Here is a 43,387-nt window from a genome sequence, read left to right on the forward strand (position 1 = left end):
TCCTTTAAAGATCGCATTCGCTCCTTCTCTGCCTGTGAACCTTTTTACACCCTTCGGTGTTGTTCGCTCCAGTTCCAAAGCGGGTACAAAAGTAGAAAACTATTCATTACAATGCAAATTATTAATGATGTTTTTTTTGAGGTTTTTAAAGGGAAGTCGGTAATCAACTAAGGGAAAAGACGTTATAAAACATAAAAAATTATTTATTTCTCTCAGAAAAATACTTGCAATAAGGAGTTAGCCCACATTCCTCGCATTTAGGCTTACGGGCAAGACACACATATCTACCATGCAAAATAAGCCAATGATGGGCTCGCGAAAGATATTTTTGTGGTATATTTTTCATCAATTCACGTTCTGTTTGCTCCGGATTTTTAGAATTAACTGTTAATCCCAATCGATTTGAGACACGAAATACATGTGTATCGACAGGCATTGCCGGCTTATTAAAGGCTACTATAAGCATCACATTTGCCGTTTTTCGCCCTACTCCGGGTATTGTTATCAGCTCGTCCATAGTATTGGGAATATGACCATCAAAATCGGCCACTACCTTTTTTGCCATCCCCACAAGGTTTTTAGCCTTATTGTTGGGATATGATATGCTTTTGATGTATTCATATACCGCATCGGGGGAAGCTGCAGCCATAACCTCAGGCGTAGGAAATGCCTCGAAAAGCGCAGGTGTAACCATATTGACCCGCTTGTCGGTGCATTGAGCAGAAAGTATTACTGCAATAAGGAGATGGAAGGGAGAGTCGTAGTGAAGCTCTGTTTCCGCTATAGGCATACGCTCTTCAAACCACTCTATGATTTTGGAATATCGTTCTTTTTTTGTCATGTATCTCAGATTTCAGATAAAATAAAAAAGTCCCTTACTTACGCAAGGGACTTCAAATATAATCAAAAAATTATCGCCAAATATTCACCCTGTTGTCTTTCACATCCATCTTGTCTCTCAAGACATTGATAGCCTGAGACATTAGTTGATACATATTACTTTGTTTCAACATCTGACGGCTTTGTTCAATTTCGGTCTTGGCTGCCTCTTCTGTTTTGGAGGTAAGCAACAACGCATAAACGCCTTGTTTACCCTTCAGTGGGGCATCCAGTTTATTTATTTGTCCCGAACGGGCATATACATTTACAATCGGCTCATAACCTATTCCTGTTATTGTATTTGTTTGGAAGGTAACGAACTTGACTGTATCTACTTTTCCCGAAACAGCATTAGCATAATCAGCAAGCGAAGTTAGATTTTTAGATTTAAAATCCGCAATCATTTTCTCAGCTTTCTTGTCATTTATAAGCTCTGCACGCAATGCACTTGAAACTTCCGATATAGGCATATAATCTCCTTTTATCTCAGATTTGACTACTGCAACTATACGCTTATCCGATACATCGAACTTATTTACTGTTCCTACCGGATTGTTGAACGACCACGCAATAACCTGACGTGTACCTGTAGCTTGTCCCAAAGATATCTCATCGGGAGAAACTAGAGCATCGGAAACAATATTGTAACCAGCAACCTGCGCTGCCTGCTCGAACCCTTCTGCCTTATTATTTTCGGCTACAAACTGGTTCAGTTCATTATCTATCGCATTTTGTGTCTTGTCGCTAACGATAACAGGCATCAGTATTTGTGCCAATTTCACTTTCGATACCGGAGCTTTCTTGTCTTCAACATAGAATAGTTGCGAAATACCTCCTACATTCAGTTTCAAGACATCACCTTTTGCCGCAGCAAAGATTTCTTTTCCGATACCCGAACCAGCCAACATTACTTCTGTCACCCAGTTGAGGTCGCCGCCGTTGGAATTAGGAGCTATCTCATTTGCCACATCTGCAAATGCTTTGCCTCCTTTAACTACAGCCATCAAACTATCGGCAATATGATTTGACGTTGCAAGGTCAATGCCTTGAGGCATCGGTATCATACGCAATTTAATAGAGTCGGATGCTACCGTCCTGTCTACAAGCTTATACATCAAATAACCCTGTCCCTCGCGTACCGGACCATGAATATCGCCTACCGATGCTGACTCTACAAATGCTTTTGCATCTGCCGGCAAGGCCGAAACAGCCATGAAGGCATCGACATAAGGTGTTGTAGAATATTCACCAACCAATGTTCCCGGATTTTCTGTTTCTTTCAACCTCAGATATACATCTTCGGCTTCTTTTTCTACTACAGCATAATCTTCATCGCTAGGAGTTACATTCTTGATGAAATATGATATTTTGCGTAGCTCCGTATTCAACTTGTAGTTGTTTTTACGAGCTTCGTATAAAGCTTTTATTTCAGAATTGTCTACATTAACCGTTGAATCGGAAATAGATGTGTATTTCTGAACAACATAGGCAATATCCGCTACATCTTTCGAATCGTTTTGCGCCGATTGCACTTCTGTATTGCTCACTAACAAGGAATTAGCAACAAGTGTAGAATATTTTTCTTCCAAACGATTGTATTTTATCATATTCTGGATGAAAGACCAGATACTTCTTGCTTTTCGGAGTTGTTCAGCTACTGCATATTGCTCTTGCGGCAACGAAGCCGGATCGGTATTTATTTCGGTCAGAAACTGAGTCACCATTGCCGGGTCGAACTGCCCTGTTTGTGGATTTCTGAAAAAAGGAAGCTGATAAAGGATCGGACTTATGTTTTGTCCGTAAATCATATCTTCCATTTCCTGTTTTGTTACAGCCAAGCCCAGTTTTTCAGCTTGTTCGTCAAGCATCATTTCTTTTACCATTTGCTGGTAAACGGCTTCGCGAATCTGCAACATTGTAAATTCATCGGGGTTGTTTCCTCCCGACATTTCCTGTTGGAAATCTTGCCATTCTATAACTCTTTTTTCATATTCTCCAGTCTTTACAACTGTTCCGTTAACAGTAAAAGCCTTGTCTTTCATGTTGTTGAAAAACATAAATACTTCGTTCCATGGAATAACGAAGGCTAACAGACCTGCGGCAATTATCCCTACCAACAGTCCCGACTTACTCCTAATTTTCTGTAGTGCAGCCATTTATTAATTTATTATTGTTTTATATTATTTGCTTTATCTTGTTTATAAAGTTTTTTCAGCGCACGAAGATAATAAATAGAGTTTGATTTTCGTGCATTTTTCGAAAGACTATTGCATTTTTTCTTCTGTAGCTTTATCTGTCTTTTCTTCCGCTTTCACAGTATCGGAATTTCCGCCCTCCTGCTGTTCGCGGACATACACAGGCGAGTTGCCTACCCCCTTGAATTCATAATCGGTCATATTCTGGTTCGATTCGAAACCGTTTTTCCCACGAAGTATCCCTTTATTCGGGCTATTTACTTCCACCGGTTTGTCGGAATATATCTTTGCTTTTTGCTGGTCCCAGAACAGTTCTTCGGTAGTAAATGTCTCACCAACTACATTGCGGATAAATACATTTCCCTTGAGCCTCCACAATTTGCGGCGCGAATAGTTCCATGCCGTATCGGCTTTTACTACAACTACGATATTGAATAGTGTGTCGTACTGCTCCAGATAGACTTTATCGGGAAAATATGAATGGGGGTCTTTTGCTTCGTTAAACATCTCCCAGGTCTGGGTTATCACCTTGTAGCGGATAATCCCCGAGTCTGAAATCAGCATGGTTACGCTATCTGTATTTACGGTCGGAGTTTGTTCCGAATCGTAATGGAAATCGACAGCGTTTTTCACTTCTTTCTTGCACGATGCAAAAAGAAAAGGGATAGCAAATATTGCTATCGCAACACCTAACAGGCAGGTTTGTCTACTCCCTAATTTCATTTCCTTTTTTAATGAGTCTATATAAATGCACAAGCCCCAATCGTTAAAAACTGAGGCTGTGTATATTTTATTTGTTTTTTATTCTACTTTTCGACGGAAGAACCATAGTTCGTTGATGTTTACGTTGAGCGATACTCCGAAATATTGCTCGTCGATCATACTACTGATTTTAGGCTTGAGTTTTTTGTATTCGAAGTTGAGATTGACATACGAAACGCGTTGCCCGATATTATCTTTGATTGGGAATCCAAATCCGAGAGTAGCCCCATACTCGTTATACCCTTTTGCTCCCTGGTCGGTATTTACATTGAGGTAGGAATTGCTATAATTGACCCCGCCCCTGAATTTTATCTTCTTAAAGAAGCTACGGTCGTACGGGTCTATCATATATTCTGCCCCCAAACTATATTTCCAACGGTCGTTGAAACGGTTATCGACAGTCATGCCGTCGTGCATATACTCGGTATATTTGGTCCCTTTCCATTTCTGGTAGGTAACATCTGCACCCCATACCAACTTGTTGTTATGATTGAGTGTAAATCCTAGTCCATATGTTTCGGGTATCCCGGCGTCTACCTTATTATATTCGGTAGTGTCTACCACTGTCTTATTCGACTCTATTCTGTAATCGTAATTCGTGTATTTTGTCCTTGGGCTTATTTTTGGTGAATAAACTGCACCAATAGTCAGCACCTTATTTTTTGCTATAGCCTTTTCGTATTGCAACCCGAAATCGAATTGAACGGCTTTTACCGACAACTCAGTTACATCTGCCGAAGAGTTGGCATTACTTGCCAATGTAAGGTTGCGTGTATGTTCCAATGTACCAAAAAGGTATGCGGCATTGAACCCGACATTCAGACCCTTGACCGGTGTGGAATATCCTAATCCGGCATATATCTGACTAAGTCCTCCCGAGCCCGAAAAGGCCTGTGTATTAGGCGTCAGGTCGCTAGACCCGTCGTGCCCAAATTTATAACCCAATGATGTAAACGGCACTACGCCAAAGCTAAAGCCCAAGCCTTTTTTCAAAGGGACTAATACCGTTATATAATCAAGCCCACCGCTTTTTTTAGAGTCGGAAGCTGTGCCATCGCTCATTTTGCCAAATGTGGCATTAACACCTATATCGAAAAGGAAAGTTAGTGAATCGACCCTCGAATATGATGCAGGGTTCAATGGGTTGGCACTCTGGCTGTTTCTCAACCCATAACCTATTCCTCCCATTGCTTTGGATGGTCCTACGGCTTTATCCTTTAGTACACCATAACCATATCTGCTGTAGGGTGAATCGGTCTGTGCATATAGCGAACCTGCGATACAAGCCAGAATGGCTATTAAAAGAAGATTTTTGCTCTTTAACATTATAACTTTATATAATTATACAGTTTAGTTTTTCTGCAACGCTTTTATATCAGTGTTTCATCTTTAAACACAAAAAACAGGAAATTATTATCCGAACACTCCGCAAAATTGCCTATTTATTGCCAGTTCTGCTATCCGGGCTATTCGATACACTCCGAGAGTAGCCAAAACCGATGCAAAGTAAATTAAAAAAACTCAGTTAATCTACATTTTAGCTAAAATGTCATATTTTTTTCCGCAGGCAGGCTGCTTTCGCTTTATTTTGAGTATTTTTGCAGCTAGAGTATAGCTTAAGGATGAATACTATAGGACAAAACAAACGGAACAAGCTGTTACTCCCTGATAGAATAAAGCCATTTAAAGGCATAATATGGTTCTTGTGCCTGTTCGTAATATTCGAATTTATATGGAAATTAATTGTCCACCAGGGAGGAGATGAGCGTATATTTCTTGTTTGCGGAAAAGATTTGACTGCATACACCGCTGGCCTGTGCCAATGGACGGCTTCTTCTGTCTACTGGGTTATACACGACCTGATGGGATATCATAATTTCCACATTACGAATGGCAGCACCCTTCATTTCGAAGGGTCGGTGTATATCAATATCATTTGGACTTGTACGGGTATAAAGCAAGTACTGATGTTTTCATTTATCATAGCCTGCTACTTTGGGCCAACAAAGAAAAAATATTGGTATATTCCCCTATCGGCACTTATACTGATAATAATAAATATACTCAGACTTGTTCTTATATTTATTATAATAAAAGAACCGTTTCCCGAATGGTTTATCCCGTTCAACGAATGGTACAACGGCTGTTTATGGGACAATACACCTAGTACATACTGGCAGTTTTACAGCGATTGGTTCAACCTATTCCACCGCGATATATTCAAATGGATTTATTACGATGGCATCATCTTCATCCTTTGGCTGATATGGGAGGAAAAAATCAGGAAACCCGAAAGAAAGCTATCCCCGGCAAATAACGAAAACCAGCCCCAACAACAGCATTAAATCAAGCCAAAATGCAGTAAGGCTTTCTGTATACCATCGTTGTCGACAGTATCGGTTATGTAATCGGCCTCTTTTTTTACAATATCTCTCGCATTGCCCATCGCTACCCCAATGCCTGCATGGCGAAGCATTTCGATATCGTTGCCGCCATCGCCGAAGGCAATTACTTCGGATGCTGTAAAACCAAAATATTCTCCCATCTTGTCAATGCCTACACCTTTGTCTACACCCGAAGCAATAACATCGGCAAAAGTAGGATACCAACGCATAGGAATGCAATTAGGCAAAACTTTCATTACATCCTGTTCTTGTTCTTCATTGAAAAAGGCAGTAAGCTGGAAAATTTCCTTGTCTCTATAATAATAGAGCGGATTGACAGGCGTGTCTACAAAATTAAGCAATGTATAAAGATAACGCACATCTTCCGTTATACGGTTCACTGTCAAGCTTTTCTCTTCCACAAATAAGGTGGCATAATTATCCACTTCTTTCAGGTACTTAACATATGCCTCTATATCACTCTGTGGAATACTCTTCTTGAACACCACCTGATCTTTCCCCGCCAGGCAGTAACAGCCATTCATAGTCACATAACCATCGAAAACCATGTTTTCCAGATTGTTTATAGCGGAAATATGGCGTCCTGTGGCTATAAAGACTTTTATCCCGCTTTCCCTTACCTTGTTGATTGCATCTATAGCAGATTGAGGCATACGGTGGGTGTCGAAACTCACCAGTGTACCATCTATATCGAAAAACAGAGCTTTTACCATGAAGTGTATTATTTAGTTTCAGAAAGCACAAAAATACAAAAATTAAGAGTCTGTTTAAATTTTATAGCAAATCTTTTTTATAGCTGTTTTTAGATGGATTTTACGTGTTTTGCTCGCTGGTTTAGCGGGCTAAACCGAGAGTAAAATGTGGAAAATACGCTAAAAAGAGCATAAAAAAATTGCTAAGAACTATACTAAAGAACCTATAAGAAATATTTTCGCTAAAATTTAATCAGGCTCTAAAGAGTCTAAAAAAATATGCCGGAGCAAAATAGCAGTACGACAATCAAACGCCAACAATTTCGATTATTATAATAAAGCAAGCGATATATTTATAAAAAAACATCCGTTTTACAGGCTAAAAAACTATCTTTGTGACGAAAAATTTTAACCTAAAATATTAAAATCTTATGAAACCTACCTTGTATATTCTTGCTGCCGGTATGGGCAGCCGTTATGGAGGACTAAAACAAATGGACGGACTAGGCCCTAATGGTGAAACTATCATGGACTACTCTATCTACGATGCACTGAGAGCCGGATTTGGCAAAGTCGTATTTGTTATCAGAAAATCATTTGAAAAAGATTTCCGTGAAAAAATCATTTCGAAATACGAGAAGCATATCCCTGTAGAAGTTGTATATCAGGAATTGGATATGTTGCCGGAAGGTTTCAACCTCGATCCGGAAAGGATGAAACCGTGGGGTACAAACCATGCCGTTATGATGGCTAAAGATGTAATCAAAGAACCGTTTGCCGTTATCAATGCCGATGACTTCTACGGACGCGAAAGCTATGATATATTAGCCAAACAACTAATGGAAATGGAAGGCAAGGAAAACCATTATTGCATGGTAGGCTATCGCCTGAGCAATACCCTGTCGGAAAGTGGAGCTGTAGCACGCGGCGTATGCGAAACTGATGAAAAAGGCTACCTAAAGAGCGTGGTAGAACGCACACACATCGAACGCAAAGATGGAACAATACAATATAAAGATGCTGAAAACTACTGGTTCGCCTTAGCCGAAAACACACCTGTTTCGATGAATATGTGGGGATTTACACCCGACTATTTTGAGCATTCGGACAAGTATTTCATCAAGTTTCTCGAAGCCAATGTGGGCAACAACAAAGCCGAGTACTTTATCCCGCTGATGGTAGACCATCTGATAATAAATAAGACGGCAGACGTGAAAGTTTTAGACACACCTTCGAAGTGGTTCGGCGTGACTTATGCAGAAGACCGCGACGGAGTAGTGCAGAAATTGCAAACTCTGGTTGACAAAGGCGAGTATCCTACCCCATTATGGAAATAATATAACGGTTTTTATCTTTAAATTAGGGGCTTATATCACATTTTTTTGGTAATTTTGAACCGGAATCCGAAAGGATTTTTTTCTAGAAAATAGTTGCACAATTATTTTAATTCATAAAAACAAAAACAATGGTAAATTACAAAGATTTAGGATTAGTAAACACACGCGAAATGTTTGCTAAGGCCGTAAAAGGCGGATATGCAATACCGGCTTTCAACTTCAACAACATGGAACAGTTGCAAGCTATCGTTTCTGCTGCATCCGAAACCAAATCTCCGGTTATCCTTCAGGTATCGAAAGGAGCCCGCGAATATGCTAACCCTATCCTTCTCCGTTACATGGCTCAAGGTGCTGTAGAATATGCAAAAAGCCTCGGATGGGAAAACCCTCAGATAGTGCTTCACCTCGACCACGGTGACTCTTTCGAAACTTGCAAATCATGTATCGACTCAGGTTTCTCTTCTGTAATGATCGACGGTTCTCACCTTTCTTACGAAGAAAACATAGCCCTTACAAGAAAAGTAGTTGACTACGCACATCAGTTCGATGTAACCGTAGAAGGCGAACTTGGTGTATTGGCTGGCGTAGAAGACGATGTGGTTGCCGAACACCATACATATACACAACCTGAAGAAGTAGTAGACTTTGCTACACGCACAGGCTGCGACTCTCTGGCTATCTCTATAGGTACTTCTCACGGCGCAAACAAATTTACACCTGAGCAATGTACAAGAGACGCTAACGGTATGCTTGTTCCTCCTCCATTGCGTTTCGACATCCTCGAAGCCATCGAAAAAGAACTTCCTGGATTCCCTATCGTGCTTCACGGAGCATCGTCTGTACCACAAGAAGAAGTGGCTACAATCAACAAATATGGCGGTGCATTGAAAGATGCTATCGGTATTCCGGAAGAACAACTTCGCAGAGCTGCTAAATCTGCAGTTTGCAAAATCAATATCGACTCCGACAGCCGCCTTGCTATGACCGCTGCCGTGCGCGAAGTGTTTGCAAACAAACCTGCTGAATTCGACCCTCGTAAATATCTGGGACCAGCCCGCGAAAATGCGAAAAAGCTTTACAAGCACAAAATAGAAGAAGTGCTTGGCAGCGCAGGAAAAGCTTAATACTATTTCCTAAAAACAGTGTACAAAAAGATGGGGAGTCCGGATTAGGAACTCCCCATTGTTTTTGTGGAATTTTGAAATCAAGCTTTCGATTTTGCCTTAGCTTCGAAATCGGAAAGTTCGGATGCAAGCTTGCCGGCTACATCTCCAGCCACTTCGTTGAATGCTTTCGTACCTTTTCTTATTTCCTGACGGGCACGTACACCTGCACGAAGAGCCTTGCCCCTACCTACAGACATGCCGTGATCGAACTCCGATCGGGCTTTTCCGGTCAGGTCATCCAGTTTATGACGCAATTCTGCTCTTGTCTCATCATCAGACAATTTTATAGCTGCATATGCGCCTATGGCACCGACAGCCAATCCTAATAAAAAATTCTTCATAATTATATTGTTTTCGTTCCTAAATAATTTCCCTTGAACAAATATAAGGTATATTTACATTAATAACAATCAATCGTATTTTATTGTTTAAGCTATATTTATTAATTGTTAAAATGAATACTAGATGTTTTTTTGTATTTTTATCCCCTTGCAGAATAATATGTTATGGACGAAATAAGAGTTAAGATACAAGAATATAGCGATAATTATCCGGTCTTACTACCTGTAATCTGTATTGCGGCAGGGGTGTTTTTATTGTTATCCTGTATTTTCGACTGGAACTTTATTTTTGGAGATATTTCGACAGCCAATTACAGTTTCTTTAAGATAGACGGACTGGTAAATATCTTTGGGCGCAAGAAAGCACGCGTCATAGTGGGCTGTGTGTCAGTTTTTGTTATTGGCATAGGCGTGGCTACATTTTACGTCCTTGCCTGATTTCTTGATAAACTCCATCTGTTTTGTGGTCGCAAAATGGAAATAAAAAGAGCCGTACTGTTATTTTTAGCCTTATTTTCATTGTGATGATTCAATATTTTACTACATTTGTCTCCTGAGCTAATTAAAGGGGATTTAAGAAATTATGGAGGTAAGATTATGGAATTTAAAGACAGACTAAAGTATCTACTGGAGAAAGATGGTGTAACCGCTTACCGTATATGGAAAGATACGGCTATCACAAAAGGTACAATAGCCAACTATATAGAGGGGAAGACCAAACCAAATAAGTCGAACATTTCACTTCTTGCATCCTATTTTTCGGTCAACGAGGAATGGCTGGCGACTGGCGAAGGTAAGATGAGCCGGACAAACAAGGTGAAGGGAGAAGAACCTTTCCTTATCACAAAGTCGGGGGTGAAATATTATGAAATGCAGAACGGCAAATACCGTATGCGTGTTCCTTTTATACCTGTCAAAGTCTATGCTAAGTATATAGATGAATACAGGGACGCCGACATGCTTGACTGCGACTTCGATGAATTCGATTTCATTGTCGATAAAATAGGGCACGGGCGTTATTTTGCCTTCGAAATAAAGGGCGATAGTATGGACAATGATACCAAACGCAGCCTTAGCAGTGGAGATATTGTGTTGGCTCGCGAACTGAACAAAGACCATTGGCGTAATAAGCTGCACACCGACGATTTCCCCAACTGGATTATTGTACTGGATAATACCATTTTGTGCAAACAAATAATAGAACAGGATATAGAAAAAGGAACGATTGTATGCCATTCTTTAAACTCTTCGCCCGAATATGCGGATTTTGAACTGAACCTGGACGAAGTTTGCCAACTGATGAATATTATTCAGAAGGTATCCAGTGTTTTCTGATTTCAGGGATTCCCATTAGCTATCATATCTTTCACATGCTTATATAGTTCCGGAAAGAAAAGGTCGAAACTCTTAGACAATTCTTCATAATTTTCTTCAAAAGCTTCGAAAACAGGAGCGTCGTCCGTCAGGTATTTAGCCCGTTGTTTCAAGCGGTAGAAGCTTTTTTCTATCAGCCATTTGTGCCGATAGTTATATAGCCAGTCTTCACTTTCCATATACACAAACATGGAGCAGAATTTGGAAGGAAGTATCTCGCTATGCTGTCCTATCTGCCTGTAACACAATTGGGTGAAATCCTCCCATCCGTTTTCCGGTTCAAATTTTTCGCTCAATGCCAGAAAATGATCGTAGCTCACATCGAGAAAAGCCCCTGCATATTTTCCCGCCGAAGGACGAAAGATGTTCATCGCCATTTGGTTTATAGGATAATTGTCGGTAAAAGAATCTATCTGGCGGTGTATGTATATGCCTTGTTGTATATCGGGAGGATATGCCTCCATTTGTTTACCTTTCACCATGTCGGCAACCATATTTCCGGCTAGAATGGCAGAATTGGAAAAAGATAAATACGCATGTGCAAGAAAATTCATAAGCTTGTATATAAATAGTGTATATGCCTGCAAAGATAGTATTAATAATGCGAATCAGTAATTGGTGAATAAACAGGCTATCTCACTGTTACTTTTTGCTTTTTTATTAACATCGAAACTCGCAAAACCCGCATTTATTTAACCTTATTTTACAATATATAGTTAAAAAGTAACACAAGTAACAGTTTTTAGTTATTTTTCTATTGTTACTTTACCTCTCTCTTATCGTGGCTTTGCGGCTCTCTCTCCCTTTGGAGAGAGCGGGGAGAGAGGTGGTATATAGATAAACTTTTCTACTATCAATTGACATAAACGACTAATTTGAATCTCTTTTTTATAAAAACCTTCAATTAAGGACTTTAAGCGCTTAAATTACTGTGGTTGCTTCGAAATAAATGTGAAAGATTAGTATTATTGTACTATTCTTTATTCAAAATTTCCGTTTTTTAGTATCTTTGTGCAACGGTGACGATAGACTTACAACAGAATTTTAGAACTAAGCCCAATAGAATGCAAACTTTCAGAATATATATATATATACTCATTATATCCTCTTTCTCTTTTGTTTCATGTGGTCTTTTCGACAAAGAAATAAATCAGGATCAGCGCATTGGGGCATTCAGAATGCAATTGAATGCAGCAAAAGACAGCGTCATTACTCCTGAAGAGAAGATAGAAGTGTTTGGTGCTATACTATCCAAAATAAGCGAGGATGATGTGATATTCAATATCAATAAGAAGAATAACCTGAAGATAGATGGCCTTGTGCTGTTATGCGAAGAGTACGTAAAACTCGATAACTATGAAAAAGCTTTAGCAATTTCCGATTCCATAATTTCTACAGATTCGCTGGCCGCCCAGGGATATTGCATCAGGGGATGCGTATATCAGACATGGGGAGATGATGAAAAGGCTCTGCCTTTCTACAATAAAGCCCTGTCGCTAAATCCTGCTTATCCCGACGCTTACTACAAGCGGGGGCTGATATATCAGGCCAAAGACGAATTAGAAAAAGCTTTGGCAGACTATAGTATGGCTATTAAGTACAAACTTTCATATCCGGTGGAACTGTACAATAACCGGGGCGATATTTATATTTCCAGAGGAGCCTACGATGAGGCTGTACAAAGCTATATGGAAGCAATAAAACTGGATTCGCTAAACAGCCCGGCATACAGGGGGCGTGCCGAAGCCTATTATATGCAGAAAAAAAAGAAAGAGGCTCTCGCCGACTGCAACCAGGCAATTAGGCTAGACTCTGCAAATATACTTGCGTATATTACAAGGGCTTGCATTTATACTTCGATGAAGATGTATGACAATGCTGTAGCCGATTATAGAACCGTGATATCATTAGATAAGCAAAATGAGAGGAATATAAAAGCAATAGCCGAATCTGCGATAAAAGATTTGCAGCCATATTCCCGCATAAGCATTCTCCAAAAGTAAGACCGGTTTATTTTTTATACGAATAATGCCCTGTTATTTTAAAGCTGAAAAGACAATCGGCCAAGACTTGCCCGGCTCCGATATTATGCACGATCAAAGGTCTTTTCCCATCACCCGACTTACGGTCGGTCACAATTCCTACATGAGTTAACCCACCGGGTAGATCCCAAGTGACAATATCGCCCGGCAAATAATCGCTACCTTTATCCGATATCGTTTTGGTTGTACCAAACCTGCTGAAAAACATAGCTTGGTTAAGCACCCTTCTGTGGTCTATATTGCGGTCGGTACGTTTCATTCCCCATTTTTTGGGATATTTGCTGAAATTAGCTTTCATATCCACATGAATCTCTTTTTGCAGGTCGATGCCCAACTTGCGGTATGCCCTGATAACGACATCGGTGCAGACCCCCTTTCCGGCCGGTACATCACCATTGGGATAAGGGATAGAGTAATAATTGGGATCGTACACAACCTTATCTTTCGTCAGCTCTATCGCCGCATTGGAAAGGCGCATGTAAAAATCATCGCCTTGGGCAAGAATACCGGATGAAACTAGAAGTAGAATAAAGATATTAAGTATAACTTTTTTCATGTTCGTATAGTTTACATTAGTTTATGGTTTCAAGAAATTGTTCTATGGTCTTTTTCCATTCTTCTGGATACTTCACAAGAAAGGATTCGTGCACCGATTCCGGAAATATTTTTATTTGTTTCGTTCTACTGGTCAATTGGCTGTAAATAAACTCGCTTTCTTCTATTGGTATATTAGGGTCTTTTCCTCCACAAAGAACCAGTGCCGGCATTCTGATCTCTTTGGCATACTCCTGCGGGTTCATATCGAAAGCATTATAGTCGTTAATGACACCTGTCCAGAATACAAATATATCAGATATTGGGCAGTGAGGTAAATTTAGTTTGTCCAGCCGTTTGTTTACAGTCCCTCTGAATGTGCCATAGGTTGCTTCTAATACGATGGCATCCGGCTTTATTTCATATTCATAGATAGCACGGGTGATGGCGGCAGCCCCCATCGAAAAGCCTACGAGGATTGTCCTTGAAGGGGATAATTCTTTTTGAGCGTATTGATATGCTGATTTTATATTTTGGGCTTCTTTATAGCCTATTGTAGACTGTAGTCCATATGATCCCCCGGCTCCCATGCAGTCTACTAAAAGGATATCATAGCCCATATCGAGTAAAGCGTATGTTCTGTCGAGCATAGAAGACTTCTCATCCATATATCCGTGAAAACCTATAACCAGTCCTTTACTGAGGCTGTCGGTTTGCAGTAGCCACGCTTCCAGGTGCTTGTCTTTGCTTTCGGGTATAAGAATGGTTGAATATTTCCGGTTAGGATATTTGTTAGGGCGGGGTTTGGGTACTTCTAATCCGAAGATTGCTATTTTTATAGTTTCTGTTATTGTTGGCTTGTAATCGACTTTTAGAGGTTCTCCCTCTTCTACAAAGTGAGTTAGTCTGTATGCCTGAATAATAATAGCTATATTTATGATGATAAATATAGTTACTATGCTTATTGATATTCTCGAGAGTAATTTACGTTTACTTTTTACAGCCATCACTTATTTCGTGTAGAATACCGGGGCTATAACAGTTCTGTTTTCCCACTTCCCGTTGATTGGGTTCAATTCGCGGACTACTCCCCCTTCTATTCCAAACCAATTGGTTATCTTTACTTCTATAGTTCCTCCATAATATGTTTGAGGATACATATTCATCATTGGTCCATAGAGCCCGTTTTTCTTTCCATCTACAGAATATTGTCCATACACATTAAACCGAATCCTGTCGTGTGCTATAAATTTCACTGCGCCACTAACCCCATAATCGTTGAAATGCTGCCCTGCAAAATTGTATTTCGCACCATATGGTCCTGCCGATACAGCCAGCCAGCTTGCCGGCCTGTAATTGAACTGTGCACCTATGCTGCGTACTGCTCCCATGGTAGGATATGTATTCTGCCTGGAATGAGTGCTTAGCCACGCATTGTCGGAGAATACCATGCCCGAATAGAAAGAATAATCGTTGGCAAATGGGTTGCGGGTAAAGGTGTTGCTTTCGAGCGGCGGGCCCAGATATACATCTATTGGCGGCAGGTTGAGGTTGATAGGGTTTATGTTAGCATCCTGCACATGCCTGTAAGAGTTTATCCTGGCACTGTAGGCCGCTTGGCTATTGTTTTCCGGTTGCAGGTAATTATCCAGCTTTTCGTTGTAGCGGAATGATTCTTTTTTCAAGGTCGGAAAACTATCGTTCAGATTCTCTGTTTGTGCATATATTACAGATGGTAATATAATTAATAACGCTAAAATTGACTTCTTCATAATTTTCCATTTTATGTTACATCCGTAAAGTTACAATTTAATTACAAGAGCCTGTTTAAAATTTCAGCTAAAATTTAAACAAACCCTATATTACATTGAGCGTGTATATCTCCTGTCTGGTTTTGTCTGATAATTGAATAGCGGAGAGAACAATCTCAATATTTAAAGTGTTTATGTAGAGTAAAAGAAAGGAAATCTTATGAAAACAATTTTATACCGCGCTTCCACAAGGGGGCATGCCAATCATGGTTGGTTAGATACACGCCATACATTTAGTTTTGCCAATTATTTCAACCCCGATCGTATGAACTTCGGGTTGCTTCGGGTAGTGAACGACGATATCGTTGCTCCCGGCGAGGGGTTTGGTACACATCCCCACGAAAATATGGAAATAGTTTCAATACCTCTTCATGGGGCTTTGGCACACAAAGACAGCATGGGGCACACAGAAGTGATAGAAGTGGGAGAGGTGCAGGTTATGAGTGCCGGAACAGGCATTACCCACAGCGAGTACAACGCTAGTGAAGAAAAACCTGTCGGTTTCTTCCAGATATGGGTTTTCCCCGAAGAAAATGGTTTGAAGCCGCGTTACGATCAAAAGGCATTCGATTTTATGCACAACAAGAACAAGTTGGTTCAAATCGTTGGCCCGAAGAAAGACGAGTCGAACCACGGGCTATGGGTACATCAGGATGTTTGGTTCAATATCGGCACTTTCGACAAAGGTGAATCGACCGTATACAAAGTAAAAAAAGAAGGCAACGGAGTCTTTGCTATGGTGGTAGAGGGCGAGTTCGCGGTCGAAGGGCAAAAACTGCATCGTCGCGATGCCTTAGGGCTTTGGGATACCGGCAAAATAGAAATAAAAGCAGAGTCGGAAGATGCCCGTATATTACTGATAGATGTTCCGATGGAACATAGAAAATAAAATATAAAGAAAGTGGAGACTATTAATAGCATAATTCTTTAGCGAAAGAGATTATGTATTTGTAAAGTTTTTGACTGTGCTGGCAAGGAATTATTATCCTTCCGGCACAGTTTTTTTTATTTACTCAACGTACTGTTCTTCAATGCTATCTGCTTTTAGAATAAATAAACAGGTATCGCTTTTATGGAATTTCAATCCCTTTCTTATCTATATGGTGTATTAAAAATGCAGCTTCTGTAAAATAGGCTATTCCCCTTAGCCTTTCCTGCCCGGCTGGCGCAATGAATCTCTCATTTTTCTATTCGTTGTTCCTCACCGGGCAGGATTTTTTATGTTTTTGATAGCAAATTACCTGTTTACTAATTATCTTTAGAGTTTGAATTTTATAAAAAACGATATGAAACGTCACTATTTTCTCTTTTTATTTTCCATTTTCGCTTTTGGCATATTTGCTCAAAAAACGCAAACATTGCCGCAAATATATTCTACCCCACCGGTACAAATCACCTCCCCATATCTTGTTGATTCTGTGAACCTGAAAGGACAGAAGTTTACAGAAAAGAACCTGTTGAAGCAAGCCATTTCCATGCCGGAACAAGGAGCTTTTGTCAGACCACTGAAATCGGATACGGCAGGCTACTTTTATCCGGAGAAGGCAAAAGAAGGGCATACACTCCAACTGTTTTCTTTCTATGTTGCCTCCGACAGGTATGCAAAGGCTACAATGAAAATAGCATCTCCCAATATGTTTGAAATCTATATAGACGATAAACTGGAGGCCACAAAGGATACGAAAGAAGATAATGCCCGTTCGGAAAAAGAAGTTACCGCTAAGCTCGAATCGTTTTATCCCTTATCGAAGCGCGTAATAATTAAGTTGATGAGTTCGGTTGACGACAAACAAGCTCCCCAGTTCCGTATAAAGATAGAAAACGATGCAACTGATAGTATAACCAATTTTGCCGTAAGCCATACGGATAAAAGATTTGTAAACTTTACAGATATGCTGCTCGGCAAACGGGTGTCGGGTATCAGTGCATCGCCCTCGGGAAATTATATACTGCTTTCGTACAGGGAAACATTTGGAGAAAAATCGCAATCATCGTCTGAATTATATGACGTGCTTTCGGGCAAACGGGTGTTGATAGACGTAGATGGCAGCAAGAAACAGTTGCAATGGATGCCGGCAAGCGAAAAACTGTTTTATGTAACAACAAAACCCGATGGCAAAATTTCGCTCGTTACTATAAATCCTGCAACAATGGAAGAAACCGTTTTGGCAAAGAATATACCCGAAGGCAATATTGCGTTTGCTCCTGACGAAAGGTCGTTTTTTTATACCAAGAGAGAGAAAGGCGATGATAAAAAGAATGACCTGAAACTTCTGCAATCGCCCGAAGACCGTCAGCCGGGCTATACCGACAGGGTTTTCCTTTATCAATACGACTTGCGAACCGGGCTCAACCGCCAACTGACATATGGTGCACATTCTACATGGCTGAACGATATAAGTACAGATTCGAAACAATTGCTGTTTTCGGTATCCGACGAAGCCTTGACAGAACGCCCATTCCGCAAATATTCGATGTATAAGCTGGATTTGACTTCTATGGCAGTAGAACAAATGTGGCAAAACGAGGGGTTTGCCTATGGTGCTTCGTTCTCGCCCGATGGCAGAAAGATTTTGATAGAAGGGGCAGGCGAAGCTTTTGGCGGCATCGGCATGAATATAGATGAGGGGCAGATAGCCAATAGCTACAACCGCCTGGCCTTCATAATGGACGTAGATACCAAGAAGATAGAACCTTTTACAAAAGACTTTGCTCCAAGTATTGACGATATATTCTGGAACACAAAAGACAACCTGATATATTTGCGGACAACCGACAGAGACTATGTAACTGTTTACACATACAATCCTGCAAACCGTTCATTCACCAAACTGCCGCTCGAAGAAGAAGTAGTCCGTTCGTTCTCTACAGCCGGCAATGCCAATGTTGCAGTATATTATGGCGTAGGCGTATCCAATTCTACGCGCGCATATCTCTACGACCTGAAAAGTGGGAAGTCTACACGGATTGCCGACCCGTATAGCGAAAGGCTGTCGGAAATGGAATTAGGCAAGGTTGGTGACTGGAATTTCACAAATTCGGATGGAATCGACATCGAAGGCCGTTTTTATCTTCCACCCAATTTCGATCCGAACAAGAAGTATCCCCTCATTGTTTACTATTATGGAGGAACCACCCCTTCTGCCCGTACTTTCGAAGGGCCTTATCCCCCTCATGTATTTGCCTCTCAGGGATATGTTACGTATGTTGTACAACCCAGCGGGGCTATAGGATACGGACAAAAGTTTGCCGCACTGCATGTTAACGCATGGGGCAAACGCACAGCAGAAGATGTAATAGAAGGAACCCGGAAGTTTGTACAAGATCATTCGTTTGTCGATGGCAGTAAGATAGGATGTATTGGCGCATCGTATGGCGGTTTTATGACCATGTATTTGCAGACCCAAACGGATATGTTTGCTGCTGCCGTGTCGCATGCAGGCATCAGCTCTATCAGCAGCTATTGGGGCGAAGGCTACTGGGGATATACCTATAGCAGCGGAGCAAGTGCCCACAGCTATCCGTGGAACAATCCCGACTTGTATGTGAAACAAAGCCCGCTGTTCAGTGCCGATAAGATAAATACACCTATATTGTTCACGCATGGTACGGTCGATACCAATGTGCCTATCGGAGAAAGCATCCAGATGTACACAGCGTTGAAGATATTGGGCAAGCCGGCAGAATTTATTCAGGTAAAGGACGAAAATCACGGTGTAATGAATTATAAGAGGCGTGTAGCCTGGAACAATTCCATTATGGCATGGTTCGACAAATGGCTCAAGGATGATAATTCGTGGTGGAAGGGGTTGTATCCCGACAGTAAATAAAGATATGGAAGAAAAAACGGGATGAGGATTTCAGACATTACCGACATTGCTGATAGTCCTTTTTTTACTCTATATTAGCCAATATTCTTATTCTATATTTAACTTTTTAAGATAAAAAATTATTATTTTTGCATCTTGTGTTATCACGAGGACTAATTAGGAATTAAATGTTGTAAACAAAAACATGGAGAATAACGAATTATTGATGCAGGTAACCGCAAAAGCCAAGACATGGCTTACGGAAAAATACGATGCCGAAACAAGAGCACAAGTTCAAGCCTTGCTCGACAAGGAAGATAAAACCGAGCTTATCGAGGCGTTCTACAAAGACCTCGAATTTGGGACAGGTGGCCTGCGCGGTATCATGGGAGTGGGTACAAACAGAGTAAACATATACACAATAGGCGGAGCCACACAAGGATTGGCTAACTACCTGTTGAAAGAATTTTCGGCCTTAGAGCAGATTAAAGTAGTAATAGGGCACGATTGCCGCAACAATAGCCGCAAATATGCAGAAATATCGGCAGATATTTTTTCGGCCAACGGCATCAAGGCATACCTGTTCGAAGACCTTCGCCCTACACCCGAAGTTTCGTATGCAATACGCAAACTGGGCTGCCAGAGCGGAATTATGATTACTGCTTCGCACAACCCGAAAGCGTACAACGGATATAAAGTGTATTGGGAAGATGGCGCACAAGTTATCCCGCCATACGATAAGAACATCATAGCAGAAGTAAACAGGGTAAATGCCGCCGATATAAAATTTGACGGAAACAAGGAACTGATAGAAATCCTGTCGAAAGACATGGACAAAGCATATATCGACGACTTGAAAACCGTAATGCTTACACCCGATGCCGTAAAAAGGCATGGCAAGATAGGTATTGTATATACCCCACTGCACGGAACCGGATTTACCATTATCCCTGATGCTCTGAAAGCATGTGGCTTTACCAATATCATAAATGTACCGGAACAAGACGTGTTGAGCGGCGATTTCCCTACAGTGGTATCACCCAACCCCGAAGACCCGGCAGCTATGGCTATGGCAGTGAAAAAAGGCGAGGAAACAAATGCCGAACTTGTATTTGCCACCGACCCCGATGCTGACCGTTTCGGAGCGGCCATCCGCAACGATAAAGGCGAGTTTATCCTGCTGAACGGTAACCAAACCATGCTTATCCTTATTTACTATATCATTACCCGTAAAAGGGAGCTTGGGCAACTTACCGGAAAAGAATATACCGTTCGCACCATCGTTACCAGTGCGTTGACGCAGATAGTATCTGAGAAAAACGGAGTGGAAATGTTCGAATGCTATACAGGATTCAAATGGATAGCATCGGTAATGCGCGAACTAGAAGGCAAACGCCAGTATATAGGCGGAGGCGAAGAAAGCTACGGATTCCTGGCTGAAGATTTTGTGCGCGACAAAGACTCTGTGTCTGCCGCAATCCTCTTTGGCGAAATAGCAGCATGGGCTAAAGACAATGGTAAGACATTGTACGAAATGCTGCAAGACATATATGTAGAATATGGATTCTCGAAAGAAAAAGGTGTCTCGGTAGTAAAAGAAGGCCGTAGCGGAGCCGAAGAGATAGAGGCCATGATGAAAAATTTCAGGGAGAATCCGATTAAGGAATTGGCGGGTTCGAAAGTGACATTGATAAAAGACTATGTAACACTGAAAGCCACCGACCTGAACCTCAACGAAGAATATACATTAGAGATGCCTACAACATCCAATGTACTTCAGTACTTTACACAGGACGGCACAAAGGTGTCTATCAGGCCTTCGGGTACTGAGCCTAAGATCAAATTTTATGTAGAAGTCCACAGCAAACTCAAGTCGAGAGAAGACTACAATGCTGTAGATGCTGCCGCCGAGAAGAAGATAGAACAGGTTTGTAAAGATTTAGGTATCTAATAAACCAATAGAATAAAAATAGGCCGGACAGCAGAAGTTGTCCGGTTTGTTTGTCTAATGAAAGGAAGCTTTCTGGGCTGTAATGTGTGCTTTTTGTATAAACCGATACAGAATGAACAAATGTTCATTTTGTGCAAAAAATGTTAAAGCAATGATTTTATTTTAAATATTTGAACACTTATTATAAGTGCACTTATTATCTTTGCATCCAATTTAAGAAACATAAATAAAAAATTAAATGGATGGATATTGCAAGGGAATCAAAAGAGACGGAGATGAAGATATAGGATATCTGATTTGGAGAATCTTCCGTTTCTGGCAGCGGGGAAAGCATAAACTACTCGATGAATTTGGATTGACCACCTCCCAGTTTGAGATTTTAGGAGCCATTTATCATATGTCGGAACAGAAAATAGAAGTTTCGCAGATCATTTTATCTCAGGAAACGGAGATAGATCCGATGACTACCTCTACTATATTGAGGAATCTTGAAAAAAAAGAACTTATCCTGCGCCGCGAAAGCAAAGTGGATACCAGAGTCCGCATAGTAGAACTGACAGATGCCGGCAGAAAGATTTTTGTTAAAGCAATAGAAAAGGTAAAGAGAAATCAAGAAAAAGTATTTGAAAACATAGACAAAAAGATACTGAGGGATCAGTTGAGAATACTATTAGACGAATTGAATAGGTTGAGTAAAAATCAGTAATTAAACTAGTAATAAAAATGGACTTAAAGAAGATTGTTTTAGGAGCATCAGCTCTATTGGTTATGGCATCTTGTGGGAACTCGAAGAACCCGTTTGGAGAAACAGATACCACTCCGAAAGAATATGACACTAAGGTTCTTAGCGAAGAACCGGTAGAACTACAGACAGTATATCCTGCAACTGTGAAAGGACAGGAAGACATAGAAATAAGACCGCGTATCGACGGATTTATCGACGCTATTTATGTTGACGAAGGTTCGGTGGTAAGAAAAGGTCAAACACTATTTAAGATCAATTCACCATCGGCAGTTCAGTCTGTAAATACGGCTGAGGCCGCCGTAAACAGCGCTCAGGCACAAGTGGAAACAGCAAAATTGAATGTTGACCGCATCAAGCCTTTGGCCGATAAAGGTATCGTCAGCACGGTACAACTGGCTACATATCAGAATGCTTACACATCATCGATGGCTACATTAAACCAAGCGAAAGCAACATTGCAAAATGCAAAGGCAACACTAAGTTGGACAAATGTTACCAGCCCAGTAGATGGCGTAGTAGGCAGCATACCTTTCCGTTTGGGTAGCCTTGTAAATTCGTCAAACACCCTGACTACAGTATCGAGCACCAAAAACGTGTTTGTCTATTTTTCGGTGAATGAGAAAGAACTGGTAACATTGCTCGAAGGATTGGAAGGGAATACACAAGCCGAAAAGATTAAGAATATTCCTGATGTGACCCTTATCATGGCAGATAAGACCGTATATTCTGAAAAAGGTAAAGTAAAAACCATAACCGGACAGGCGAATGTATCTACCGGAACAGTTACCTTCAGAGCCGACTTCCCTAACAAGGACGGATTGCTCAGAAGTGGTTTCAGTGGCAATATATCTATTCCTAAGTATATGAAAAAAGCCATTATTGTACCGCAGGCAGCTACATTCTCTAAACAAAATAAATATTTGACTTACAAAGTGGTGAGCGATACTATCGCAGTACAAACCCTTATTTCGATAATCCCTACGCCTGACGGAAAAAGCTATGTAGTAACAGAAGGCTTATCGGCCGGCGACCGTATTGTAACCGATGGTATTGCTACATTATCGGATAGCACCAGGATTATAGTCAAAAAATAAGACAATTTGTTTCACAAATAAAATAAAGATATAATGTTAAAGACATTTATAGAAAGACCTGTACTTTCTACAGTTATTTCTGTCATTATCGTAGTCTTGGGTATTATTGGTCTGGCAACCTTGCCGATAGAGCAATATCCCGACATTGCGCCTCCGACAGTACAGGTACAGGCTACCTATCCGGGTGCTAATGCGGATGTGGTAATGAACAGTGTGGTTATCCCGCTCGAAGAGCAGATCAATGGTGTAGAGGGGATGACATATATGACCTCGTCGGCTAGTAACGGTATGGCAACTATCAGGGTACTCTTCAAACAGGGAATCAATCCGGATATTGCCGCCGTGAATGTGCAAAACCTTGCCGCCCGCGCCAACCCGTTGCTTCCTCAGGAGGTAACTCAATTAGGAGTAACGGTTTCTAAGCAGCAAAATAGTACCTTGTTGGGGCTTACCATCAGTACCAGCAATCCCGATTACGACGGAGAATTCTTGCAAAACTATGCAAATATCAATATCTTGCCTCAGATAAAACGTGTATATGGAGTTGGTAATGCAAGTGCATTCGGTGCACGTGACTATGCTATGCGTGTATGGCTGAAACCTGATGTTATGGCTGCTTACGGAATTTCGGTGCAGGAAGTAACCGGGGCGTTGCAAGACCAGAACATCGAAGCTGCTCCGGGCGAATTGGGACAAAACAGCGACCAGTCGTTCCAATACACAATGAGATATACCGGAAAGCTGAAAACAGAAGAAGAGTTCCAGAACATAATATTGCGCTCCAATTCGGGTCAGATATTAAGGTTGAAAGATATTGCCGATGTAGAACTCGGTTCGTTGAACTATAGTGTAACATCACAAACCGACAGGAACGAGTCTGTATTTATTATGATCAACCAGACTGCCGGTTCGAATGCGCAGGAAGTTATCGCCGACGTAAAGAAAGTACTCAACGATGCTGAAAAATCGTTGCCTTCAGGTGTTCAGTTCAACTATATAATGGACTCAAGCGAGTTTCTCGATGCATCTATCGAAAAGGTTATACACACCTTGTTAGAGGCCTTCGTTCTGGTGTTTATCGTTGTATTTATCTTCTTGCAGGATATACGTTCAACCATTATTCCGGCTGTAGCCGTACCGGTTGCCATTATAGGTACATTCTTCTTCCTACAAGTATTTGGATTCTCTATCAACCTGTTGACTCTGTTTGCCTTGGTGCTTGCCATTGGTATTGTGGTCGACGACGCCATTGTGGTCGTCGAGGCCGTCCATGCCCAGTTGGATACAGGAGAGAAAGACCCTAAAGCAGCAACAATGACAGCCATGAAGGAAATAGCCCCGGCTATCGTTTCCATTACGCTGGTGATGTCGTCCGTTTTTATTCCGGTTAGTTTCATCGGAGGTACTACGGGTATATTCTTCAAGCAGTTTGGTCTGACTCTGGCTATATCCATCCTTATTTCGGCTATTAATGCATTGACATTGAGCCCTGCATTGTGTGCCTTATTCCTTAAAGCCCACGACGAAGAGCATCAGAAAAAAGGATTCCTCCAAAGATTTTATTATTATTTCAATATGGCATTTAGCAGTGCCACCCAGAAATATAAGAAGAGTCTACAGTTTTTAGGAAAAAAAGGACACCGTTGGATTACAGTAGCTATTATACTTGTTTCATCTGTTATCCTGTTCGGACTGATGAAATTATTGCCTACTGGTTTCGTGCCAAATGAAGATAGTGGAGGCGTAATCGGTTTTGTTACATTGCCTGCAGGTTCGTCTTTGGAACGGACAGACTCGATAGTAAGCGAGCTTGTTCATATCGCCCAGGATATAGAAGGTGTACAAAGTGTGACTAATATTACCGGTGTAAACTTCATGGCTGGTCTGAATAGTTCGTATGGTACCATCATTGTAAAAATGAAACCGTGGAACGACCGTAAGTTGTCTACCAATGAGGTTTCTGCTATATTGAAAGAAAAAACAAGCGACATAAAAGAGGCTACATTCTTCTTCGTGGCTACACCTACCCTTCAAGGGTTTGGTTTGGGAGCCGGTGTGGAAATGCAGTTGCAAGACCGTATGGGTGGAGACATCAACGAGTTTAACGATGTTGCTCAAAATATTTTGAAAAAGCTACAAGAACGGAATGATGTCGTGCTTATGGCTATGACCAACTTCAACCCCGGATTCCCTCAAAAAGAAATCTCTGCGGATCTACCTAAGATTAAGGCAGCCGGGCTGACACTCAATCAGGTAATGGGTACACTACAAGCCTATATCGGTAGTTCTTATGCTTCAACGTTCAACCTTTATGGAAAACAGTTCCGGGTTGTAATGCAGGCATCTCCCGAATACAGGAGAAAACTCGAAGACCTAAACGGAATATTCGTACAAACAGCTTCGGGAGACATGGCTCCGATTACAGAGTTTATCCACGTAGAAGACATTGATGCGCCTCCTACACTGAGCCGTTTCAATATGTATTCATCTATCGACCTAACTATTGTTCCTAACCTGATAGACGGAAAGAGTACAGGTGACGTATTGCAGCTGATAGAAGAAATGTCGCAAGACAAGACAATCTTCCCCGATGGATATACCTACGAGTATTCGGGTATGACACGCGAAGAGACTTCCAGCGGTAGCCAGACTACTCTCATCTTTGGTATCTGTCTTATCTTCGTTTACTTGTTGCTCTGTGCCTTGTACGAAAGTTATATCATACCATTGGCGGTAATCTTCTCATTGCCGGTCGGACTGGCAGGGGTATTTATCTTCCTGATGATATTCGGGGTATCGCAAGGTATCGTAAACAATATCTACGTGCAGATATCTATGATTATGTTGATCGGTTTGCTTGCCAAGAATGCCATCCTGATTGTAGAATATGCTATCCAGCGTCGTCAGCAGGGAATGAGTATCGTAGAGGCAGCCGTTAATGGTGCTGTAGCCCGTCTGCGTCCGATTTTGATGACATCGTTTGCATTTATCGCCGGATTGTTCCCATTGTTTATTGCAAGCGGGGCAGGTGCTATCGGTAACCGTTCTATCGGTATCAGTGCCATCGGTGGTATGTTTGTAGGTACTATGATCGGTATATTGGTAATACCTTCTCTATACATCATATTCCAAAGCATACAAGATAAGATTAGTAAGTCGGGAATGATAAATTCTAATGATGAGTTTATAAATAAACAACAACAATGATTATGATTAGCAAACATATAAAAGGAATAGTTCTATTGGGAGTAATACTCTCAATGGGACTAACATCCTGCCAGGTAGTAAACAAATACAAGGCGCCCGAAGTAGATTCTGCCGACCTGTACAGGGGCGAGAATCCGACCGACACCACCACTATAGCCAATATACCTTGGCGCGAATACTTCACCGACCCAGCTTTGCAGGCGTTGATAGACGAGGCGTTGAACAACAACTACGATATGCGTATCGTGGCCGAACGTATCAATCAGGCAGAAGCGGCTTTGGGTATGGCTCGCGCAGCTTATTTCCCTACTTTAGCTCTGGCCGGCAATTGGGAGCATACTCGCTTTAGCCAAGGTGAGGATGGCAGGAAAACGCTAGGCTATTCCAGCAATACCTATATGGTAGGGCTTACAGCAAGTTGGGAAATAGACGTATGGGGAAAACTCAACCGTCAGGCACGCTCTAAATTTGCCGATATGCTCAACAGTTATGCAGGCCGCAATCTGATTCAGACATCACTGATAGCCAATATAGCCAATACCTACTATTCGTTGTTAGCATTAGACGAGCAGTTAGCTGTCACCAAGGAGATGATAGGATTGATGGAGGAAAGCGTAGAAACAATGGAGGCATTGATGGAAAGTGGCTACCAAAACGGAGCTTCTGTCGAACAAATCAAAGCTTCGTTATATTCAGCCCAGGTATCTGTTCCCGATTTGGAGAACAATATACGTCAGCTTGAAAATACTATTTGCCTGATGTTGGGTCGCAAGCCGGGTAGTATTGCCCGCACTTCGCTGAAGTCGCAAGTTGTACCCACACAACTCGCATATGGAGTTCCTTTCCAGATGTTGGCAAAACGTCCGGATGTAAAGCAGGCAGAACTATCTTTCCGCTCGGCATTCGAATTGACCAATGCTGCTCAGGCTAGTTTCTATCCATCTATATCTATAAACAGTGCTTCGCTGGGTTATGCCGGGGCATTGTTCAAACCGGAAAACCTTGCTGCAAACATCATTGGCAACATTGTACAACCTATATTTGCCCGCAAGCAACTGATTACTCAACTCAAAGTTGCTAAAGCCGAACAGGCTGCTGCATTGCTTACTTTCGAGCAGACTGTACTTTCGGCAGGAAAGGAAGTGTCTGACATCATGTACACTTACGAAACCTCGATGAGCAAGAACGAGATAAGGGACAAACAGGTGGAATCGCTAAGCAAAGCTGTTTCTTACACCAAAGATTTGTTGTTAGCCGACGAAGCTAACTATCTGGAAGTGATAAACGCGCAACAAAGCTTGCTTCAGGCAAGGCTTAATCAGATAAGCGACAAGTTGCAACAACTTCAAGCCAGTTCAGACCTTTACAGGGCACTTGGCGGCGGTGTAGAATAATATTAAGAACATTTACAGTATAGAGATGAAGGTGTCCTAAAAGTAATAAAGGACACCTTCTATCTTTATTAGTGGTAAGCTATTACATCACCAATTCCTGAAACAACCTCTCGAAAGTTTTGTCCAGATCGTCAGAAAGGCCTGTATGCGCACGGGAAGTCTGTATCGAAGTGCTTCTCACGGCAGTCAGCCACCGGAAGCGTTCGGGTACTTCGAGCGAAGCAATATAGCCCCCCTCCCTGTTTCCCGAACATATTTTATCGAATACGCAGAGGTTGGCATAAAGCGTATCTATATCAATCTCCGAATCGAACAGTTTCAGTTTGTCTTCATTTATATGATAGCGGGCTTTCAGGTATCCTGTCCTTTTCGAAAAAAGGATAACTCCCACATTTATAAACTCTTCGCGTTCTACCCTCGGCACAACACGTATGACGGCATATTCATATAAGTGCTTTCCTTGCATGCTGTGCTTCTTTTATAAATATATCAGAATGTTTTATTCTCTCATTCAGGAAGTTTACATATACCTTGCGTATATCGTCCGGCGATTCTTCTTGTCCGCCCCAGTGCAACCAGTCGTCAGGCAGAAGTGCCACTATTTCTTCTATTTTATCAGGAGTTAGTATTTCCTTGAATGACTTGTCCGCTTCTTCCAACTTTGAGGCAAATGGCAGCAATACATGGTCTTTCACCTGAACGAAAGGGCTTAAAGCATACTTTTCCCAGCCTGCCCACGAATGATGGAAATACAACGATGCCCCGTGGTCTATCAGCCAGAGTTCTTTATGCCACATCAGCATATTTGTATTTTTAGTCGTACGGTCTACATTTGTCAGCAGGGCATCCATCCATACGATGCGCGAAGCTGTATCGGCATCTATCTGGGTAACAACAGGGTCGAAGGTCAATGCTCCCGACAGGAAATGTAGTCCGAGGTTTAACCCTCGGCTACCCTGCAAAAGATCCTGTATTTCTTCGTCGCCTTCGGTGCGCCCGAAAGCTTCGTCGAGGTGGATAAAGACCATTTCGGGTATGCGAAAACCCAACGTTTGTGCTATAGCTCCGCCAATAAGCTCACTGACCAACATCTTGGTGCCATGTCCCGATCCCCGGAATTTGACTACATATTTAAACCCGTCATCGGCTTCTGCCAATGCAGGCAACGATCCTCCTTCGCGCAAAGGGGTAATGTATCGCGTTACGTTTACTGTGCGTAATTCCATATTCTGTTTCTTTTTTTGCTTCTAACAAAGATAGGCATTCCTGTTAAAGTTAGGCTTTGTACCATAACAGTAACTTAGAGCCTCTTTAAAATTTAGCTAAATTTTAAAGAGGCTCTAAGTTTTGTCTCCATATTTATTATTACCTTTGTATCATATTTCAATATGCCCAACATAAAATAACAAAGATGGACAGTAAATGCTTAGTGACTGTATATACATCGGATGGAGACAAAGTTAGTGGGATATACATAGGAAGTCCGGATGATTTCAGGAGAACGTTTTACCAGTACAAATTACATCCTCGGTCGAGGGAGTACGGCATCAACCTCTATAATAGGAATGGGGGATTTGTGCGCATACCTATGGATGTAATGAACTATTCACTTATCTCGGTCGATCCGATAGAAGAGGTGCGAACGCCTACAGAGTAGTAGAAGCAGTACAAAAAAGGTGCCTTTCATTTTCGAAAGACACCTTTTTGTGGTATTCCTATTTTACAGCTTTTAATGCGCCTTCGTAATCAGGCTCTTCCGTTACTTCGCCCACCAATTGCGTATATACAACCTTTCCGTTGGCGTCGATGACAACTACCGAACGTGCCAATAATCCTTTCAGTGGGCCATCCGTCATCAATACTCCATAATTCTTTGCAAATTCGGGGCTTCTGAACACAGATGCCGGATGTACATTTTCGATCCCTTCTGTAGTACAAAAGCGACCCGCAGCGAAGGGCAGGTCTGCCGACACAGCCAACACAACTGTATCGCCCAGAGCCGCTGCTTCCTTATTGAAACGCCTTACCGAAGCGGCGCATGTGCCGGTATCGAGACTAGGAAATATATTGAGTATAACTTTCTTCCCCTTGAGGTCTTTCAATGCCAGTTCCGCCAAGTCGGTTTTCACCAGACTAAAATCAGGAGCTTGTGACCCTTTTGCCGGAAGCTCTCCACTTGTGTTAACATTTGATCCTTTGAATGTAATTGTTGCCATAATTTAATATTTAATTATTGATTATTATTTATGTCAATCAGTAGTTAAATTATATGTTCTTTTTTATACTGCGCGCAATCACAGATTGCTTGCGTCCCTTTTGGCCTAAGCCCCAAAAGGAACCAAAAACGCTTTTGCGCCTCGCTTTGCTGTCCGACCCACTTTGCGCTTTGTCGGCTGAATGAAGTGAACTAACAGTAATCTTTTAGTTAGCTTAGTAAAGTTGCATAACAGCAGCCCCACTTCATTCTACGCCGCCTGCATCGCGTGGGTACCCCGTACGCAAAGCTAATGGCGCGGGCTAACGCCGGACAAGAGTTTACGACAATTCTAGTCGTGCGTCAGCTTTCCGTGCATTAGTTCCGCAGGCGGGAACCTGTCCGGTGAAGGCGGCGTAGAAAGGGATGGGGCGGAGCCCGTTTATCCCTTTCTGCCGGTAAACCGATGACAGGTCGCCGAGGGACGAAGCACTAGCCTTTTGCTCCCTTTTGGGCAATGGCAAAAGGGAGGTCAAGCCCAGGAGGGCGCGGCAGGATGAGCTAAAGATAAAATATTTAACTCAAGATGGCTTTTATACAGTATAAAAAAGAACGTTTTGCAGTTATTCCAACTACTGATTCGCATTATTTATCTTATCCTGACAAGGAACTCATCTTCCGGATGGCGCACTTTTTTGAGGTTCACAAGCCAGTCGTTAAGTTCGTCGCGATAGCCCAGAGGCAATAATGTAACGCTTTTCAAGCCTGCCTTGTTCAAATCCAGCAATTGATCGAGTGCATTATTATCAAACCCTTCCATGGGTGTAGTATCTACTCTTAGCTCAGCAGCCATAGCCATTGCAAACCCCAAAGCGATATATGCCTGCCTGGCGGCATGATCGAAGTTTTCATTGCCGGGACGATTCAGGTATGCTTTCTTCAACCTGTTGGTATAGTCGGAATATTGATCCGGGGCTTGTTCCCTCTCTGTTGTTATCAGGCTGTAAATGTTGTCGATACGCTTTTCCGTGTAGTTATCCCAAGCCGCAAATACCAATAGATGAGAGCAGTCGGCCACCTGTTTCTGGTTCATTGCAAGAGGCACTATCTTTTCTTTCAAATCCTGATTGGTAATTTCTATAATCCTAAAGGGTTGCAACCCCGATGAAGTAGGCGCTAATCTTGCCGCTTCTATGATTTGCTCTACCAACTCCTGTTTTACTTTCTTCGCCGGATCGAATTTTTTAACGGCATATCGCCACTTTAAATCGTCTATTAAATTCATTTTATTATCATTAATATCTATTACTATTCTGTTTTTATCAAATTTCACAAAAATAGGCTATATGCCACTCATTCATCACTACAATCGGTAAAAAAACCATAACTAACTATTATAAGTTTCTATCCAACATCGAATTTATTTATATCATCCCGCACTTTGTTCTGATAATTGGAATAACATTTCGAAATCAGATTTTGTTTATTAAGAAATAAATGTTTATTTTGCTATTTGTAACACAGCTAAATTTATAAACAGCGAACGGAGTATTTGAAACATATACATTCAACACTTTTTTATTTAGTTTTATTTTCGGCTATATTTTAATACTAAAATATATACATATAATCAATATACGAAGCCTGCGGGAAGTTTTGGACTTACAGTTGTAATTTACATTATATTATTGTCTCCACTTTCATGTATCTATTTGTGAAAATAGGTAATGATAACAACTAACCAATATACGCCCGCATGGCTTTGTTTTTTTCACTAATCACACATCAGTCAACCACTTACACTTACAACAAGTTCATTTTCGAGATTTTAATTCTATAATACCAGTAATAAAAAAATCCTGAGAATGATATTCCCAGGATTCCTATTTAATTCATTGGTATAAAACCAATATTACTCATCGTCCTTGTGGCTGGCCTCGTATTCTTTCAGCAATTTATCCTGCACATCGGATGGCACAAGCTCATAATTGGCAAACTTCATTGTAAACGATGCACGCCCCCCTGTCAACGAACTCAGGGATATGGAATAATTCGCCATTTCTTTCAACGGCACTTTGGCATTTAGTATCTCTATACCCCTGTCGCTTTCCATACCCATAATCATGGCGCGGCGTCCTTGCAGGTCGCTCATTACATCGCCCATCCTGTCGGACGGCACTGTAACCACCACATCGTAGATAGGCTCAAGGATTTTTGGCCCTGCATTTTTAAATGCTTCGCTGAAGGCATTGCGCCCAGCCAACATAAACGATATTTCATTAGAATCTACCGGGTGCATCTTGCCATCGTAAACTACTACGCGTACATCGCGGGCGTAAGAACCTGTCAATGGGCCTTGCTCAAGACGCGACATGATACCTTTCAGTATTGCCGGAAGGAAACGTGCATCAATAGCACCGCCGACAATGCTATTCACAAATACTAGTTTTCCGCCCCAATCGAGACTATACTCCTGTATATCACGTGCCTGCACTTTAAATTCCTGCCCGTTAAACTTATATGTATCCGGAACAGGCATACCCTCTACGTAAGGCTCCACTACCAGATGCACTTCACCAAACTGGCCTGCACCTCCCGATTGTTTCTTGTGGCGATAATCGGCACGGGCAGCTTTGGTTATGGTTTCGCGATATGGAATTTTAGGTTCGGAATAGACAATCGCTATCTTATCATTATTTTCTATCCTCCATTTTAGCGTTTTGAGGTGAAATTCTCCCTGTCCCGAAACTATTAATTGTTTCAGCTCCTTAGAGTTTTCTATTACCCATGTAGGGTCTTCCTCGTGCATACGAATCAATATCTCGTTGAGTTTTTCCGTATCTTTTTCATTTTCGGCTTTTACGGCACGGCGATACTTAGGGTCGGGGTACTTGATAAAATCGAATTTGTTATCAACTCCTTTGGCATTAAGCGTATTTCCGGTGCGCACATCTTTCAGTTTTACGGCTGCACCTATATCTCCGGCCATCAATTCTTCTATCTTCACCCGCTGCTGGCCTGCAGGACAGAATAATTGCCCCATACGCTCTTTCGAACCCCTGTTGGCATTTATAAGGTCGTCGCCTTCATGCACTTTCCCGCTCATCACCTTGAAGTAAGAAACTTCGCCTACATGCGGCTCTACCATAGTCTTGAAGAAGAACAAACTGGTTGGCGCGTCCGATTCGGGTTTTACTTCCACGCCGTCGGTATTGACAGGAGCGGGAAGGTCGCGTACGTATGGTACAACATTTCCAAGAAATTCCATTGTACGGCGTACACACATATCTTTTTCGGCAGACACACAGAATACAGGATACAAATCCCTATGCACTAATCCCCAACGGATGCCCATACGCATATCTTCTTCCGAAAGGGTTCCTTGCTCGAAGAATTTCTCCATCAGGGATTCTTCGTTTTCTGCTGCTGCTTCTACTAATTTCTGCTGCAATTCTGTAGCCTTATCCAATTCTTCGGCTGGTATATCGAGTACTTCAGGCACTCCGCCTTCGGGCTTCCACCTGAACATCTTAAATTTCAATATATCGACAACGGCATTGAAGCCCTCCCCACAGTTGACAGGATACTGTACCAAAACAGCTTTCTCCCCGTATTCGGCTTTCAACTGCGAAACTACATTGTCGAAATCAGCTTTCTGGTGGTCGAGCTGGTTGACAATGAATATTACCGGTTTTTGTAATTTTTGAGTATATCTTAGTTGGTTGATAGTTCCTACTTCTATCCCATATTGAGCATTAAGCACCATCAAGGCCGTATCAGTAACGTTGAGCGACGTCACTACATTCCCGACAAAATCGTCGGATCCCGGACAATCAATAAAGTTTAGTTTCCTGTTCATCCATTCCACAGAGAAAATGCTGGAAAAAACCGAATAACCGTATTCTTTTTCCACTGGGAAATAGTCCGAGACTGTATTTCCGTCTTTTACACTTCCTCTGCGTTTTATGACGCCAGCTTCATAGAGCATGGCCTCGGCGAGAGTGGTTTTGCCAGCTCCCGAACTACCAAGAATTGCTATATTCTTGATTTCTTGGGTTTGGTAAGTTTTCATGGCCTAAAAAATTTAGATGGTTAATATTAGATTACCTTTTTACCAAAAAGCCTCACTTTTGAGGCGACTTTTCCAAAATTAATAAAATGTTTCAGGGAAATAGCACATATACAAAAAAAATATTTTTTAAAGTTGTTAACAATCCTTTTTTTCTACATTTGCAGCAACAGGCAAACTCTTACGATAAATAAACAAACAGGAAAAGGCTGAACACATAACACAAACAATTCTATTCGGTCAATGATGATGTGCTTAAATTGAATAAAAAAATCAATTACATTAAACTATTTAAACTAAGTACATTTATTTAAAACTAAACACGTTATGAAACTAAAAAGCATTTTTGCTATTGCAGTTGTTGCAATAGGGTTATCATCTTGTTCCGACGAGAAAAACTACGAAGACAAATTTTCCGCAATCACTTTCAACAGTACCATCACTGATGCATCGAAAACTAAAGCCGCAAATGCCCAATGGGGTAGCAATGACGCCATCGGAGTATTTATGAAAAGAAACGCAGGGCTTTCCACTATTGTAGACGGAGCCGCAAACAAAAGGTATATTACCTCGGGCGATGGAAACTTTTCGGCAGCATCGTCTAGCGACGAAATATATTTCCCTAAAGCCGGACTCGTAGACTTCATTGCTTACTATCCATACACGTCGTCGCTTTCGGGAACAGTGTACGATGTAGATGTATCCGACCAGTCGTCGCAAGAAGCGATCGACCTGTTATACTCAGACAATGCCACAGGCAAACAAAATAAAGACGCGATAACACTCAATTTCAGCCACCAGTTGTCGAAAGTAATTTTCAACATTACGACTGACGACCAGATCAGCACGTTGGATGGATTGACCGTTTCTATTACAAACCTGAAAACAGGCGCAGACTTCGATCTGGCTGACAAATCGCTGACTGACAAAGGCAGTGCTGCCACAATAACTATGAAAACTACGGTAACCGGCACTACAGCCTTGGCAGAAGGAATTATACTACCTACAACCGCTGCTTCACGCAAATTCGTATTTGTATTAAGCATAAACAACGAACCCGTTACTTTCGATTGGGATGCCAGCACACAAGTGTTTGTACAAGGAAAGAAAAACACTTACAACCTTACCCTAACCAGCCAGGGGGTAAAAGTAAACACAGCATCGAGCATCGATAACTGGGGAGATGGTACCACTGAGGATGATATAACAATCTGATACAGGCATGAATATTAATAAGATTTTATTCCCATTAGGTATTATCCTTTTGGGAATATTGTCATCGTGCTCCGAAGACCAGGAATATATCACCCAAGGCGAAGCTATACGGTTCGGATCGGCAATAGCAAACCAGACGGGAACAAAGGCCAGTTACGACGAGTGGGATGAAAATGATGCCATAGGAATATTTATGAAGACTGGCTCGGGGCTGACTACGATTGTAGACGGGGCTGCAAATAGAAAACACATCACCTCCGGCGATGGAAACTTTTCGGCAGCATCGGCCAACGATGCCGTCTATTTCCCAAAAGCCGGAACTGTCGATTTTATTGCATATTATCCATACGCCTCATCGCTTTCGGGCACGGTGTATAATGTTGATGTATCCGACCAATCGTCGCAAGAAAAGATAGACCTTCTTTATTCGGACAATGCTAAGGAGAAAAAACTCAACGATGCTGTGACACTCAACTTCAGCCACCAGTTGTCGAAAGTAATTTTCAACATTACAGCCGATGGAGAAATAAGCACCCTGGCAGGATTAGAAGTTTCCATCACAAATATGAAAACAAGTGCCGAATTTGACCTTGCCGACAAATCGCTGACAAATAATGGCAATGCCACAGCCATAGTGATGAAAACCACCGTTAATGGAAGTGCAGCAACGGCAGAAGGTATCCTACTGCCGGCTACAGCCTCTACGCGCAAGTTTTTATTCACTGTAGCAATAAACGGCGAGCCTGTTACCCTTGAATGGGATGCCAGTTCACAAGCATTTGCACAAGGGAAAAAGAACACCTACAACCTGACATTGAGCAACCGCGGCGTGCAAATGGAATCGGTTTCCAGCATACAAGACTGGGGCAATGGTAGTTCTATCGGCCTGGGAACGCTTGAACCCGCCGACCTCTATATATCGAACAAGGATATGGAAACGACTGTAGACTTGAGTCTGTTGCAGGAAATCATACCCAAAGAGTGGAGATTCCTTTGGGGATGGTATTCTTATTACCTGGGCAGTGCATCGTATGGCGTGGGCAAAGGTATGAATGGCAGCAATTGCCTGATATTGAAATCGAACTCCAACGATCCCGATCAGGATGTGGAAATAGCCATTGCCCAGAAGGCCACGGGACTTACACCGGGCAAATCTTATATCGCAACTGCATATATCAAGACAGAAAACGTGGCTGGCGGAAGCAACAGTACTCCCGGTTTTGTAGGAATAGGCGCACATATTTCGCTCGAGGGCTCATATGTTGCAAAATCAGCCAGTGTGATAGGCACTACCGACTGGACCAAGGTAACGCTTAATATAGATGTAGTAGACTCCGACAATATCGATCTGTACTTACGTCTGGGCAATTCGTGGGCATCGTCGGTAGGAACAGCTTACTTCGATAATATAACCTTTACCGAAAACAAAAATTCTTCAAAATATGTAGCCGAAAGCGAACATATAAGGCTCATTATCGAAAAAAGTGAACGATCGGTTTCGGAATCAGTGATACAAAACTGGCTCGAAAACCTGGACAAGATGTACAACGCATACAAAGAACTCTTTAGCGGCAGAACACCCTTCGGAGGGAAAAAGAACGAAATCAGATCCAAAAAGTTAGAATGGGACTGGATGTGGGCATATGCAGGATATCCGATCTACTGGGATAAGGATTGGGTAAGCGGAGAACTTGAATGGATCAAGGAAAGCGGAACATGGTCGTTTGGAATCATGCACGAAATGGGTCATAATTTCTCGGCTACAACAGAAGGTATGAATGGTAATAATTCGTGGAACTGGAACGAAGAATTGTTTGCCAATTTCAGAATGTTTTACGGGCTCGATAAAACCGGGGGAGTAGTAGGTATGCAAGGCGGTAAGACATATATAGGAGGCCAAATAGCAACATATTACAAAACCGATGCAGGAGAGTCTTACGACAATGTTTTCGGGCAAGGGAAATCGGGGGATGGCGATTGCATGCTATACACTCTGATCCGTATAAAGAATAAATATGGCTGGCAAATCTTTATCAAAGCATTTGACGAATTGTACAGCCTCCCGAGAAATACCTCAGAAGAAGATTCGTGGAGCAAATGGCAAAAATTTAACTTTTTCATGGACACCTTGTCTAAATATGCAGGTGAGGACGTGAGGAGTACATATACTAGTACTGAACTGAATTTAATTAAGGCCGGGTTTAGTTAGCACACTATCTTTCTAGTAAATTGTCGAAATATTTTTTGCCAAAACACAGGCAAATAAAGTTTTTTCAAAGAAGGTGTCCCCAAAGTAAAAAAGGACACCTTCTTTGTGTTTTAACCCCACGAAACTAAATACATTTTAACGGATATGTATGTTTTTTTAACAGAATTGTTATGGTACATGATAAAAATATTTCGACATTTGCATTGTGAACGATTGTTCATTTTTAATATTTACACGGAATATGAAATACAGTAGAGAATATATAATAAGAAGAGCGTTTGACGTATTCATGGCAAAGGGCTACGACAGTGCATCTATCTCGGTTTTGCAAGAAGAACTGGGAATGTCGCGCGGAGCAATGTACAGATACTTCAAGAATAAGAAAGACTTGTTTGAGGCTGTTATCGACGAATATTGCTTCCGCCTGTTCGAACGTATGCTCAAAGGAGCGGGAGACGACCTCACGGTAGCAGAACTAATAGAAATAATGCACCGCCGGCAAAGGCTCATGCTGAATATCTTTACCAGAGCCGGAGTTACGCATACTACATTTCTCAATTACACTGCACTGATGATACAAGCGGCAAAGTATTATCCGGACTTCACATCCCATTTTGCTGATATCAACAGCCGGCTCCTGTCGCGGTGGGAGCGAGCTATTAGCAAAAGTATAGCAAAAGGAGAAGTAAGACCGGACGTGAATATTGAAATAACAAGCATAATGTTCAACAGTATCAGTATAAAAGAATCTTCGACAAGAGGTAAGGATGAATCTGTGTTTGTAATCAACGTAAAACATGACTTTGAACGAAGAAAGGAGGTTCTCGATTATTTGTATAGCCTGATTAAAATTTAGATTTTTTAGCGAACAATTGTTCACTTATATATGTTCATATTTTGAGGCAATAACTTAGAAACTAACGAAGTGAATAACCGTTCATCAATAAAAAATACTAAACATCATGGCTAAAGTAATTGCAGTTTTGACTCAAAAAGGATCATTGAGCAAAGGCATTCAAGAGAATACAACAGTTAATTTGTTCAGTATGGAAAATGAAAAAGTGAAAGGTGTGGAAAATATCAAGTTGAAAGGAACGGGGCACGAAAACTTTTCGTTGCTGATGGCTCTCAAGAAAGTCAATTTGATATATATGGAAAGTATCAGCGCCGAGCTGAAAGCCACATTGCAAGAATCGGGCATATCGATAAAATGTAAAGATGAGATAGGCGAAGATAAATTTCTCAGCCAGTTTGTTTTCGACTAGAACAATACGGAAATAAGGAAATCAATACGATATAATATCTAATAAGAAAAAAAGATGAGAATAATAATCAATCCGCAATACACACATATACAAGACTTTTTGTATTCGCTCCCGGATACCTTTTCTCATCAGGGCAGATTGGAATATCAGGGAAGGAACACGATAAAAGTATTCGATATCAACGGACTGTCGGTAAACGTAAAGTCGTTTAAGAAACCACTGTTGATCAACAGGTTTGCATACAAATATATAAGGAAATCGAAAGCCGAGCGTTCTTACCTCAATGCGATAGAAGTGCTCAGGCGCGGAGTACTCACCCCGCAACCGATAGCATATATAGAAAAAAGCAAAAACGGGCTTATTGCCGATTCGTATTATATATCCGTCCACGAACCGGTAAACGGCACGATGAAAGAGATATATAAACAGCAAGATGAAGAAAGCAACAAAAAGCTGCTGCAAGCCTTCACGCTTTTTACAGCCGAACTTCATAAAAAGGGAATTTTCCACAAAGATTATTCTCCCGGAAATATCCTATTCAAGATCACCGAAACCGGATACGAATTTTATCTGGTAGACCTCAACCGTATGAGCTTCAAAAAGATAAATATACTGGATAGCTGTAGAAGTTTCAGCCGCCTCAGAGCCGACGAAGACACCCTCAATTATATCGGTGAAGAATATTCAAAAGTTCGTAAATACGACGAAAAATCCTGTCAAAAATTAATACAATTATACAATCAGCGTTTTTGGAAAAAGCATCTGGTGCGCCACCCTGAAAGTATGTATGAGTTTTAATAGAACCTTAGACATAATAACAAACTAATTATGTATATAAATGCAACCGGGTACTACATACCCCAAAAAAGGATCCCTAATGAGTATTTCACTCAACTGAACGGGCTGACCGACGAATGGATAGAGCAACGCACAGGCATAAAAAACCGTTCGCGGGCTTCCGACAAAGAAAGCCTGGATTATATGAGCAACATGGCTGTAAAGAACGCCATAGACAAACTTCCGTACAATATCTCGGAGGTAGACCTCATTGTATTTGCGTCTTATACAATATCCGATACAATTGCCACAACAGGCCATTATATTCAGCGCGAATATAATATATGCAATGCAAGAGTATTCCATGTATCGTCGGCATGCTCTTCTGCCATCAATGCAATGGAAATCATACAAACCTTTTTCCATTCGCAGGTAGCATCCAAAGCATTGATGATCTGCGCCGACCGCAACTCCACCTATTCCGACGACAGCGATTGCATATCGGGGCACTTGTGGGGAGACGGAGCTACAGCCTTCTTCTTCTCCGATCATCCATATACCCGGAAAGACCATCAGGTACTAGATATTATGACACAGGGATTGGGGCATATCAGCAAGGGACCCGAGGGCGTACACCTGAACCCTAAAAACGGAGGGCTGCAAATGCCGTTTGGCAAAGATGTTTTTGTACAGGCTTGTACATACATCGCGCAAAACACACGAGACATAATGGAATGGAACGGCAGGTCGCCACAAGACCTATCTTATTTTATAGGGCATCAGGCAAATATGCGGATATTGAAAAACGTAGCAAAACAACTGGAAATGCCCGAAAACAAAATATTAACTAATATAGAAGACTTAGGCAATACAGGCTCGGCCAGTTCTATGCTTGTATTTGCCCAAAACGAAGAACGGTTCAAAGCAGAAGACCTTATCTGTATTTCTGTATTCGGGGGAGGTTACTCTGCCGGAGCATGCCTGATAAAAGCATCATAACTAACAAAAACCACAAAAACCGAACTATATGACAAATTATCAAAGAACTCTAAAGGGTAGTTTCACCCTTGAGGGAAAGGGGTTACATACCGGATTAAACATTCACATCACATTCAGGCCGGCTCCCGAAAACCACGGTTATAAGATAAAACGCACCGATATAGCCGGGCAGCCTGTCATCGAAGCTTTGGCCGAAAATGTATCTGCTACGCAACGCGGTACCGTACTATCAGTCGGCGATGTACAAGTCAGCACAGTAGAACACGCCATGGCAGCCCTTTACGCTTGCGAGATAGACAACTGCCTTATTGAAGTCGACGCCCCCGAATTTCCGATACTGGACGGAAGTTCTATCCAATATGTCAGCAAGATAAAAGAAGTGGGAGCACAACAACAGGCAGCCTTAAGAAAATTTGTTACATTCAAGCGCAAACGCATCAAGGTAGTAGACAAGGAAACAGGCTCATCGCTGATCTTGCTACCCGACGATTCGTTTAGCATACAATCTCACATCTCGTTCAACTCTACATTTCTGCACAAACAGGATGCATGCCTGAACGACTTGTCGGAGTTTACCAGAGACTTTGCTTCAGCCCGTACATTTGTATTTGTCAGGGAAATAGAACCTCTTCTCAACAACAATCTGGTGAAAGGCGGCGATTTGGACAATGCCATCGTAATATACGACAAGCCGATAGAACAAGACAAATTTGACCAGCTGGCAAAGGTGATGGGCGTAAAACGCAAAGATGCCAACCGGCTAGGATATATAATGAACAAACCGCTGATATACCCCAACGAACCTGCAAGGCACAAATTGCTTGACATTATCGGCGATTTGGCATTGGTAGGGCATTATATAAAGGGGAAAATTATAGCCAATTGCCCCGGCCACAAAATAAACAACCTGTTTGCACGAGCCATACGCGAGGCGATGAAACCTAGCGCAAAAAAGGTTTCGCCGGGACTGATTGCCGAAGCCGTTTAACATTCTTTTTTTCATCTTTCATATAAAACAGGGATACCCCGCATCGGTGTATCCCTGTCTTTTCTTCAATATATAGTATAAGTATCTATTGTGCTGTAGCCTTCACCCGTTCTTCGTGCGACATCTCCGCCAGTTTTTTTACCTCACCGACATCCAAACCCAAACCCTGCGCTACGCGGGTTCCATACTCTTCGTGCGCCTTGTAGAAAACAGCAGCTTGACGCAGTTGGATGCGTCTGGCAGCGTTCTTTATGTGGGAAACAATATTATCCACCAGGTTTGTTTTATCATACTCCGACAACACCCTTCCGTAGAGCACGCCCGCCTGTTGGTAATCCATATCACTCAATTGGTATTCGTGCCGTGCAGCTATTCCAGCCACATCTACCGGAGGCACAGCATATTTTTTGTCGGGAGCCGGCCCATCGAAACTATTCGGATAGTAATTAGGCGCTCCATAGCTGTGCATATTCATAGCACCGTCGCGCTGATAATTCCTCACTTGGGTTTTCGGGGCATTTACCGGAATCATATCGAAATTAGCCCCCAGGCGGTGACGATGTGTATCGGGATAACTGAACACACGTCCCTGAAGCATCTTGTCGGGCGATATGGCTATACCCGGCACCAGATTGCCCGGAGAAAAAGCAGCTTGCTCTATCTCGGTAAAATAATTTTCAGGATTGCGGTCTAATACCATCTTTCCGACAGGAATCAGAGGATAATCTTTTTGCGACCATGTTTTAGTGACATCGAAAGCATCGAAGCCATACCTATCAGCCTCTTCCGGCTTCATTATCTGCACATATACACTCCACGATGGATGTTCGCCTCTTTTTATACTATCGAACAAATCGCGCGTGGCATGGTCGGGATCAGTACCGGCAAGTTCTGTAGCCTGCTGCCGGGTCAGGTTCTTTATACCCTGATCGGTACGGAAGTGTAGTTTGATCCAGAAATGCTCTCCTTTTTCGTTATACCACATATATGCATGGCTTGTAAATCCGTGCATATGCCGGTAAGAATACGGAGTACCCCTGTCGGAAAACAGGATGGTAGCCTGATGCACGCTTTCGGGCGTCAACGACATAAAGTCCCAGAAAGCATCGGCATCGTCGAGGTTCGACACCGGATTCTTTTTCTGGGTATGTATAAAATCGGGGAATTTTATGGCATCGCGAATAAAAAATACAGGAGTATTATTGCCCACCATATCATAGTTGCCCTCTTCGGTGTAAAACTTCACGGCAAACCCTCTGGGGTCGCGAGCCGTATCTGCCGATCCGCGTCCGCCGCCTACTGTAGAAAAGCGGGCGAGTATCTCTGTTTTTTTTCCTATTTGAGACAAAAATGAAGCGCAGGTATATTTTGTAACATCATTCGTCACTTCGAAATACCCGTGAGCCCCCGCCCCCTTTGCATGTACTACTCGCTCTGGGATCCGTTCCCGGTCGAAATGCGCAAGCTTTTCTACCAAGTGTGTATCCGACAACAATGTCAAATGCTGGTTCTGTGTCGTAATAGACGCTTGGTCGTTATCGACCGGAATACCTTGGTTTGTGGTCATTCGTTTGTTCTTCTCTTCCATCTGGTGATTATTTTAGCATTAATAATTCATGTACTATTTTTAACAAAACTGTTAACGTGATTGTTCGCAGCCCTGATTCTTTCTGCAAGAAACAATAAAGTAGATATTGTATTATTAATGCGAATCAGGAGTTGGAATTTAATAGTAAAAACGTTCTTTTTTATTATGTATAAAAGCCATCTTGAGTTAAGTATTTTCTCTTTAGCTCATACTGCCGCGCCCTCCCGGGCTTACCCTTCCTTTTGACATTGCCCAAAAGGAAGCAAAAGGCTAGTGCTTCGTTCCTCGGCGACCTGTCAACGGCTTGCCGGCTGAAAGGGATAAACGGGCTATCGCCCCATCCCT

The 43,387-nt window shown here is 41.9% G+C and carries 37 protein-coding genes and 1 pseudogene; 21 read left to right on the top strand and 17 right to left on the bottom strand.

All coding sequences use genetic code 11. The annotated features are described in order from the left end of the window. Positions 1-199: 199 nt before the first annotated feature. The 4 genes from nth to D0T57_RS08620 all read right to left on the bottom strand — a co-directional run bounded on the left by nth (position 200) and on the right by D0T57_RS08620 (position 5,162). On the bottom strand, positions 200-841 hold the full coding sequence (nth, locus tag D0T57_RS08605; RefSeq protein ID WP_163272883.1) for an endonuclease III: 642 nt from the start codon (positions 839-841) through the stop codon (positions 200-202). Positions 842-911: 70 nt separating this feature from the next. Beyond that, on the bottom strand, positions 912-3,035 hold the full coding sequence (locus tag D0T57_RS08610; RefSeq protein ID WP_163272885.1) for a peptidylprolyl isomerase: 2,124 nt from the start codon (positions 3,033-3,035) through the stop codon (positions 912-914). Positions 3,036-3,143: 108 nt separating this feature from the next. Next, positions 3,144-3,797 carry an LPS export ABC transporter periplasmic protein LptC gene (lptC, locus tag D0T57_RS08615; RefSeq protein ID WP_163272887.1) on the bottom strand — a complete coding sequence of 218 codons (654 nt, stop codon included), beginning with the start codon at positions 3,795-3,797 and terminating at the stop codon, positions 3,144-3,146. A gap of 78 nt (positions 3,798-3,875) precedes the next feature. Continuing rightward, the gene (locus tag D0T57_RS08620; RefSeq protein ID WP_163272889.1) at positions 3,876-5,162 is read right to left on the bottom strand and encodes an OmpP1/FadL family transporter; all 1,287 of its coding nucleotides are present in this window, start codon (positions 5,160-5,162) and stop codon (positions 3,876-3,878) included. Positions 5,163-5,458: 296 nt separating this feature from the next. Between D0T57_RS08620 and D0T57_RS08625 the strand changes: the two genes are divergently transcribed. Next, positions 5,459-6,181, top strand: coding sequence for an exosortase/archaeosortase family protein (locus tag D0T57_RS08625; RefSeq protein ID WP_163272891.1), 723 nt, complete (start codon positions 5,459-5,461; stop codon positions 6,179-6,181). Here the strand turns inward: D0T57_RS08625 and D0T57_RS08630 are convergent. Next, on the bottom strand, positions 6,178-6,954 hold the full coding sequence (locus tag D0T57_RS08630) for a Cof-type HAD-IIB family hydrolase (RefSeq protein ID WP_163272893.1): 777 nt from the start codon (positions 6,952-6,954) through the stop codon (positions 6,178-6,180). The genes D0T57_RS08625 and D0T57_RS08630 overlap by 4 nt on opposite strands. Before the next feature lie 410 nt (positions 6,955-7,364). Between D0T57_RS08630 and D0T57_RS08635 the strand changes: the two genes are divergently transcribed. After that, positions 7,365-8,270: a sugar phosphate nucleotidyltransferase gene (locus D0T57_RS08635; protein WP_163272895.1), complete on the top strand. Its 906-nt coding sequence runs from the start codon at positions 7,365-7,367 to the stop codon at positions 8,268-8,270. A 128-nt stretch (positions 8,271-8,398) separates the two neighbouring features. Next, positions 8,399-9,394 (top strand): class II fructose-bisphosphate aldolase, encoded by a 996-nt coding sequence (locus D0T57_RS08640; protein ID WP_163272897.1) that lies wholly within the window; start codon positions 8,399-8,401, stop codon positions 9,392-9,394. Between the two features lie 80 nt (positions 9,395-9,474). On the opposite strand, the gene D0T57_RS08645 is transcribed toward D0T57_RS08640, so the two are convergent. Further along, positions 9,475-9,777, bottom strand: a complete 303-nt coding sequence (locus D0T57_RS08645) for a hypothetical protein (protein ID WP_163272899.1) — start codon at positions 9,775-9,777, stop codon at positions 9,475-9,477. 165 nt (positions 9,778-9,942) lie between these two features. Here D0T57_RS08645 and D0T57_RS08650 point away from each other — a divergent pair, with 165 nt between their 5' ends. After that, positions 9,943-10,215 (top strand): Imm17 family immunity protein, encoded by a 273-nt coding sequence (locus tag D0T57_RS08650; RefSeq protein ID WP_163272901.1) that lies wholly within the window; start codon positions 9,943-9,945, stop codon positions 10,213-10,215. 159 nt (positions 10,216-10,374) lie between these two features. After that, on the top strand, positions 10,375-11,112 hold the full coding sequence (locus tag D0T57_RS08655; protein ID WP_163272903.1) for an XRE family transcriptional regulator: 738 nt from the start codon (positions 10,375-10,377) through the stop codon (positions 11,110-11,112). Positions 11,113-11,114: 2 nt separating this feature from the next. On the opposite strand, the gene D0T57_RS08660 is transcribed toward D0T57_RS08655, so the two are convergent. After that, on the bottom strand, positions 11,115-11,705 hold the full coding sequence (locus tag D0T57_RS08660) for an ACP phosphodiesterase (protein WP_163272905.1): 591 nt from the start codon (positions 11,703-11,705) through the stop codon (positions 11,115-11,117). A gap of 510 nt (positions 11,706-12,215) precedes the next feature. On the opposite strand from D0T57_RS08660, the gene D0T57_RS08665 reads away from it, so the two are divergent. Then, a complete protein-coding gene (locus tag D0T57_RS08665) occupies positions 12,216-13,154 on the top strand; it encodes a tetratricopeptide repeat protein (protein WP_163272907.1) in 939 nt (312 codons plus the stop codon). Positions 13,155-13,161: 7 nt separating this feature from the next. Here D0T57_RS08665 and D0T57_RS08670 read toward each other — a convergent pair whose 3' ends face one another. Genes D0T57_RS08670 through D0T57_RS08680 form a run of 3 tightly spaced genes read right to left on the bottom strand, consistent with a single transcriptional unit; the run spans position 13,162 to position 15,499 of the window. Then, the gene (locus D0T57_RS08670) at positions 13,162-13,749 is read right to left on the bottom strand and encodes a DUF1287 domain-containing protein (RefSeq protein WP_163272909.1); all 588 of its coding nucleotides are present in this window, start codon (positions 13,747-13,749) and stop codon (positions 13,162-13,164) included. A 16-nt stretch (positions 13,750-13,765) separates the two neighbouring features. Then, positions 13,766-14,734 carry an alpha/beta hydrolase gene (locus tag D0T57_RS08675; RefSeq protein WP_163272911.1) on the bottom strand — a complete coding sequence of 323 codons (969 nt, stop codon included), beginning with the start codon at positions 14,732-14,734 and terminating at the stop codon, positions 13,766-13,768. Between the two features lie 3 nt (positions 14,735-14,737). After that, on the bottom strand, positions 14,738-15,499 hold the full coding sequence (locus D0T57_RS08680) for a hypothetical protein (RefSeq protein ID WP_163272913.1): 762 nt from the start codon (positions 15,497-15,499) through the stop codon (positions 14,738-14,740). 199 nt (positions 15,500-15,698) lie between these two features. On the opposite strand from D0T57_RS08680, the gene D0T57_RS08685 reads away from it, so the two are divergent. The 7 genes from D0T57_RS08685 to D0T57_RS08715 all read left to right on the top strand — a co-directional run bounded on the left by D0T57_RS08685 (position 15,699) and on the right by D0T57_RS08715 (position 27,738). Next, a complete protein-coding gene (locus D0T57_RS08685; RefSeq protein WP_163272915.1) occupies positions 15,699-16,427 on the top strand; it encodes a pirin family protein in 729 nt (242 codons plus the stop codon). Positions 16,428-16,824: 397 nt separating this feature from the next. After that, positions 16,825-19,368: a prolyl oligopeptidase family serine peptidase gene (locus D0T57_RS08690; RefSeq protein WP_163272917.1), complete on the top strand. Its 2,544-nt coding sequence runs from the start codon at positions 16,825-16,827 to the stop codon at positions 19,366-19,368. A 184-nt stretch (positions 19,369-19,552) separates the two neighbouring features. Next, positions 19,553-21,298 carry a phospho-sugar mutase gene (locus tag D0T57_RS08695; RefSeq protein ID WP_163272919.1) on the top strand — a complete coding sequence of 582 codons (1,746 nt, stop codon included), beginning with the start codon at positions 19,553-19,555 and terminating at the stop codon, positions 21,296-21,298. A gap of 238 nt (positions 21,299-21,536) precedes the next feature. After that, positions 21,537-22,004: a MarR family winged helix-turn-helix transcriptional regulator gene (locus D0T57_RS08700; protein ID WP_163272921.1), complete on the top strand. Its 468-nt coding sequence runs from the start codon at positions 21,537-21,539 to the stop codon at positions 22,002-22,004. A 17-nt stretch (positions 22,005-22,021) separates the two neighbouring features. Further along, positions 22,022-23,137: an efflux RND transporter periplasmic adaptor subunit gene (locus D0T57_RS08705; protein WP_163272923.1), complete on the top strand. Its 1,116-nt coding sequence runs from the start codon at positions 22,022-22,024 to the stop codon at positions 23,135-23,137. A 33-nt stretch (positions 23,138-23,170) separates the two neighbouring features. Further along, entirely contained in the window at positions 23,171-26,344 is a 3,174-nt protein-coding gene (locus tag D0T57_RS08710) for an efflux RND transporter permease subunit (protein WP_163272925.1), read from the top strand. A 2-nt stretch (positions 26,345-26,346) separates the two neighbouring features. Beyond that, positions 26,347-27,738, top strand: a complete 1,392-nt coding sequence (locus D0T57_RS08715; protein ID WP_163272927.1) for an efflux transporter outer membrane subunit — start codon at positions 26,347-26,349, stop codon at positions 27,736-27,738. Positions 27,739-27,820: 82 nt separating this feature from the next. Here the strand turns inward: D0T57_RS08715 and D0T57_RS08720 are convergent, their stop codons facing one another. Both D0T57_RS08720 and D0T57_RS08725 read right to left on the bottom strand, forming a co-directional pair. Further along, a complete protein-coding gene (locus D0T57_RS08720) occupies positions 27,821-28,204 on the bottom strand; it encodes a DUF3037 domain-containing protein (protein ID WP_163272929.1) in 384 nt (127 codons plus the stop codon). Next, on the bottom strand, positions 28,182-28,964 hold the full coding sequence (locus D0T57_RS08725; protein WP_163272931.1) for a HipA family kinase: 783 nt from the start codon (positions 28,962-28,964) through the stop codon (positions 28,182-28,184). The genes D0T57_RS08720 and D0T57_RS08725 overlap by 23 nt, the downstream gene beginning before the upstream one ends. 185 nt (positions 28,965-29,149) lie before the next feature. Here D0T57_RS08725 and D0T57_RS08730 point away from each other — a divergent pair, with 185 nt between their 5' ends. Beyond that, a complete protein-coding gene (locus D0T57_RS08730; RefSeq protein ID WP_163272933.1) occupies positions 29,150-29,395 on the top strand; it encodes a hypothetical protein in 246 nt (81 codons plus the stop codon). Between the two features lie 58 nt (positions 29,396-29,453). On the opposite strand, the gene tpx is transcribed toward D0T57_RS08730, so the two are convergent. The 4 genes from tpx to D0T57_RS08750 all read right to left on the bottom strand — a co-directional run bounded on the left by tpx (position 29,454) and on the right by D0T57_RS08750 (position 34,004). Then, positions 29,454-29,954: a thiol peroxidase gene (tpx, locus tag D0T57_RS08735; protein ID WP_163272937.1), complete on the bottom strand. Its 501-nt coding sequence runs from the start codon at positions 29,952-29,954 to the stop codon at positions 29,454-29,456. Positions 29,955-30,273: 319 nt separating this feature from the next. Then, complete coding sequence (locus D0T57_RS08740) at positions 30,274-30,456, bottom strand: hypothetical protein (protein ID WP_163272939.1); 183 nt, start codon at positions 30,454-30,456, stop codon at positions 30,274-30,276. 125 nt (positions 30,457-30,581) lie between these two features. Beyond that, the gene (locus D0T57_RS08745; protein ID WP_163272941.1) at positions 30,582-31,217 is read right to left on the bottom strand and encodes an NAD(P)H-dependent oxidoreductase; all 636 of its coding nucleotides are present in this window, start codon (positions 31,215-31,217) and stop codon (positions 30,582-30,584) included. A 627-nt stretch (positions 31,218-31,844) separates the two neighbouring features. After that, positions 31,845-34,004, bottom strand: coding sequence for a translation factor GTPase family protein (locus tag D0T57_RS08750; RefSeq protein ID WP_163272943.1), 2,160 nt, complete (start codon positions 34,002-34,004; stop codon positions 31,845-31,847). A 324-nt stretch (positions 34,005-34,328) separates the two neighbouring features. Here D0T57_RS08750 and D0T57_RS08755 point away from each other — a divergent pair, with 324 nt between their 5' ends. The 7 genes and pseudogenes from D0T57_RS08755 to D0T57_RS08785 all read left to right on the top strand — a co-directional run. Continuing rightward, positions 34,329-35,216, top strand: a complete 888-nt coding sequence (locus D0T57_RS08755; RefSeq protein WP_163272945.1) for a fimbrillin family protein — start codon at positions 34,329-34,331, stop codon at positions 35,214-35,216. Between the two features lie 7 nt (positions 35,217-35,223). After that, the gene (locus D0T57_RS08760) at positions 35,224-37,425 is read left to right on the top strand and encodes a fimbrillin family protein (protein ID WP_163272947.1); all 2,202 of its coding nucleotides are present in this window, start codon (positions 35,224-35,226) and stop codon (positions 37,423-37,425) included. Positions 37,426-37,666: 241 nt separating this feature from the next. Then, a complete protein-coding gene (locus D0T57_RS08765) occupies positions 37,667-38,281 on the top strand; it encodes a TetR/AcrR family transcriptional regulator (RefSeq protein ID WP_163272949.1) in 615 nt (204 codons plus the stop codon). Between the two features lie 106 nt (positions 38,282-38,387). Then, entirely contained in the window at positions 38,388-38,690 is a 303-nt protein-coding gene (locus tag D0T57_RS08770) for a hypothetical protein (RefSeq protein WP_163272951.1), read from the top strand. Positions 38,691-38,744: 54 nt separating this feature from the next. Continuing rightward, positions 38,745-39,488, top strand: a complete 744-nt coding sequence (locus D0T57_RS08775; protein WP_163272953.1) for a lipopolysaccharide kinase InaA family protein — start codon at positions 38,745-38,747, stop codon at positions 39,486-39,488. Positions 39,489-39,518: 30 nt separating this feature from the next. After that, a complete protein-coding gene (locus D0T57_RS08780) occupies positions 39,519-40,466 on the top strand; it encodes a 3-oxoacyl-ACP synthase III family protein (RefSeq protein WP_163272955.1) in 948 nt (315 codons plus the stop codon). A 28-nt stretch (positions 40,467-40,494) separates the two neighbouring features. Next, positions 40,495-41,406: pseudogene (locus D0T57_RS08785) on the top strand (UDP-3-O-acyl-N-acetylglucosamine deacetylase); the annotation flags it as partial. Positions 41,407-41,539: 133 nt separating this feature from the next. On the opposite strand, the gene D0T57_RS08790 reads toward D0T57_RS08785, so the two are convergent. Next, entirely contained in the window at positions 41,540-43,042 is a 1,503-nt protein-coding gene (locus D0T57_RS08790; RefSeq protein WP_163272959.1) for a catalase, read from the bottom strand. Positions 43,043-43,387 lie beyond the last annotated feature (345 nt).

Source organism: Dysgonomonas sp. 511 (assembly GCF_010501105.1).
Classification (GTDB): Bacteria; Bacteroidota; Bacteroidia; order Bacteroidales; family Dysgonomonadaceae; genus Dysgonomonas.

Coding starts and splice junctions, on each gene's coding strand:
- lptC (WP_163272887.1), bottom strand. CDS start 3,797: ATGAAATTAGGGAGTAGACAAACCTGCCTGTTAGGTGTTGCGATAGCA.
- D0T57_RS08790 (WP_163272959.1), bottom strand. CDS start 43,042: ATGGAAGAGAAGAACAAACGAATGACCACAAACCAAGGTATTCCGGTC.
- D0T57_RS08670 (WP_163272909.1), bottom strand. CDS start 13,749: ATGAAAAAAGTTATACTTAATATCTTTATTCTACTTCTAGTTTCATCC.
- D0T57_RS08765 (WP_163272949.1), top strand. CDS start 37,667: ATGAAATACAGTAGAGAATATATAATAAGAAGAGCGTTTGACGTATTC.
- D0T57_RS08650 (WP_163272901.1), top strand. CDS start 9,943: ATGGACGAAATAAGAGTTAAGATACAAGAATATAGCGATAATTATCCG.
- D0T57_RS08710 (WP_163272925.1), top strand. CDS start 23,171: ATGTTAAAGACATTTATAGAAAGACCTGTACTTTCTACAGTTATTTCT.
- D0T57_RS08745 (WP_163272941.1), bottom strand. CDS start 31,217: ATGAATTTAATAGACGATTTAAAGTGGCGATATGCCGTTAAAAAATTC.
- D0T57_RS08630 (WP_163272893.1), bottom strand. CDS start 6,954: ATGGTAAAAGCTCTGTTTTTCGATATAGATGGTACACTGGTGAGTTTC.
- D0T57_RS08640 (WP_163272897.1), top strand. CDS start 8,399: ATGGTAAATTACAAAGATTTAGGATTAGTAAACACACGCGAAATGTTT.
- D0T57_RS08690 (WP_163272917.1), top strand. CDS start 16,825: ATGAAACGTCACTATTTTCTCTTTTTATTTTCCATTTTCGCTTTTGGC.
- D0T57_RS08770 (WP_163272951.1), top strand. CDS start 38,388: ATGGCTAAAGTAATTGCAGTTTTGACTCAAAAAGGATCATTGAGCAAA.
- D0T57_RS08680 (WP_163272913.1), bottom strand. CDS start 15,499: ATGAAGAAGTCAATTTTAGCGTTATTAATTATATTACCATCTGTAATA.
- D0T57_RS08780 (WP_163272955.1), top strand. CDS start 39,519: ATGTATATAAATGCAACCGGGTACTACATACCCCAAAAAAGGATCCCT.
- D0T57_RS08755 (WP_163272945.1), top strand. CDS start 34,329: ATGAAACTAAAAAGCATTTTTGCTATTGCAGTTGTTGCAATAGGGTTA.
- D0T57_RS08675 (WP_163272911.1), bottom strand. CDS start 14,734: ATGGCTGTAAAAAGTAAACGTAAATTACTCTCGAGAATATCAATAAGC.
- D0T57_RS08700 (WP_163272921.1), top strand. CDS start 21,537: ATGGATGGATATTGCAAGGGAATCAAAAGAGACGGAGATGAAGATATA.
- D0T57_RS08635 (WP_163272895.1), top strand. CDS start 7,365: ATGAAACCTACCTTGTATATTCTTGCTGCCGGTATGGGCAGCCGTTAT.
- D0T57_RS08705 (WP_163272923.1), top strand. CDS start 22,022: ATGGACTTAAAGAAGATTGTTTTAGGAGCATCAGCTCTATTGGTTATG.
- D0T57_RS08685 (WP_163272915.1), top strand. CDS start 15,699: ATGAAAACAATTTTATACCGCGCTTCCACAAGGGGGCATGCCAATCAT.
- D0T57_RS08620 (WP_163272889.1), bottom strand. CDS start 5,162: ATGTTAAAGAGCAAAAATCTTCTTTTAATAGCCATTCTGGCTTGTATC.
- D0T57_RS08655 (WP_163272903.1), top strand. CDS start 10,375: ATGGAATTTAAAGACAGACTAAAGTATCTACTGGAGAAAGATGGTGTA.
- D0T57_RS08730 (WP_163272933.1), top strand. CDS start 29,150: ATGGACAGTAAATGCTTAGTGACTGTATATACATCGGATGGAGACAAA.
- nth (WP_163272883.1), bottom strand. CDS start 841: ATGACAAAAAAAGAACGATATTCCAAAATCATAGAGTGGTTTGAAGAG.
- D0T57_RS08660 (WP_163272905.1), bottom strand. CDS start 11,705: ATGAATTTTCTTGCACATGCGTATTTATCTTTTTCCAATTCTGCCATT.
- D0T57_RS08610 (WP_163272885.1), bottom strand. CDS start 3,035: ATGGCTGCACTACAGAAAATTAGGAGTAAGTCGGGACTGTTGGTAGGG.
- D0T57_RS08760 (WP_163272947.1), top strand. CDS start 35,224: ATGAATATTAATAAGATTTTATTCCCATTAGGTATTATCCTTTTGGGA.
- D0T57_RS08775 (WP_163272953.1), top strand. CDS start 38,745: ATGAGAATAATAATCAATCCGCAATACACACATATACAAGACTTTTTG.
- tpx (WP_163272937.1), bottom strand. CDS start 29,954: ATGGCAACAATTACATTCAAAGGATCAAATGTTAACACAAGTGGAGAG.
- D0T57_RS08695 (WP_163272919.1), top strand. CDS start 19,553: ATGGAGAATAACGAATTATTGATGCAGGTAACCGCAAAAGCCAAGACA.
- D0T57_RS08625 (WP_163272891.1), top strand. CDS start 5,459: ATGAATACTATAGGACAAAACAAACGGAACAAGCTGTTACTCCCTGAT.
- D0T57_RS08645 (WP_163272899.1), bottom strand. CDS start 9,777: ATGAAGAATTTTTTATTAGGATTGGCTGTCGGTGCCATAGGCGCATAT.
- D0T57_RS08715 (WP_163272927.1), top strand. CDS start 26,347: ATGATTAGCAAACATATAAAAGGAATAGTTCTATTGGGAGTAATACTC.
- D0T57_RS08750 (WP_163272943.1), bottom strand. CDS start 34,004: ATGAAAACTTACCAAACCCAAGAAATCAAGAATATAGCAATTCTTGGT.
- D0T57_RS08720 (WP_163272929.1), bottom strand. CDS start 28,204: ATGCAAGGAAAGCACTTATATGAATATGCCGTCATACGTGTTGTGCCG.
- D0T57_RS08725 (WP_163272931.1), bottom strand. CDS start 28,964: ATGGAATTACGCACAGTAAACGTAACGCGATACATTACCCCTTTGCGC.
- D0T57_RS08665 (WP_163272907.1), top strand. CDS start 12,216: ATGCAAACTTTCAGAATATATATATATATACTCATTATATCCTCTTTC.